General features: G+C 62.9%; 55 protein-coding genes and 2 pseudogenes (1 of these 57 cut by a window edge). 25 read left to right on the top strand and 32 right to left on the bottom strand.

Annotation, left to right across the window (positions count from 1 at the left end; genetic code table 11):
• The 6 genes from pqqE to radD form a co-directional block, all read right to left on the bottom strand.
• Nucleotides 1–161, bottom strand: partial view of a pyrroloquinoline quinone biosynthesis protein PqqE gene (pqqE, locus tag H146_RS0110020; RefSeq protein ID WP_019951739.1) — the 5' portion only. It extends 970 nt beyond the left edge of the window; the window shows 161 of its 1131 coding nt (coding positions 1–161); the start codon lies at nucleotides 159–161; its stop codon lies off the left edge, out of view.
• Nucleotides 158–442, bottom strand: a complete 285-nt coding sequence (gene pqqD / locus H146_RS0110025) for a pyrroloquinoline quinone biosynthesis peptide chaperone PqqD (RefSeq protein ID WP_019951740.1) — start codon at nucleotides 440–442, stop codon at nucleotides 158–160. The genes pqqE and pqqD overlap by 4 nt, the downstream gene beginning before the upstream one ends.
• On the bottom strand, nucleotides 439–1221 hold the full coding sequence (pqqC, locus tag H146_RS0110030; protein WP_019951741.1) for a pyrroloquinoline-quinone synthase PqqC: 783 nt from the start codon (nucleotides 1219–1221) through the stop codon (nucleotides 439–441). The genes pqqD and pqqC overlap by 4 nt, the downstream gene beginning before the upstream one ends.
• Nucleotides 1218–2144: a pyrroloquinoline quinone biosynthesis protein PqqB gene (pqqB, locus tag H146_RS0110035; RefSeq protein ID WP_026351898.1), complete on the bottom strand. Its 927-nt coding sequence runs from the start codon at nucleotides 2142–2144 to the stop codon at nucleotides 1218–1220. The genes pqqC and pqqB overlap by 4 nt, the downstream gene beginning before the upstream one ends.
• Before the next feature lie 5 nt (nucleotides 2145–2149).
• The gene (gene pqqA / locus H146_RS22450; RefSeq protein WP_156826778.1) at nucleotides 2150–2227 is read right to left on the bottom strand and encodes a pyrroloquinoline quinone precursor peptide PqqA; all 78 of its coding nucleotides are present in this window, start codon (nucleotides 2225–2227) and stop codon (nucleotides 2150–2152) included.
• Nucleotides 2228–2332: 105 nt separating this feature from the next.
• The gene (gene radD, locus H146_RS0110040) at nucleotides 2333–4213 is read right to left on the bottom strand and encodes a DNA repair helicase RadD (protein WP_019951743.1); all 1881 of its coding nucleotides are present in this window, start codon (nucleotides 4211–4213) and stop codon (nucleotides 2333–2335) included.
• Nucleotides 4214–4315: 102 nt separating this feature from the next.
• Here radD and H146_RS0110045 point away from each other — a divergent pair, with 102 nt between their 5' ends.
• The gene (locus H146_RS0110045) at nucleotides 4316–4729 is read left to right on the top strand and encodes a hypothetical protein (protein ID WP_019951744.1); all 414 of its coding nucleotides are present in this window, start codon (nucleotides 4316–4318) and stop codon (nucleotides 4727–4729) included.
• Nucleotides 4730–4826: 97 nt separating this feature from the next.
• Nucleotides 4827–5147, top strand: a complete 321-nt coding sequence (locus H146_RS0110050) for a putative quinol monooxygenase (RefSeq protein ID WP_019951745.1) — start codon at nucleotides 4827–4829, stop codon at nucleotides 5145–5147.
• Nucleotides 5148–5356: 209 nt separating this feature from the next.
• On the opposite strand, the gene H146_RS0110055 is transcribed toward H146_RS0110050, so the two are convergent.
• Together H146_RS0110055 and relB are read right to left on the bottom strand one after the other, a co-directional pair.
• Nucleotides 5357–5632 (bottom strand): type II toxin-antitoxin system RelE/ParE family toxin, encoded by a 276-nt coding sequence (locus H146_RS0110055; protein WP_019951746.1) that lies wholly within the window; start codon nucleotides 5630–5632, stop codon nucleotides 5357–5359.
• The gene (relB, locus tag H146_RS0110060; RefSeq protein WP_019951747.1) at nucleotides 5629–5826 is read right to left on the bottom strand and encodes a type II toxin-antitoxin system RelB family antitoxin; all 198 of its coding nucleotides are present in this window, start codon (nucleotides 5824–5826) and stop codon (nucleotides 5629–5631) included. The genes H146_RS0110055 and relB overlap by 4 nt, the downstream gene beginning before the upstream one ends.
• A 238-nt stretch (nucleotides 5827–6064) precedes the next feature.
• Here relB and H146_RS19030 point away from each other — a divergent pair, with 238 nt between their 5' ends.
• Nucleotides 6065–6241, top strand: a complete 177-nt coding sequence (locus tag H146_RS19030; RefSeq protein WP_245558725.1) for a HigA family addiction module antitoxin — start codon at nucleotides 6065–6067, stop codon at nucleotides 6239–6241.
• Nucleotides 6242–6293: 52 nt separating this feature from the next.
• Here H146_RS19030 and purL read toward each other — a convergent pair whose 3' ends face one another.
• Nucleotides 6294–10196 carry a phosphoribosylformylglycinamidine synthase gene (purL, locus tag H146_RS0110070; RefSeq protein WP_019951749.1) on the bottom strand — a complete coding sequence of 1301 codons (3903 nt, stop codon included), beginning with the start codon at nucleotides 10194–10196 and terminating at the stop codon, nucleotides 6294–6296.
• 30 nt (nucleotides 10197–10226) lie between these two features.
• Here purL and H146_RS0110075 point away from each other — a divergent pair, with 30 nt between their 5' ends.
• The 3 genes from H146_RS0110075 (at nucleotide 10227) to H146_RS20240 (ending at nucleotide 14069) form a co-directional block, all read left to right on the top strand.
• The gene (locus H146_RS0110075; RefSeq protein ID WP_019951750.1) at nucleotides 10227–10475 is read left to right on the top strand and encodes a hypothetical protein; all 249 of its coding nucleotides are present in this window, start codon (nucleotides 10227–10229) and stop codon (nucleotides 10473–10475) included.
• A complete protein-coding gene (gene mltF / locus H146_RS0110080; RefSeq protein ID WP_019951751.1) occupies nucleotides 10472–11938 on the top strand; it encodes a membrane-bound lytic murein transglycosylase MltF in 1467 nt (488 codons plus the stop codon). The genes H146_RS0110075 and mltF overlap by 4 nt, the downstream gene beginning before the upstream one ends.
• A gap of 166 nt (nucleotides 11939–12104) precedes the next feature.
• On the top strand, nucleotides 12105–14069 hold the full coding sequence (locus tag H146_RS20240; RefSeq protein ID WP_019951752.1) for a GGDEF domain-containing protein: 1965 nt from the start codon (nucleotides 12105–12107) through the stop codon (nucleotides 14067–14069).
• A gap of 12 nt (nucleotides 14070–14081) precedes the next feature.
• Here H146_RS20240 and tadA read toward each other — a convergent pair whose 3' ends face one another.
• Together tadA and H146_RS0110095 are read right to left on the bottom strand one after the other, a co-directional pair.
• Nucleotides 14082–14540: a tRNA adenosine(34) deaminase TadA gene (gene tadA / locus H146_RS0110090; protein ID WP_019951753.1), complete on the bottom strand. Its 459-nt coding sequence runs from the start codon at nucleotides 14538–14540 to the stop codon at nucleotides 14082–14084.
• Nucleotides 14541–14640: 100 nt separating this feature from the next.
• On the bottom strand, nucleotides 14641–15708 hold the full coding sequence (locus H146_RS0110095) for an NAD(P)-dependent alcohol dehydrogenase (protein WP_019951754.1): 1068 nt from the start codon (nucleotides 15706–15708) through the stop codon (nucleotides 14641–14643).
• Between the two features lie 207 nt (nucleotides 15709–15915).
• Between H146_RS0110095 and H146_RS0110100 the strand changes: the two genes are divergently transcribed.
• A complete protein-coding gene (locus H146_RS0110100) occupies nucleotides 15916–16842 on the top strand; it encodes an AraC family transcriptional regulator (RefSeq protein WP_019951755.1) in 927 nt (308 codons plus the stop codon).
• Between the two features lie 15 nt (nucleotides 16843–16857).
• Here the strand turns inward: H146_RS0110100 and H146_RS0110105 are convergent, their stop codons facing one another.
• Nucleotides 16858–17157, bottom strand: coding sequence for a DUF3817 domain-containing protein (locus H146_RS0110105; RefSeq protein ID WP_019951756.1), 300 nt, complete (start codon nucleotides 17155–17157; stop codon nucleotides 16858–16860).
• Nucleotides 17158–17432: 275 nt separating this feature from the next.
• Here H146_RS0110105 and H146_RS0110110 point away from each other — a divergent pair, with 275 nt between their 5' ends.
• Nucleotides 17433–19355 (top strand): putative bifunctional diguanylate cyclase/phosphodiesterase, encoded by a 1923-nt coding sequence (locus tag H146_RS0110110; protein WP_169433472.1) that lies wholly within the window; start codon nucleotides 17433–17435, stop codon nucleotides 19353–19355.
• On the opposite strand, the gene H146_RS0110115 is transcribed toward H146_RS0110110, so the two are convergent.
• Nucleotides 19352–20209, bottom strand: a complete 858-nt coding sequence (locus H146_RS0110115) for a PA4780 family RIO1-like protein kinase (protein ID WP_019951758.1) — start codon at nucleotides 20207–20209, stop codon at nucleotides 19352–19354. The genes H146_RS0110110 and H146_RS0110115 overlap by 4 nt on opposite strands.
• A gap of 146 nt (nucleotides 20210–20355) precedes the next feature.
• On the opposite strand from H146_RS0110115, the gene H146_RS0110120 reads away from it, so the two are divergent.
• The 5 genes from H146_RS0110120 to cyoD all read left to right on the top strand — a co-directional run bounded on the left by H146_RS0110120 (nucleotide 20356) and on the right by cyoD (nucleotide 25449).
• Complete coding sequence (locus H146_RS0110120; RefSeq protein ID WP_026351900.1) at nucleotides 20356–21084, top strand: YebC/PmpR family DNA-binding transcriptional regulator; 729 nt, start codon at nucleotides 20356–20358, stop codon at nucleotides 21082–21084.
• A gap of 249 nt (nucleotides 21085–21333) precedes the next feature.
• Nucleotides 21334–22383 (top strand): cytochrome ubiquinol oxidase subunit II family protein, encoded by a 1050-nt coding sequence (locus H146_RS19040; protein WP_156826774.1) that lies wholly within the window; start codon nucleotides 21334–21336, stop codon nucleotides 22381–22383.
• Complete coding sequence (locus H146_RS19045) at nucleotides 22380–24482, top strand: cbb3-type cytochrome c oxidase subunit I (protein WP_019951761.1); 2103 nt, start codon at nucleotides 22380–22382, stop codon at nucleotides 24480–24482. The genes H146_RS19040 and H146_RS19045 overlap by 4 nt, the downstream gene beginning before the upstream one ends.
• Entirely contained in the window at nucleotides 24479–25105 is a 627-nt protein-coding gene (locus H146_RS0110135) for a cytochrome c oxidase subunit 3 (protein WP_019951762.1), read from the top strand. Before H146_RS19045 ends, H146_RS0110135 begins: the two co-directional genes overlap by 4 nt.
• Nucleotides 25102–25449 carry a cytochrome o ubiquinol oxidase subunit IV gene (gene cyoD / locus H146_RS0110140; RefSeq protein WP_019951763.1) on the top strand — a complete coding sequence of 116 codons (348 nt, stop codon included), beginning with the start codon at nucleotides 25102–25104 and terminating at the stop codon, nucleotides 25447–25449. Before H146_RS0110135 ends, cyoD begins: the two co-directional genes overlap by 4 nt.
• A 100-nt stretch (nucleotides 25450–25549) precedes the next feature.
• On the opposite strand, the gene pstB is transcribed toward cyoD, so the two are convergent.
• From pstB to yghU, 6 genes are all read right to left on the bottom strand, one after another.
• Nucleotides 25550–26335: a phosphate ABC transporter ATP-binding protein PstB gene (gene pstB / locus H146_RS0110145; RefSeq protein ID WP_026351901.1), complete on the bottom strand. Its 786-nt coding sequence runs from the start codon at nucleotides 26333–26335 to the stop codon at nucleotides 25550–25552.
• 257 nt (nucleotides 26336–26592) lie between these two features.
• Nucleotides 26593–27759, bottom strand: coding sequence for a phosphate ABC transporter permease PstA (pstA, locus tag H146_RS0110150; protein ID WP_019951765.1), 1167 nt, complete (start codon nucleotides 27757–27759; stop codon nucleotides 26593–26595).
• 12 nt (nucleotides 27760–27771) lie between these two features.
• Nucleotides 27772–29025 (bottom strand): phosphate ABC transporter permease subunit PstC, encoded by a 1254-nt coding sequence (pstC, locus tag H146_RS0110155; RefSeq protein WP_019951766.1) that lies wholly within the window; start codon nucleotides 29023–29025, stop codon nucleotides 27772–27774.
• A 78-nt stretch (nucleotides 29026–29103) separates the two neighbouring features.
• Complete coding sequence (locus H146_RS0110160; RefSeq protein WP_019951767.1) at nucleotides 29104–30129, bottom strand: substrate-binding domain-containing protein; 1026 nt, start codon at nucleotides 30127–30129, stop codon at nucleotides 29104–29106.
• A 145-nt stretch (nucleotides 30130–30274) separates the two neighbouring features.
• Entirely contained in the window at nucleotides 30275–31669 is a 1395-nt protein-coding gene (gene hemG, locus H146_RS0110165) for a protoporphyrinogen oxidase (RefSeq protein WP_019951768.1), read from the bottom strand.
• 148 nt (nucleotides 31670–31817) lie between these two features.
• A complete protein-coding gene (gene yghU, locus H146_RS0110170) occupies nucleotides 31818–32687 on the bottom strand; it encodes a glutathione-dependent disulfide-bond oxidoreductase (RefSeq protein WP_019951769.1) in 870 nt (289 codons plus the stop codon).
• A 255-nt stretch (nucleotides 32688–32942) separates the two neighbouring features.
• On the opposite strand from yghU, the gene H146_RS0110175 reads away from it, so the two are divergent.
• Complete coding sequence (locus tag H146_RS0110175; protein ID WP_026351903.1) at nucleotides 32943–33644, top strand: YiaD family glycine zipper/OmpA-like lipoprotein; 702 nt, start codon at nucleotides 32943–32945, stop codon at nucleotides 33642–33644.
• A gap of 146 nt (nucleotides 33645–33790) precedes the next feature.
• Here H146_RS0110175 and H146_RS0110180 read toward each other — a convergent pair whose 3' ends face one another.
• Entirely contained in the window at nucleotides 33791–34504 is a 714-nt protein-coding gene (locus tag H146_RS0110180) for a ZinT family metal-binding protein (RefSeq protein ID WP_019951771.1), read from the bottom strand.
• Nucleotides 34505–34686: 182 nt separating this feature from the next.
• Nucleotides 34687–35613, bottom strand: a complete 927-nt coding sequence (locus H146_RS19050) for a LysR family transcriptional regulator (protein WP_019951772.1) — start codon at nucleotides 35611–35613, stop codon at nucleotides 34687–34689.
• A gap of 139 nt (nucleotides 35614–35752) precedes the next feature.
• On the opposite strand from H146_RS19050, the gene H146_RS0110190 reads away from it, so the two are divergent.
• A complete protein-coding gene (locus H146_RS0110190; RefSeq protein WP_156826775.1) occupies nucleotides 35753–36679 on the top strand; it encodes a DMT family transporter in 927 nt (308 codons plus the stop codon).
• 30 nt (nucleotides 36680–36709) lie between these two features.
• On the opposite strand, the gene H146_RS19055 is transcribed toward H146_RS0110190, so the two are convergent.
• Nucleotides 36710–37552, bottom strand: a complete 843-nt coding sequence (locus H146_RS19055; protein ID WP_019951774.1) for an AbgT family transporter — start codon at nucleotides 37550–37552, stop codon at nucleotides 36710–36712.
• 188 nt (nucleotides 37553–37740) lie between these two features.
• On the opposite strand from H146_RS19055, the gene H146_RS0110200 reads away from it, so the two are divergent.
• Nucleotides 37741–39003 (top strand): MFS transporter, encoded by a 1263-nt coding sequence (locus H146_RS0110200; RefSeq protein WP_245558727.1) that lies wholly within the window; start codon nucleotides 37741–37743, stop codon nucleotides 39001–39003.
• Here the strand turns inward: H146_RS0110200 and H146_RS0110205 are convergent.
• Both H146_RS0110205 and H146_RS0110210 read right to left on the bottom strand, forming a co-directional pair.
• Nucleotides 38990–39613, bottom strand: a complete 624-nt coding sequence (locus H146_RS0110205; protein ID WP_051091000.1) for an isochorismatase family protein — start codon at nucleotides 39611–39613, stop codon at nucleotides 38990–38992. The two genes, H146_RS0110200 and H146_RS0110205, sit on opposite strands and share 14 nt — an antisense overlap.
• 35 nt (nucleotides 39614–39648) lie before the next feature.
• Nucleotides 39649–40746: an aldo/keto reductase gene (locus H146_RS0110210; protein WP_019951777.1), complete on the bottom strand. Its 1098-nt coding sequence runs from the start codon at nucleotides 40744–40746 to the stop codon at nucleotides 39649–39651.
• Between the two features lie 249 nt (nucleotides 40747–40995).
• On the opposite strand from H146_RS0110210, the gene H146_RS0110215 reads away from it, so the two are divergent.
• Nucleotides 40996–42072: a 2,3-butanediol dehydrogenase gene (locus H146_RS0110215; protein ID WP_019951778.1), complete on the top strand. Its 1077-nt coding sequence runs from the start codon at nucleotides 40996–40998 to the stop codon at nucleotides 42070–42072.
• Here the strand turns inward: H146_RS0110215 and H146_RS0110220 are convergent.
• Entirely contained in the window at nucleotides 42056–42289 is a 234-nt protein-coding gene (locus H146_RS0110220; RefSeq protein WP_019951779.1) for a hypothetical protein, read from the bottom strand. The two genes, H146_RS0110215 and H146_RS0110220, sit on opposite strands and share 17 nt — an antisense overlap.
• 238 nt (nucleotides 42290–42527) lie before the next feature.
• Between H146_RS0110220 and H146_RS0110225 the strand changes: the two genes are divergently transcribed.
• From H146_RS0110225 to H146_RS19060, 4 genes and pseudogenes are all read left to right on the top strand, one after another.
• Nucleotides 42528–44021, top strand: a complete 1494-nt coding sequence (locus tag H146_RS0110225) for a DUF2252 domain-containing protein (protein WP_019951780.1) — start codon at nucleotides 42528–42530, stop codon at nucleotides 44019–44021.
• A 215-nt stretch (nucleotides 44022–44236) separates the two neighbouring features.
• Nucleotides 44237–45898 (top strand): PQQ-dependent sugar dehydrogenase, encoded by a 1662-nt coding sequence (locus tag H146_RS0110230; protein ID WP_019951781.1) that lies wholly within the window; start codon nucleotides 44237–44239, stop codon nucleotides 45896–45898.
• 113 nt (nucleotides 45899–46011) lie between these two features.
• The gene (locus tag H146_RS22455) at nucleotides 46012–46335 is read left to right on the top strand and encodes an alpha/beta fold hydrolase (protein ID WP_019951782.1); all 324 of its coding nucleotides are present in this window, start codon (nucleotides 46012–46014) and stop codon (nucleotides 46333–46335) included.
• A 39-nt stretch (nucleotides 46336–46374) separates the two neighbouring features.
• Nucleotides 46375–47232 (top strand): annotated as a pseudogene (locus H146_RS19060) (IS1380 family transposase); the annotation flags it as partial.
• A gap of 320 nt (nucleotides 47233–47552) precedes the next feature.
• Here the strand turns inward: H146_RS19060 and H146_RS20710 are convergent.
• The 3 genes from H146_RS20710 to H146_RS0110250 form a co-directional block, all read right to left on the bottom strand.
• Entirely contained in the window at nucleotides 47553–48191 is a 639-nt protein-coding gene (locus H146_RS20710; protein ID WP_083920835.1) for a LysE family translocator, read from the bottom strand.
• Between the two features lie 128 nt (nucleotides 48192–48319).
• On the bottom strand, nucleotides 48320–48565 hold the full coding sequence (locus tag H146_RS0110245) for a hypothetical protein (RefSeq protein WP_019951784.1): 246 nt from the start codon (nucleotides 48563–48565) through the stop codon (nucleotides 48320–48322).
• The gene (locus H146_RS0110250; RefSeq protein WP_245558729.1) at nucleotides 48562–48933 is read right to left on the bottom strand and encodes a DoxX family protein; all 372 of its coding nucleotides are present in this window, start codon (nucleotides 48931–48933) and stop codon (nucleotides 48562–48564) included. Before H146_RS0110250 ends, H146_RS0110245 begins: the two co-directional genes overlap by 4 nt.
• On the opposite strand from H146_RS0110250, the gene H146_RS19065 reads away from it, so the two are divergent.
• On the top strand, nucleotides 48866–49762 hold the full coding sequence (locus H146_RS19065; RefSeq protein ID WP_083920836.1) for a LysR family transcriptional regulator: 897 nt from the start codon (nucleotides 48866–48868) through the stop codon (nucleotides 49760–49762). The two genes, H146_RS0110250 and H146_RS19065, sit on opposite strands and share 68 nt — an antisense overlap.
• Nucleotides 49763–50012: 250 nt before the next feature.
• Here H146_RS19065 and H146_RS0110260 read toward each other — a convergent pair whose 3' ends face one another.
• Entirely contained in the window at nucleotides 50013–50921 is a 909-nt protein-coding gene (locus H146_RS0110260) for a helix-turn-helix transcriptional regulator (protein ID WP_019951787.1), read from the bottom strand.
• 112 nt (nucleotides 50922–51033) lie between these two features.
• Between H146_RS0110260 and H146_RS0110265 the strand changes: the two genes are divergently transcribed.
• Both H146_RS0110265 and H146_RS22315 read left to right on the top strand, forming a co-directional pair.
• Nucleotides 51034–52215, top strand: a complete 1182-nt coding sequence (locus H146_RS0110265; protein ID WP_019951788.1) for an MFS transporter — start codon at nucleotides 51034–51036, stop codon at nucleotides 52213–52215.
• Between the two features lie 14 nt (nucleotides 52216–52229).
• Entirely contained in the window at nucleotides 52230–52355 is a 126-nt protein-coding gene (locus H146_RS22315) for a hypothetical protein (RefSeq protein ID WP_019951789.1), read from the top strand.
• Here H146_RS22315 and H146_RS0110275 read toward each other — a convergent pair.
• Nucleotides 52344–53660 (bottom strand): type II toxin-antitoxin system HipA family toxin, encoded by a 1317-nt coding sequence (locus H146_RS0110275; protein ID WP_026351906.1) that lies wholly within the window; start codon nucleotides 53658–53660, stop codon nucleotides 52344–52346. The two genes, H146_RS22315 and H146_RS0110275, sit on opposite strands and share 12 nt — an antisense overlap.
• On the bottom strand, nucleotides 53650–53982 hold the full coding sequence (locus H146_RS0110280; RefSeq protein WP_019951791.1) for a helix-turn-helix transcriptional regulator: 333 nt from the start codon (nucleotides 53980–53982) through the stop codon (nucleotides 53650–53652). The genes H146_RS0110275 and H146_RS0110280 overlap by 11 nt, the downstream gene beginning before the upstream one ends.
• Nucleotides 53983–54198: 216 nt before the next feature.
• Here H146_RS0110280 and H146_RS0110285 point away from each other — a divergent pair, with 216 nt between their 5' ends.
• On the top strand, nucleotides 54199–54426 hold the full coding sequence (locus H146_RS0110285; protein WP_019951792.1) for a hypothetical protein: 228 nt from the start codon (nucleotides 54199–54201) through the stop codon (nucleotides 54424–54426).
• Nucleotides 54427–54551: 125 nt separating this feature from the next.
• On the opposite strand, the pseudogene H146_RS22155 reads toward H146_RS0110285, so the two are convergent.
• Nucleotides 54552–54836, bottom strand: a pseudogene (locus H146_RS22155) (hypothetical protein); the annotation flags it as partial.

Raw genomic sequence — 54836 nt, forward strand, 5'->3', positions numbered from 1 at the left:
TCGGCGGTGGTCAGCTCATCGCTGCGCCGCTCCAGTTCGACCGGGTTGGAACAGTAGGGACACTGCAGCGGACAGCGGTGGGTCAGCTCCGCCAGCAGCCCCATCGGCGGGTCGATACGCGGCTCGGAAGCGGGCTTGCCAGTGAGTGTCGGGTCGCTCATACCGTCTCCAGCACGCCCCGCTCGATCAGGGCACGAAACAGGGCATGCACGTCGTGGTGAATCCGGCTGCGCTCGGCATTGTAGTGTGCCGCCAGGTCGTCGACGATACGGGCCAGGCTGCGCTCGCCGTCGACGTTTTCCAGCACCGCGTGGGCGATGGCGTCGAGCTGGAAAATGCGCTCGGGCGCCAGTAGTACCCAACCCTCGCGGGCGGCATCGTGGCGCATGCGCACGCCGCGCGGCAGGCGCACTACGGTGCTGTCGGTCAGGGTATCACTCAAGGCGTGACTCCGCTGACAAGGCCACTTTCGCCGTCCCAGGCGCCGGGCGGCCGATGGCCCTCGACGTAGGCGTGCTGCAGGGCATCCAGCAGCGTCCAGAGCACATCGCACTTGAACTCGAGCGCCGCCAGTACCGCCTGCTGCTGGTCGGCGCGCAGGGCATGACGGCGCACGTAGTCGAGCGCCATCTCGGCATCGCGCGGCGCCTGATCAAGGCGCGGGCGGAAGTAGGCCAGCGTCTCCTCGGAGACGAAGTCATAGTGCGCCAGCATCCCCGACACCCGGGTGCCGATCACCTTCGGCGAAAACAGCTCGGTGAGCGAGGAGGCGATCGCCTCGAGCAGGCTGCGATCGCGCACGAAGTGCACGTAGGCCTCCACCGCAAAACGGGTCGCCGGCAGAATGGCGCGGTTCGAGCGCACCATGTCGCGCGCCAGTCCCAGACCGTCGGTGAGCTTCAGCCAGCGCTCGATACCCCCCTCGCCGGGCGCTTCGCCATCGTGATCGACCAGCCGGGTGCGCCATTCGCGGCGCCAGTCGGGGTCGTCGAGGCGCGCCATCAGGGTGGCATCCTTGATCGGAATCATCGCCTGGTAGTAATAGCGGTTGAGTGCCCAGGCACGCACCTGCGTGCGGTTCAGCTCGCCGTTCTGCAGCGCCAGCTGGAACGGGTGGCGATGATGATAGCGCTGCTCGCCGATGTCGCGCAGCCTCGCCTCCAGCGCTTCGGGATCGAGCGGCTCGGCAACCTCGCAAAGGCTCTGGTGAGATGAACTCAAGGGGTAATCTCCATGCCGTCGAAGGCGATCTCCCAGCCGGCGCTTTCGGCTTCGCACCGCTCGGCGGCGTCCTCGATCAGCACCGGATTGGTGTTATTGATATGGATGAATATGCGCCGACCGAGCCCGACGTCGGCCAGCGCCGCCATGCTGCCCTCGGCCCCGGAGATCGACATATGCCCCATCCGCCGGCCGGTTTTGTGCCCCACGCCGGCCCGGATCATCTCGTCGTCGCGCCACAGAGTACCGTCGAACAGCAGCGCCGCGGCGCCCTCCAGACGCGCCGCCAGTTGCGGCGTGACGGTGGCGCAGCCGGGGATGTAGTAAAGACGCCGGCCATCGACGTCGAACTCGACGCCCACCGTCGACTCGCCCTCGGCGCCCACCTCGACCTCATCGCCTTCAAGATAGAGGGCGGTCTTGCCGGGCACGGCAAAAACGGTCGCCGTCAGGCCGGGCAGCAGCTCGACGGGATGGTCAAGTGCCACGTCGCAGCGCTCGACGCAATCGGCGGCGAGCACGTTGAAAATCGGATTGTGGCGCAGCACGCCGTGAATCTCCGCGGTGGCGTAGAGGCGAAACGGCGAACGCTCACGCAGGCTCAAAAGACCGGCGATATGATCGACATCGCCATTGGTGACCAGAATCGACTCGATCGGCGTATGGCGGTCGCTACGCGAGGGCTGTAGTGCCGGCTCGCGCTGCAGCTGTTGCAGCACTTCGGGGGCACAGTTGATCAGTGCCCAGCGCTGACCATCGATCGAAACCGCAATCGATGACTGAGTACGGGGGATGACCCGTCCGGGATGGGTTCGCGCAAGGCGACACACCTCGCAGCGGCAGTTCCATTGAGGCAGGCCGCCACCGGCGGCCGACCCCAGCACGCGAACGCGTAGACGCCGCGTGCCCTCTTCTACCGACATAGCGCTCAGATTTCAGCGGGCAGGTAGACGCTGACTTCCATACCGGCGCTGATTTCGGTGACTTCGGGTGCAGACCAGCTCATGTCGAACTCCTTGGTTGCAGATTGAAGCGGAATTGCCCTGCAACATTCCGAGTCTAGCAAAAATGTCGCGCAACGAACGTTGTGATGACGCTTATGATCGAACGATCAAGGCGTCTCGGCGCTATCGGCGCGACGATAGCGTCCCTGATAGTCAAAGAGCCGCTCGCGTACCTGCCAGTAGCGCCCCACCTTGCGACCGATCACGAAATCCGGCGCGCGCAGGCGGTGGCGCTCGGCGAGTACCTCATCGAGGGAGCCGGGCCGCCAGCCGATCCCCGGCGCGCGCAGGTGCTGATCGAGCCAGGCGCGGTAGAAGGCGCCGCGCTGCGCCGGGGTTTCGAGCGCGTACCACTCGGCGAGCGTCGCGCCATCCTCATCGTGATAGGTCACCTTCAAACGCGCCAGGCCGCGACCGTTGAGCGTCTGCTCCAGTTGCATGCCACTGACCCGCAGCACCCGCGCGTCGCGCAGCCTGAGCGCCTCGCGCAGCCGGTCGTCGGCGTCGATCAGCCGCTCACCGCAGCCGCCACAGCGTCGCGCGGCGATATCATTGTGCGCACCGCACTGTTCGCACACCTTGTAGCGAAAGCGAAAAGTGCACTGGACTGATTCCAAAGCCTCGTTCTCCACCAGGCCCTTGCAGCGACGACCGTGGTGTTCGATCACCAGATCGCCGTCGCGCTTGCCCCAGAAGACGTTGGCGAAGCCGCACTCGGGACATTCGACCTGCACCGGCTCGCTGTCGCTGTCCGGACGCGGGTCATCAATCTCGGGGGCGTAGAGATCCCAGGGGTTGCCGGCATAGTCGAGCACCAGGCACTCCTGCTTGCCCGCTGCGGGCCGCAGTCCACGGCCGATGATCTGCTGATAGAGGCCCACCGATTCGGTGGGCCGCAGTATCGCGATCAGATCGACGTGGGGTGCATCGAAGCCGGTGGTCAGGACCGCGACGTTGACCAGGTATTTGAGCCGGCGCGCCTTGAAGTCATCGATCAGCGCCCGGCGTGTCTTCGACGCCGTAGCGCCGGTGATCAGTCCCGCCTCACCCTCGGGCAGATAGCCCATGATCTCCTCGGCGTGCTCCACCGTAGCGGCGAAGATCATCACCCCTGCGCACTCGGCAGCGTAGCCGATCACCTCCTCGATGATTACCGGCGTCGCCCGGCTGCCCTGCACCACCTGATTCAGATCGGCGTCGCTGAAGACACCACTGCGCCCGGTAGTCAGCTGCGAGAAGTCGTAGCGCGCCACCGCCGCATCGAGGCGCCGCGGTGGCGCCAGGTAGCCCTGCTTGACCATCACCCGCAGCGGCTGCTCGAAAACGCAGTCGCGAAAAAAGGCCGTTTCCGGACCGGCCACCATGCCGCGATGGTGGCGGTGATAAATAAACCCCTCGCCCAGCCGATAGGGTGTGGCAGTGAGCCCCAGCACCTTGAGATCGCCCCTGGCTGCCCGCAGATGATCGATGATGCGCTGATAGGTGGAAGGAGACTGACCGCGCTCGCCGTCGCCGATGGCCACGCGATGACACTCGTCGATCACCAGCAGGGTAAAGTCGCCGGCGTCGAAGCGATCGAGGGCGTTGATGACCGACTGCACCGAGCCGAACACCACCTGGCGTCCGCTTTCGCGGCGCCCCAGGCCGGCGCTGAAAATATCCGCGTGCAGGCCGTAGGCCTCGTATTTGGCGTGATTCTGCTCGACCAGCTCGCGCACATGGGCCAGTACCAATACCCGGCCGCGCGCCAGCCGCGCCAGCTCGGCGATCACCAGGCTCTTGCCACTGCCGGTGGGCAGCACTACCACGGCGGGGTCGCTGCTGCCGCGAAAGTGCGTCACCACCCGCTCGACCGCCTGTTGCTGATAGGGGCGCAGCGTCGGGCGCCCTGAATCGCGGCGCAGCGTCGGGCGCTCTGAATCGGACCGCAGTTCGGGAGGCCCTGAATCGGGGAGCGGCTGCGGGGGCTGCGATGAAACCCTGGACATCTCTGTATACTGTGCGGGTAGCCCGGAGAGGGCCGATAATAGTTTGACAACCAGAACCCGAACGGCGTGCCAGCCAGCGGCCGTTCGACAGCGGGGAGCGCAATGCAGGCCAACGCACAGATCGAACACTATGTGGCACAGCTCGGCGCCGACGACTTTCAGATCGAGGCGATCGATGCCCATGCAGCGCGCATCACCCTCGACAGTCTCGAATTCGTGCTGGTGGTGGCCGCAGACGAACCGTCGTTTTTCCAGCTGATGCTGCCCAGCGTCTGGCAGGCCGGCGCCACTACCGACCGCACCCTGCTGCTGGAGACCGCCAATGATGTCATGAACACCATCAAGGCTGCCAAGGTGGTGATCTACGGCGAGGCGGTGCACGTCAGCGTCGAGCAGTTCGTCGAGGGTCCACAGCAGGGCGTGGCACTGATTCCCGGCCTGATGGAGCTTTTGCGCAGCGCCGTGGCGGATTTTCACGAGCGCCTTGGCATGGGCCAGGCACCACAGGTCCATTGACCCGCAGCAGCGCGGCGACGTTTCGCCGTTCAGCGGCCGGCGCTACGCTGTCATTACCTCTTCAGTATCCGATCACACTGCAAAAGGAAGATTGATCATGGCCGATACACTGCAACAGTTCGTCGTCATCGCCGAATTCCACGTCAGGGAGGGCGAGCTCGATGCCTTTCTGGCACTGGCCCATAACGACGCCAGCGAATCGCTGGCCAACGAAAGCGGCTGCCAGCAGTTCGATGTACTGCTCGCCGACGACCAGGCCAACACCGTGATGCTTCACGAGGTCTACGACAGCCGCGAAGCCTTTGACCACCACACGCAAATGCCGCACTACAAGCCTTTCAAGGAGGGCAGCGAGCCGCTGCTGGAAAGCGAACCGAAGGTGCGCTTTTTTCATCCCACCGTGAGACCGCAGAACTGAGGCAGCGATCGGCAGAGGCCTGCACCAACGATAAGCGAAAGGAAAGGGAGCAGATCGTTTCTGCTCTCCTTGTACCTTCATTTTTCAAATTGGGAAAGCCACTGGTCTCATTGACCTGAAAACGTTCGCCCCACCCCAGGGAAGCGCTGAATAAAACGACGAGCGAGATGAAGCGCGAGGCGCATGGAACGCAGAAAAATTGAGCGATATTACGGATAGTTCTGGCGAGCGTGAACCACAGAGGTGACCTCAATGCGATCTGTCACCTGGTAAACCACGATGAAGTTCGGATGAGCCACGATCTCCCGTGTGCCGGGCTCACGGCCAACCTGATGTCGATAAGGATGCTCGGCGACCGAGGCGATGGCCGTCTCGAGGCGGGTGCGTAACCGCCGGGCAGCCTGTGGATCGCGTTCGGCAATGTAGGTGATCAACTCAAGCAGGTCGGCAATGGCACTATCATGCCAGTGGATAGGCAGGCTCAAGAACCCTCGCCGTTCTGGCGCCGCACTGCGTCGGCGATTATGGCGTCGACCCTGGCCATGACCTGATCATGGGACATCCCCTGACCCGGGTTGTCGATGCTGTGCTGGACCTTGGCACGGAACCAGCGGTCATGGTTGTCAGCCTGTTCCTGCGTCTCGAACTCAGAGACGATGGGGTCTAGCTGAGTACTCATGGGTGCGTCTCCTCGGTTAACCTTTAGTGTAAACAACTTCCACCAGTTTGACATCCTCCTCGGCACTAACTGCGAAGCCTGAAGACAGGGGCTTTCCCGCAGATCAAGGATATGGGGGACTGTCAGGATAGCTGGAGCCTCAACGATAGCTGGAGCCTCAACGGTTGTTGGAATCCAAACCCTGGAGGGCGAGATGAGGTTTCAATGCAAGACGCCGAAGAACGCCGAGACACCATTCTTGCAAACGCGCGACCAGACTGCGCCTTCAGCTATTTCCGCCGATATGGCCCTGCGCCTGGCCCAGGCATTGAACACCAGTGCCGAAATGTGGCTGGAGATGCAGCTCAAGTATGAGCTTTGGCAAGCAGCACAGCGGCCGCGCACGCCGGTGGCACCGCTGCACACCTCCCGGTAGCCTGCCGGCCCCGGGAGCTGGTGCCCCCACGAGACGTCATCCTGCGACGGCCTCACCCCAGCCACTTGCGCGCGTTGGCGAACATCCGCATCCAACCGCCGGCGTCGCGCCACTCGGGCGGGCGCCATGAGTTGGTCACCGCCCGCGCCACGCGCTCGGGGTGAGGCATCATGATGGTGACCCGGCCATCCTCGCTGGTCAGGCCGGTAATGCCCGCCGGCGAGCCGTTGGGGTTGGCCGGATAGCCGGTGGTCACTTCGCCGAAGTTGTCGACGTAACGCATGGCCACGGTGCCGCTGCCCTGCAGTCGGCGTAGATGAGCGCCCTCCTCGAACTGCGCTCGGCCTTCACCGTGAGCCACCGCGATCGGCAGCCTCGAACCCGCCATGTCGCGTAGAAACAGCGACGGACTGGATTCAATGCGCACCATCGACACCCGCGCTTCATACTGCTCCGAGAGGTTGCGCACGAAGTGCGGCCAGTGGCCCGCACCGGGGATCAGCGACTTGAGCTGCGAGAGCATCTGGCAGCCGTTACACACGCCCAGCGCGAAGGTGTCGGGGCGCGAGAAAAAGACTTCGAACTGCTCGCGGCCACGCGCACTGAACAGGATCGACTTCGCCCAGCCGCCGCCGGCGCCCAGCACGTCGCCGTAGGAGAAACCGCCACAGGCCACCGCGCCCTTGAAGTCGTCCAGTGCCACGCGCCCCTCGAGAATATCCGACATGTGCACGTCGACCGCCTCGAAGCCGGCGTTGAGGAAGTTCCACGCCATCTCCGGCGCGCCATTGACCCCCTGCTCGCGCAGGATCGCCACTCGCGGCGCGGCACCCGAGTTGATAAAGGGCGCGGCCACGTCCTCGTCGACGTCATAGGAGAGCTTTGCATGCAGGCCGGGGTTGCGGGTCTCGTTGAGGGCCTCGAACTCCTGGGCGGCGCAGTCGGGGTTGTCGCGCAGCGCCTGCATACGGTAACTGGTCTCGGCCCAGTCGCGGATAGCGTGCACCCGGGTGGTGTCGATCAAAACGGTGTCGAACAGCGATACGCTGATGCGATCCTCGCCGTTGGGCGCGCCAATGCGGTGAACGCAGGCCTCCAGCCCCAGCTCCGCAAACACCGCCATCACACTCTCCATCTCGCCGCGGTGCACCTGGATGACCGCCCCCGGCTCTTCGGCAAAAAGCGCCGCAGTGGCCTGCTGAGAGTCGCTCGCCAGCGCATCCAGTACGATGCTGACGCCGCAGTGACCGGCGAAGGCCATTTCCGCCAGGGTGACCAGCACTCCGCCATCGCTGCGGTCGTGATAGGCCAGCAGCCGGCCTTCACGGTTGAGCCGCTGTACGGCAGCGAAAAAGGCGACCAGGTCCTCGGCGGCATCGAGATCCGGCGCCTGCGAGCCGAGCTGGCCGTACACCTGGGCCAGCGCCGAACCGCCCAGCCGATTGCGGCCGCGGCCCAGGTCGATCAGCAGCAGGTCGGTATTGTCATCCGGGTCGAGCTGCGGCGTCAGCGCCGCCATGGTGTCGCTGACCGGCGCGAAGGCGGAGACGATCAGCGACAGCGGCGCGGTCACCGCGCGCTCGCGTCCGTCGTCATCCTGCCAGGCGGTGCGCATCGACATCGAATCCTTGCCCACCGGAATCGCCACGCCCAGTGCCGGGCAGAGCTGCATGCCCACCGCCCTGACGGCATCGAACAGCGCCTGGTTCTCGCCTTCGTGGTCGGCGGCGCTCATCCAGTTGGCGGAAAGTTTGATATCGCCGATGCGCTCGATCGGTGCGCCGGCGATGTTGGTGATCGCCTCGGTGACCGCCAGCCGCGCCGAGGCGGCGGGCGAAATCAGCGCAGTGGGGGTGCGCTCGCCCATCGCCATCGCCTCGCCGGCCTGGCTGTCGAAGGCGGCGGTGGTCACCGCGCAGTCGGCCACCGGCACCTGCCAGGGGCCGACCATCTGATCGCGCACGCTCATGCCGCCCACGGTGCGGTCACCGATGGTGATCAGAAAGTTCTTGGAGGCCACCGCCGGCAGGCGCATGACGCGATCAAACGCCTCCTGCAGGTCGAGATTGTCGAGCATCAAAAGCGGCTGCACCGCGGCACGGCGCTGAAACTGACGCTGCATCTTCGGCGGCTTGCCGAACAGCACGCTCATCGGCAGGTCGATCGGGGTGCTCTCGAAGTGGTCGTCGATCAGCGTAATGCGATGATCCTCCAGCGCCTCGCCGACGACCGCGAAGGGGCAGCGCTCGCGGGCGCAGAGCGCCTCGAAGCGCGCCAGATGCGCGGGCGACACCGCCAGCACGTAGCGCTCCTGGGCCTCGTTGCACCAGATCTCCAGCGGCGACATGCCCGGCTCGGCGCTGGGAATGTCACGCAGCACGAAGCGCCCGCCGCGACCGCCATCCTTGACCAGCTCCGGCAGCGCATTGGAGAGCCCACCGGCGCCGACATCGTGAATGAAGCTGATGGGGTTGTCATCGCCCAGCGCCGTGCAGCAGTCGATGACCTCCTGGGCGCGACGCTCCATCTCGGCGTTGTCGCGCTGCACCGAGGCGAAATCGAGCGCATCGCTGGTACTGCCGGAGGCCTGTGACGACGCCGCGCCACCGCCGAGGCCGATCAGCATCGCCGGGCCGCCCATCACGATCAGCTTCGCGCCGACCACCACGTCGCCCTTGTCGACATGCTGTTCGCGGATACTGCCGTAGCCGCCGGCCAGCATGATCGGCTTGTGGTAGCCGCGCCGCTCGACGCCGGCCAGACCGATGACGTCATGCTCATAGGTGCGGAAATAGCCGTTGAGCGCCGGCCGGCCGAACTCGTTGTTGAACGCCGCGGCACCCAGCGGCGCCTCGAGCATGATGTCCAGCGCGCTGCGAATGCGCGCCGGCTTGCCGTGGTCGAGCGCCTCCCAGGGCTGAACGAAATCGGGAATGTGCAGGTTGGAGACCGAAAAACCGGTCAGCCCCGCTTTCGGTTTGCCGCCGCGGCCGGTGGCGCCCTCGTCGCGAATCTCGCCGCCTGCACCGGTAGAGGCGCCCGGCCAGGGAGCAATGGCAGTGGGATGGTTATGGGTCTCCACCTTCATCAGGATATGAATCGGCTCCTGATGGGTGACGTAACGAAAGCTCTCGCCGTCGACCGATAGCCGCCCCGCCTCGTGACCGCGAATAATGGCGGCGTTGTCGCTGTAGGCCGACAGCACGTTGTCCGGCGCCTGGTGATGGGTGTTGCGGATCATGTCGAAAAGCGAGTGCGGCTGCGCCTCGCCGTCGATCTGCCAGTCGGCGTTGAAGATTTTGTGCCGGCAGTGCTCGGAGTTGGCCTGGGCGAACATCATCAGTTCGACGTCATTGGGGTTACGGCCCAGCCCGTTGAAGGCGTCGAGCAGATAGTCGATCTCGTCGTCGGCCAGCGCCAGGCCGAGACGTGCATTGGCTTCGGCCAGCGCCTCACGCCCGCCGCCCAGCACGTCGATCGTCTCCAGCGGCGCCGGCGCGTGGTGCTCGAAGAGTTTGGCGGCATCGCTCGAGTCGAGCAGCACGGTCTGGGTCATGCGGTCGGCGAGCACCGCCCGAAGTGCGTCGACCTCGTCGCGCTCGGGCAGCGACTCGGTTTCGACGAACCAGGCGATACCCGCTTCGACGCGACGCACAGCGCCAGGACCGCAGTTATGGATGATGTCCGTGGCCTTGGAGGACCAGGGCGATACGGTGCCGAAACGCGGCACGACCAGATAGAGCGCCCCGGGCGGCGTATCGCCGGCGCGTGGCGTGGCGTCGAGCAGGGTACACAGGCGCTCGAGCGCCGCCTCATCGGGATCACCGCTCAGCTCCAGAAAGTAGCGATAGCGCGCCTGAACCGCCGTGACGCCGGGCATCGCCTCGCGCAGGCGGGCCAGCATGCGGGCGTGGCGAAAGGAGGAAAGGGCGCTCTGGCCGTACAGTTCGAGCATGACGAACGAAGCCTCTACTGACTGACAGGTATGGAAGATCGCAACGTCAGGGCGACCGTGACGGGCCGCCATGCGATGAGCCCGATATCATACTGGAAAGCAGCATTGCTGGCGAAGCCGGGGCATCACGCCGGCCCTGCGGCTCGCATCGAAGAAGATGACGTAATGGCATTCACCATCGTCAATAACAATTTGTTACTCTGGCATGACCTGACCGATGAATTTGCCGAGCCCGACATATCGACAATATCGACCGTTCAACGCTTCAAGAGGCTGTGAAGTACTGCCTCGGACGGCCACGTCCGAGCGCCGTCCTGCTGCTGTCGGCACTGATCGCGCTGGCCATGCCGGCCCGCCTGCCGCTCGGCATTGCCGGCCCGCTTGTCTCCGGCGGTCAGCTGGCCGAAGTGCAGGCGCGTGACTTTCTGGAAGTGGCCACGCGTAATGCGCCGAGCACCTTTTATGAGGGACAACGCGGCCCGGGCGGCTTCGAATTCGAGCTTTTCAGCCGCTTCGCCGACAGCCTCGGCGTCAGTCTGGCGGTGGACGACGAACACCGCAGCAGCGAGGTACTCGACCGGGTCGCCTCGGGCGGCGCCGATATCGGCGCCGCCGGCCTGGTACTGGACCGCCGCCGCAGCGACCTGATCTATTCGCGCCCCATCATGTCGATGCAGCCGCTGGTGATCTATCGACGCGGCATGGCGGCGCCGAGCGAGATTGCCGACCTCGACAATCTCGACGTCGGTATAGCGACCCACAACGGCATCTCCCGCACCCTGCGCGAGCTGCAGCCGCAGCATCCAACCCTGAGCTGGCGCGAAAGTCCCGGCGTCGAGGCGACCGATCTACTCGCCATGGTGCAGCGCGGCGAGCTGGACGCGGCGGTGGTCTACGCCCATGAGTTCCGGATCAATCGGCTTTTTTTCAGGGAGGTCGAGCCCGCCTTCGAAATCGGTGAGCCGCTCAGCCTCAGTTGGGCCATTCAGGGCGATCTGGCACTGCTCGAGCGCGCCAATGACTTCATTGCCACAATGCGCACCAGCGGTGAACTAAAAGCGCTGGCGCAGCAGTATTTCGGCCAAGACGACTATCTCGAGTACGTCGGTACGCGACGCTTCCTCGAACAGATCGAGCAGCATCTGGATCGCTGGCGCGCGCCCTTCAAGCGCGCCGCGGCGGAAAACGACTTCGACTGGCAGCTACTGGCGGCGGTGGGGTATCAGGAATCGCACTGGCGCCCGGATGCGGTCTCGCCCACGGGGGTCAGGGGAATGATGATGCTGACCCGCGATACCGCTCGTTTCATGGAGATCGAGGACCGCGAGGATCCGCTGCAGAGTATCGACGGCAGCGCCCGCTATTTACGCTATCTTCATGGCCGCATTCCCGATAGCGTGACCGAGCCCGACCGTACCTGGATGACGCTGGCGGCCTATAATCTGGGTCTGGGCCATCTGCTCGATGCCCGCGAACTGGCACGCCAGCGCAACCTTGACCCTGATCAGTGGCAGGACGTGCGCAACACGCTGCCGCTGCTCCAGGAACAGCGCTGGTATCGCCGGGTAGAGCACGGTTTCGCCCGCGGCAGCGTGGCCGCCCTCTATGTGCGCAATGTCAGACGTTATGAAGAGATACTCAATTACGTACATCGTAGCCAGCGCCGCTTTCCATCGCTGGTGCGCGCCACTGCCAACAATCGCGTAACACCGGCGTTCGAGGTCATTGCGCCGGCACCCTGAGACCCGACGATAGCGTGTGGCGCGCTATTTTTCATCTGTACTGAACATTTGTCTTCGCATGCCGATCAACTTTCTGATCGGCGGGTATCTGCCGATATAGAGCACCGAACCGCAATACGCAAAAACAACACGCCTCCAGAGAGGCTGCCCCGGAATACCGAGCATCATGGCCATTGATTCATATCGTATAACTGGTGCCGCGCTGGCGATGACGACCCTGCTTGCGCCTGGAGGGGCCGCCATTGCGACCAACGCCGCCAGCTCACTGACAATGGCGCTGCTGATACTGCTGAGCGTGTCGACGCTACTGGGTTGGTGGCTCAACGGCCGCGCCGGCATGCCACTTCGGGTCATGGCCGCCATGCCCGCAGCACTGGCGCTGGCAGTCCTGGTACTGCTGACGCTGAGCTTTCTGCTCCCGGTCGAGCGCTTTGACTACGACTTCTGGTCGTCACTGTTCGCCCACTGGCCGATCGATACCCCCTTCTACATCCAGCGCCCGGCACTGCCTCTGCTGCTGGCCATGCTGCTGCTGGCGCTACTGCAGTTTCCCCCCGGACGCGGCGGTGCCAGCGGCGCGCTGCTGATCGTGCTGTCGCTGATACTGACGGTGGTTTATCTGATCAATGAAAGCAACCAGCTACTGCACGAGCACTCCTCCGCCTTCTACGCCCTGCTGCCGGCTCTTTTGCTGCTGCTGGCGATAGAGGCGCACCAGCGCCGCCAGCTGCTCCATAACAGGGCGGTGCAGCTGGCGCTGGCGCCCCCGCTGGCGGTGCTGTTGCTGGTACTGCTGCTGTGGGAAAACTTCAGCGAGCAGCATATACAGCGCCTCAGCCAGGTCGCTGCCATTGAAAGCGAGACGCTGACCACGCGCCTCCACCGGGAGGTGGCAATCTTCAACGACGCCATTCATCGTTTCGCCAACGGCTGGGACAGCACCGGGACCGAACCCGATACGCGGCAGTGGCAGCATCGTGCCGCCGCCCTGGTGGGGGATTTCTACTATCTGCGTGACATCGCCTGGATCAGCTGGCGCAGCCACCACATCGAGCGGTTCTATCCCGTAACCCGCTGGCCGAACGCGACCAATCAGCAGTGGCTGGCCGACAAGGCATTCGATGCACTGGATAACGAGAGCCCGAGCGACAGCGCCGCTACCACCCTGACCCAGCGGCTGTCGAACCGCCGACTGATGCTCTATCGCCCGGTTGTCGATCTCGATAACGGCCGTCAGCTGGGTGCTATTGCTTTCGCGGTGTCGCCGACGCTGCTGCTGGAGTCGGTCTTCCAGCCACTCTACAGCAACGATTTTCTTGTCCGGGTGACCTTCGATGATCAGCTGATCTATCGCCTTGAAACTGCCGACGGTCTCAGCTCGCTACGGCGCTGCAGCCCGCTGATGCTGGCCGACAGCCGCTTCACAATGTGCATCGAGGCGACCTATGCACGACTGTTCATAGAACGCCACAGCACCCCGAGCAATATGCTGCTGGTGGGGCTGATCATCGCCTGGCTGCTCTATATGCTGACCTGGTACTACCTGGGTCTGCGTAACCGCTTCAGCGGTGTTCAGTACCGCAATCATCAGCTGCGCAACCGGGTACGTGACGAAGACGCCAGGCGTCGCAAGGCGGAGTGGGGCGCGCACCACGACGCGCTGACCGGCCTGCTCAATCGGCGCGGCTTTGGCGAGTGGGTGGCACTCAACGGGCTCAAGCCGCCACTGACGCTGATGGTGATCGATATCGACCACTTCAAACAGGTCAATGACCGGTTGGGCCATACAGTGGGCGACGACTACCTGCGTCGCGTGACTGATACCCTCAATGCGCTCATCGTAAAGCGCGGTGGACTGCTGGCGCGCTACGGCGGTGAGGAGTTCATTGCCTGCCTGCCGGATACCGATATCGTCGAGGCGGAGACTATCGGCGAGGTGCTACGCCATCGTATCGAGGCCATGGCACTGCCTCACCACAAGCGGCGCGGCGTCGTCACCGTCAGCATCGGCATGGTGACGGCGCGCCGCGAGGGCGAGCATCTCGAAGCGCTTTTCAGCCTGGCCGACCAGGCGCTCTACCGCGCCAAGCAGCAGGGACGCAATCGAGTAGATAGATGGCATTGGCACTGAGCGATGTGAGCTTCAGACTTCGCGCCGCTGACTGAAAAACGCCTTCATTAACCGCCTGGCAGGCGTCACCAACACCCCGGCAACGACTTCCACGCGATGGTTGAACCAGGGCTGAGCGAACAGGTTGGCCCTGGACTCCGCCATACCGGCACCCGGCTCGGCGGCGGCATAAACGAGCCGCGCGATGCGGGCATGAATGATGGCACCGGTACACATCAGGCAGGGCTCGACGGTAACGAACAGCGTGCAGCCGCCGAGACGATAGTTGCCCACTGCCAGCGCCGCTGCACGCAGCGCCCGAACCTCGGCGTGCGCCGTAGGATCGCACTCGCTCACCGGCGCGTTATGGCCGCAGCCGACGATCTCTCCCTCGGCGTCGACAACCACCGCACCGACCGGCACTTCGCCGGCCTCGAAAGCGAGCCGCGCCTGCTCCAGCGCCCGGTGCATGTAGAATTCGTCGCCGCGCATGGCGCTCCCCCTGTCGCGCTATTGGTAGTCAGAGGGGCATGATATAAAAAAACCGGCGCCCAGCGGCACCGGTTGCACATCCCTGTGCGCGGCGGGCACGTCAGGCAGCCGCCGTCTCCTTGATCGAAGCCATGTCGATCACGAAGCGGTAGCGCACGTCACCCTGCTTCATGCGCTCCCAGGCCTCGTTGATATTGGCGATATCGATCATCTCGACATCACAGGTGATGCCGTTGTCGGCGCAGAAATCCAGCACCTCCTGGGTCTCCGGCATGCCGCCGATCAGAGAACCGGCCAGCACGCGACGGCGGAAAACCAGGTTGGCCCCCATGATGGCCGGATCGATCGGTTCCAGCAGACCCACCAGGATGTGGGTGCCGTCGGGCTTCAGGGCATTGAGATAGGGATTGATGTCATGCTGCACCGGCACGGTGTCGAGCATGAAGTCGAAGGTCTCGGTGACATCCGCCATCTGCTGCTCATCGGTGGAGATCACCACGTGATCGGCACCCTGGCGCTGCGCCTCGGCCTTCTTGGACTGCGAGCGTGTAAAGAGCGTGACCTCGGCGCCCAGCGCCTTCGCCAGCTTGACGCCCATGTGCCCCAGACCGCCCATGCCGATCACGCCCACCCTGTGACCCGGCTTTACACCATAGTGCTTGAGGGGTGAGTAAGTGGTAATGCCGGCGCACAGCAGCGGCGCGGCGGATTTGAGATCAATGCCCTCGGGCATACGCACCACGAAGCGCTCACTGACCACAACCGAATCGGAGTAGCCCCCCTGGGTCAGGGTGCCGTCGTGAAGATCAGGGCTGCCGTAGGTCATCACAAAGCCCTGAGCGCAATAGTTCTCCAGCCCCTCATTGCAGGCACTGCACTGACGACAGGCGTCAACCATGCAACCGACGCCAACCAGGTCGCCCTCGCTGTACTGCGTCACCTCGCTACCGACAGCGGTAACACGGCCAACGATCTCGTGGCCGGGTACTACCGGATAGGTGGCCATGCCCCAGTCATCGCGGGCGAAGTGAAGGTCGCTGTGACAAACGCCGCAGTACAGGATCTCGATTGCGACATCGTCGGCGCGGGGCGTGCGGCGCTCGAACTGCCAGAGCGCCAGATCGGATTCAGCACTTTTCGCGGCGTATCCTTTCGCGGGCGTAGACATTAACGCATCTCCTTTGAATCGAGTATCAGAAACCCGGATGGAACTCTGTCGGGATATACCACAACAGTGTGATAGTCGCGAAGGCGTGCCGCCATACAGATTTCTGTACAATACTTGCCTGATTGTCCCAGCCTGGCCATAAAAAGCCCCCACCGGGGCCGTTTTTTATGCACAATATGGCGATTCACGAGGATGCGGAGCTTTTTGATGACACTGCCACCCGAGACAGTGCTGCCCGACGCGCCCGGCAGCGACGCCGACAGCAGTACCCTCGAAGCCCATATGCGCAGGCTGATCCAGCCACTGGCGACACAGGATGGCTTTCTCCCCACCGCGCTGCCCGAAGTGCAGTTGATGGCGCTGCACGGCAGTCATCCGCGCACACCACTGGTCTATGAACCCGGGCTGATCATCATCGCCCAGGGAGAGAAGATCGGGTATCTGGAGGAGCGCACCATCCACTATGGCGCCGGCCACTATCTGGTACAGGCGATGCCGCTGCCGTTCGAGTGTGAAACCCGCGCCGATGCCGAGCACCCGCTGCTTGGCATCAATATTCGCATCGAGCTGGCAACGCTCAGCGAGCTGGTGCGCGTCACTCCTGCCGGTTTGCAACACTCACCGCCGGAGCCCATGGCAGCGGTTATCCTGGGCCGACGCATGGGGCACAGCGTGGTGCATCTGCTCGAGTGTCTGCATGACGAGGTAATGTGCCGGGCGCTGGGGCAGCAGCGGGTTCGGGAGGTGCTGTTCGAAGCGCTGCGTGGCCCCCAGGGAGAGTCTTTGCGCCAGCTTCCGCAGCAGCAGAGCCAGTACGGTCGCATCGGTCGCGCACTGGCGCAACTGCAGAGTGATTACGCCGCCCCGCTGTCGGTAGAGGCACTGGCCGAGGATGTCAGCATGAGCCCCTCCTCCTTCTATCACCACTTCAGGCGCCTGACACGGCTCTCACCGCTGCAGTATCAAAAGCGCATTCGCCTGCTGCGGGCAAGAGGCATGCTGAGCGCTCGCACCCACAGCGTCAGTGCCACGGCCAGCGCGGTCGGCTATCAGAGCGCCTCCCAGTTCAGCCGTGAATACAAGCGTTACTTCGGCTGCAGCCCCGCGGATGAGCGCCGCAGGAGGCAGCCATAGGGTCACGGACCGGCGTCAGGCGAAGTGTGCCGTCAACTCACGCGCCTTGCGATGCATGAAGGGCGCGTTGATAAAGGCACCGAAGGGAATAAAGGCGGCAAGCACCATGCGCGCCACATCAGTGGTATCCCAGCCGCCCATGGCGACGACACGAAACAGCGCCGAGAGATAGAGCAGAAAAGCGACGCCGTGGATCGGCCCCATGATCGACACCGCCAGCGGCATGCCGGCAGCATGCTTGAGCGGCACTGCGACCACCAGCAGCAGCAGCAGTGTGGTGCCTTCCAGCCAGGAGATCCATCGCAGGCGCCTCATTCGTATATGGATCAATGGCATGGTATTCAATAGACCTCCAGCGATGTTATTTATGGACGGTGTTGGATAAAACAGATTACAAATCAGCGCTGTGGCCTGTCATAGCCGACAAGAGCACTGGATACAAACACAATCAAGGCACGTCAACCACTGCCGATAGTGACATCAGACACAAGCCGGATGTGGCGGAAAACCGGGCTGCCAGGCACTTTATCACTGTCTATCGAAATGATGTCGATACCGTATCGAACTACTTGCGGCACTTCAGGGGCCCGATGACAAAAGAACCGGCGAACGATTCCCATACTCTGATCATGCAGCTCAAGGAACGCCTGAAGCGTGAACAGGATCTTCGTCGCGACGCCGAGCGCGATGCCGCGCAGGTTCGTGACCGCTTCCAGCGCGAGCGTTTGAAGCTGCAGGCGATAACCGATATCGCCGCCACTCACGAACACGAAGAGCCTTTGCGCTGGGCCAGCCATATCGCGCTTGCCACGCTGACCAGGCAGACCTGCTGGTGCCACTGCCGGGCCTATTATTTTCCTTTCGAGGCGCAGGGCCGGTCGCAAGCTTTTGCGACAACCGATGGGCATGCCTCACCGCTGGATCACGAATCGACTCTCCTTACCCCGTCGGCACTCGAATGGCTGGACAGCAACGAACCGCTGACCCTCTATCAGGACCGTCTGACGCAGAGGCCGTGCGGCACGACTGAACCCAACTGGCCCGAATCGCTGCCGCGCCGCTGCCTCTACACTATCGGTCTGGATGGTGAAGGCTTCGGCGGATTCGAACTGTTCGGCTGGCAGGAGGACGAAGACCCGGACTTCAGCAACGAATTGATGCAGTCACTGGCACGCGAGCTGGCGCACATCTATAAAAGCGAACGCGATCGCCACTCGATGGAGCAGATGGCCTATCAGGATCCTCTGACCGGGCTGGGCAATCGCGCCGCCTTTTTTCGCGACCTGGACAATCTCGCCACTCAGCAGCAGCGACTGGCGCTTGTCTATATCGATATCGATGGCTTTCGCGAAATCAACGACGAGTGCGGTCACGACATCGGCGATCTCTACCTGTGCCGGATCGCCATGCGACTTTGCGATGAACCCCATCGGCTGAGCGTGTCGCGTTTGGGCAGTGACGAATTCATGGTATTGCTGTCGCTCGAAGCTTCGCCACAACCGGCGCTCGAGCTTGCCGAGGCACTGCTTCAGCGGCTTCGCCAGCCGATAGTGATCGAGGATCACCTTATCGAGCCCGGTATCAGCGCGGGTCTGGCGATCTATCCCGACGACGCCAACACTGTCCATACCCTCTTTTATGCCGCCGATCTGGCGATCTACCGCGCCCATGAAAGCGGCGGCAACACCCTGCGCCGCTTTGATGCCGATATCGCCAACAGCACCAAAGAGCGCAAGCAGCTTGCTCAGCAGGTGCGTCAGGCGGTCAACAGCGACGAATTCGAAACCTGGTTTCAACCCATCATTGGCGCCGACCGGCGTATCGTTGGCGCCGAGGCACTGTTGCGCTGGACAGCACCGCAGGCTCCCGGCCCGGCCGAATTCGTACCGGTTCTGGAGCGCCAGGGACTGATGCGCTCAGTGGGGTATCAAACCCTTGCCCGAGTGATGGCTCGCGCCGCGCAGTGGCGACGAGAAGGACTGCACTTCGAACACATATCGGTCAACGTGTCGCCGGCCCAACTGCGTGAGCCTGTCTTTGTCGACCAGGTCGCCACCCTGCTACGGGAAACCGGCCTGCCGGCCTACTGTCTTATCCTGGAAATTACCGAGAGTCTGTTCATTTCGGCCGAAAGACCGGTACTCGGCCGGCTGGCAAACCTGCGCCGGATGGGGGTCAAACTGGCGCTGGACGACTTCGGCACCGGCTACAGCTCGCTGGGTTATCTGCAGTGGATGCCGCTGGATATTCTCAAGATCGACAAGAGTTTCGTGGCGCGGCTCGACGGTGAACCGGCCCGACGCGATATCACCATCGTGCGCGCCATCATCCGTATCGCCCGGGCCTGCGGGCTGAGCGTGGTAGCAGAAGGAATCGAAACGGAAGTGGTAGCCCGGCGGCTTGTCTCACTGGGCGCCCACTACCTGCAGGGCTACCACTTCAGCCGCCCGGTTGCCGAAACCGCCATGCGGGCGCTGCTGCGCGAGCACAAGCCGTCCGGGAAACAGCGCTAGTCCTCATCTTCAGGCGCGGCCATGCGTTCGCGGCGTGCCTGCTCCTCGCGACGCACATCGTCGATCACCGCCAGCAGCTCAGCCACGTCGGGATCGTCGCGACGCTCTTCGAAACGCCCGCTCAAAGCGGTATCCGGCGTCAGCGCACCGCGCTCGAAAAGCGACCAGATCTCGAGGCCATATTCACTCGCCAGCAGCTCGGGAGCAAAACGCCCCAGATAGCGACGCAGATTGTCCACATCACGCAGCAGCATGCGTCTTGCGCTGTTGTTGCCGGCGGCCTCGACCGCCTGCGGCAGGTCGATGATCACCGGGCCATCGGGCCCCACCAGCACGTTGAACTCGGAAAGATCGCCGTGCACCAGACCGGCATCGAGCATGCGCACCACATCGCCGATCAGCCGGCGGTGCCAGTCGAGCGCCTGCTCGTGACTCGGCGCCACATCGCCAAGCCGCGGCGCGGCACCGCCCTCGCCGTCATCAATCATCTCCATCAACAGTATGTCGTCTACAAAACCGTGCGGCCTGGGCACCCGTACACCGGCGCCATCGAGACGATAAAGGGCGTCTACCTCGGCATTTTGCCAGGCCTGTTCCTGCTCCTGGCGACCAAAGCGGCTCTTTTTCGCCATGGCCCGCTCGCGCCGGCTATTGCGCCCGCGGCGGCCCTCCTCATAGGTTTCCGCACGGCGAAAACCGCGTTTGCGGGTTTCAGTGAACATCTTGGCGCAGCGCAGCTCGTCGCCGCAGCGCACCACGAACACCTGCGCCTCCTTGCCACTGCGCAGCTGCATCACCACGTCATCGATGACGCCCTCTTCGATCAGCGGCTGCAGGCGTTGGGGTATTTTCATATAAGCGCTTTCTCGCATTGTGTACCGATTGTGCAATGATGCGACTACCGCTGCAGACGGCGCCGCGGTCAGATAAGGCTATTCGCATCCGGCGCACCTGCAGTAAAATCATTCATTCTTGAACCACCAGAGATCCGGACGACGATATGGGCAGGGCTTTCCAGAACCGTAAGGAATCCATGGCCAAAACGGCCGATGCCAAAACCAGGGTCTACAGCAAGTACGGCCGCGAAATCTACGTCTGCGCCAAAAACGGCGGCGTCGACCCTCACGCCAACCTGTCACTGCGCGGGCTTCTCGAGCGCGCCAAAAAGGACCAGGTGCCCGCTCATGTTATCGAGCGCGCGCTGGAAAAGGCGAGCGGCGGCGGCGGCGAAGACTTCGCTACGGCGCGCTACGAGGGTTTTGGCCCCGGCAGCTGCATGGTGATCATTGAGTGTCTGACCGACAACCCCAACCGCACCTTCGGCGATGTTCGCGGCTGCTTTACCAAAACCGGCGCCAAGATCGGCACGCCGGGCAGCGCCAGCCATATGTTCGACCACTGTGCCATCTTTTCCTTTGCAGGCCGGGACGATGAAGCGGTGCTCGAAGCGCTGGTAGAGGCCGATGTCGACGTCACCGATATCGAAAACGAAGACGGCCAGCTGACGATTTTCGCTCCCCACATCGAATACGCCAAGGCACGCCAGGCGCTGATCGACGCTTTTAGCGAGCTGGATTTCGACACTGATGATATCCAGTTCGTTCCTCAGACGACCACGCCAGTGGAGGGGGAAAACGCCCAGCAGCTGGAGAAATTTCTCAATATGCTCAATGATCTCGACGACGTTCAGCGCGTCTTCCACAACGCCGAGATTGAAGAGAGCGAATGAAGCCTGCGGCGCGACGACGCTTTCGCCGCGCCGCCCCGGCGCTCCGCCAGCAACCACGCCCGCTCGCCCCGCAACGTCTGCCCATCATCACCCTGTGACATCCCGCGCCACCCGGGCGACAGGTCAAAAATAAAAATGACACTGGCAGTCTGTACACTTTCTGTTATCTTCAGAAAAAATTAAGACTGCACTTCGAGCCAGCGCGCCCGAAGCAACCTTGCGCATTCACCGCGCCAATAGAGCGGAGAGATGACAGCAGTGTCACAACAGCAAAAACATTTCCCGGCGCTTTCCGCATTGGGGGCCTGCCTGCTGCCGGCCACCCTGAGCGGATGCAGCAGCGCACCCGGCTTTCTCGATCCGCAGGGTCCGATCGCTCGCGCCCAGCTTGGCCACTTCTGGTTTGTGGTGGCGATGCTGGCTATTGTCATTTTACCGGTGTTGGTTCTGACGCCGCTGATCCTGTGGCGCTACCGCTACGGCACAAGCCGAGCGGCCTATCGTCCCAAATGGGAACTGACCCTCTGGCTGGATATCCTCATCTGGGGCATCCCGATCCTCATAGTCGTCATCCTGTCGGTAGTGCTATGGCGCCAGACCCACCAGCTCGACCCCTATCGGCCGCTACACTCCGATCAGCCGCCGCTGGAGATTCAGGTGGTGGGCTACGACTGGAAGTGGCTTTTCATCTATCCCGAGCAGCATATCGCCACCCTGGGCCAGCTGATTGTGCCGGTGGGTCGCCCGGTCGCTTTCGATCTTACCTCGGCGACCGTACTGCAGACCTTTTTCATCCCGGCGCTGGGCAGCCAGATCGATGTCATGAACCGCATGCAGACGACACTGCATCTGCTGGCCGACCGCGAAGGCGAGTTCGAGGGGCGCAACATGCAGTACAACGGCGACGGCTTCCACGAGCAGCGCTTTACCGCGCGGGCGGTCAACGCGCAGGACTTCGCCCGTTTCGTCGCCGATACCCGCCACGAAGGCATACCGCTCGACCAGCACAACTACCGGATCCTGGCGCGCAAGGGCAGTACGCTCGAAGCGGCGAAGGCGCTGGGCGAAAGCGTTACCCTCCCCGACGACCCACTGGTGCGTTTCTCCGCGGTACCCGATGGCCTGTTCGACGCCATCATGCGCGACGCCCCGCTTGACTGGAGCGAACTATCGCCCACCACCGGCGGCAGCGCCACTTCGGCGCCGGCGACGCCCCACGATACCGGCGGAGAAACTTCGAATCCCTCTGCCTCGGCCGCCAGTACGACAATCACAACACAGGGGGAGTCTGCCTCATGACCGTTACCGAGATACTGTTCGGTCGCCTTGGATGGGACGCGCTGCCGTTCTGGCACATGCTGCAAAACCCCACCTTCAAAAGCGTCATCAATGATCTGATCGCCAGCGGCGCCGGCCTGATGGTGGTGCTCGGTGCGCTGGTCGTAGTGGCCGGCGTCAGTTGGCTGGGCAAATGGGGCTATCTATGGCGCGAATGGCTGACCAGCCCCGACCACAAGCGCATCGGTATCATGTTCATCGTCATCGCGCTGGTGATGCTGGCCCGTGCCATTGTCGAGGCGGTATTCATGCGCGCCCAGCAGGCGGTCGGGCTGAACGGCGGTTTTCTGACCGCCGAACACTTCGGTCAGCTGTTCACTACCCATGGCACCATCATGGTGTTTTTCATGGGCATGCCCTTTCTGACCGGCGTGATCAACTATGTCATGCCGCTGCAGATCGGTGCCCGCGACCTCTCCTTCCCGGTGCTCAACCTGGTCAGTCTGGGGCTGACCGCCGCCGGCGCGGCGCTGGTGATGGTGTCGCTGGTGCTGGAGCCCTTTTCGACCGGCGGCTGGACCGGCTATGCGCCCTTCACCGAGCTGAGCTACAACCCCGGCGCAGGGGTGGACTACTGGATCTGGGCGGTGTCGCTCTCGACCTTCTCCTCCACCCTCAGCGGCATCAACTTCGCCGTTACCATCTATAAAAAGCGCGCCCCCGGGATGACGCTGTTTCGCATGCCGCTGTTCACCTGGACGGCGCTGTGCACTGCCATTCTGATGATCTTCGGCATGCCGCCGCTGACCGTGGCAACCGGCCTGCTGGCGCTTGATCGCTATCTCGATTTCCACATGTTCACCACCGACCTGGGTGGCAACATGATGAACTACGTCAACCTGTTCTGGGCCTTCGGCCACCCCGAGGTCTATATCCTGATCCTGCCCGCCTTCGGCGTCTTCTCCGAGGTGTTCGCGACCTTCTCCGGCAAGCGCCTCTACGGCTATACGGTGCTGGTCATGGCGACCATCTGCATCGCTGTACTGTCGTTCACCGTGTGGCTGCACCACTTTTTCACCATGGGACAGAGCGCCAACGTCAATGCCGCCTTCGGTATCGCCACCATGCTGATCGGTATTCCCACCGGTGTGAAGGTCTATGACTGGATGCTGACCATGTACCGCGGCCGGGTGCGGATGTCGGTGCCGATGATCTACGCCGTGGGCTTTATTCTGCTGTTTGTTCTGGGGGGCATGTCGGGGGTAATTCTGGCCACGCCGAGCGTCGACTATCAGGTGCACAACTCGCTGTTTCTGGTCGCCCACTTCCACAACATGCTGATTCCGGGCGTGCTGTTCGGCATGCTGGCGGCGGTCAACTACTGGTTCCCCAAAGCGTTCGGTTTTCGCCTCGAGGAGCGCTGGGGGCGGCGCGCCGCCTGGCTGTGGATCCTCGGCTTCATGCTCGCTTTCTTCCCACTCTACGTGCTGGGCATGATGGGGATGCCACGCCGTTCGGTCTCCTTCACCAATCCGGCCTATCTGCCGTGGACGGTGATCGCCGGTATCGGCGCGCTGGTGGCGCTTGCCGCCCTGGCGTGCCTGCTGCTGCAACTCTGGGTGAGCGTGCGCGATCGCGATCATAACCGCGTGTTCGCCGGCGACCCCTGGGACGGCCGCAGCCTCGAATGGGCCACCTCGGCACCGCCGCCGGAGTACAACTTCCCGGTGATCCCCGAGATATACGGCCGTGATGCCTTCATGCTGGAAAAGGATGGCGGCACCCCCTTTCAGGCACCGACGCAGTACCAGGATATCGTCATGCCGGCCAACAGCGCCATGGGCGTAATCATCGGCGCCGCCGGCTTTGCTGCCGCCTTCGCCCTCACCTGGTATATGTGGTGGCTGGTGGTGCTCTCCGCGGTAGTGATGATCGGCGCCGCCATCGCCCGCGGCTTCGTGCGCACCACCCACTACGTCATCAGCGCCGACGAGGTGCGACGCACCCATGAATACTGGCTGCGCGAGGTCGAGGCGACCACGCCGATTCGCCGCTCGCAGGAGCAGAGCGGCGCCAACCGCGGCCGCGCCGTCCCTCCGGTAGAAGGAGCCGTACAGTGAGCCGCACCATAACGCGCCATCCCGGCCTCAACCTGGGGCCGGCCCACGACGACGACGCCACCGATGTGCGCGAGGAGCTGGTTTTCGGCTTCTGGGTCTTCATGATGAGCGACCTCATCATTTTCGGCATGCTGTTCGCCACCTATGTGACCATGCTGGGTGCCACCGCCGGCGGCCCGACACCCCACGACGTGCTCGATATCCGCCCCGCCTTCACCGAGACCATGCTGCTGCTGGCCAGCAGTTTCACCTTCGGCATGGCCTCGCTGGCGCTCAAGTACCGCCAGGGACGCCGACACCTGGTGGGGTGGCTGCTGGTCACCCTGGTGTTGGGCCTCGCCTTCGTCGGCCACGAACTGCACGAATTTGTGTCGATGTTTCACGCGGGCTATGTCCCGTCGCGCAGCGGCTATTTGTCGTCGTTCTTTTCACTGGTGCCACTGCACGGACTGCACGTCACCTTCGCCAGCCTGTGGCTGATCGCCATACTGTTTCAGATCGCCGTCTACGGGATAGACAGCCAGGTCAAAAACGGCCTGCTGCGGCTGGCCATTCTGTGGCACTTTCTCGACATCGTCTGGATCGGCATCTTCTCGCTGGTCTATCTGGGAGGCGCGGCATGAGCTATCGTCAACTGTCGCAGGAGGAGCGCCAGGAGCTGGGCCGCGAGCAGCGCAGCTACCTGTGGGGTCTGGGACTATCGCTGCTGCTGACGCTGCTGCCCTTCGGTCTGGCGGCGTTTACCGACATGGCTCACCTGACGCTGTGGTGGATCATCGGCGCCTGCGCGCTGGTGCAGATCGTGGTGCATCTGCGCTTTTTCCTGCACATCACCCTGGCGCGCAACAAGCGCGAGGACCTGCAGCTGATCCTTTTCACCGTACTGATCCTGACCCTGCTGTGCGGCGGCACGCTGTGGATTCTGTTCGACCTCTACCAGCGTATGATGCCGAACATGATGCCGTAGCGCCGCCACCGGCGCCTCATCGCGCCGCCATGGTGGCGTAACCAAAAGGGGCCCGAACCGCCACGATTCGGGCCCCTTGCGTTGCCGTGACAGCGACGGCTCAGCCGTAGCGGCCGGTGATGTAATCTTCCGCCTTGCGCGTCGCCGGCTTCTCGAACAGCGTGGTGGTGTCGTTGTACTCGATGATCTCGCCAAGGTGGAAAAACGACGTATAGTCCGCCACACGCGCCGCCTGCTGCATGTTGTGGGTCACCACCACGATGGTGAACTCCTCGCGCAGGCGCACCATCAGATCCTCGATGGTGGCGGTAGAGATGGGGTCGAGCGCCGAGGTCGGCTCATCCATCAAAATCACGTCGGGACGCAGCGCCACCGCGCGGGCGATACACAAACGCTGCTGCTGACCGCCGGAGAGCGAGGTACCGGGCTGGTGCAGCTTGTCCTTGACCTCGTCCCACAGGCCGGCGTCGCGCAGCGCCTTCTCGACCAGCTCCTCCTGCTCGGCGCGGCCACCGACGATGTCGTGCATGCGCGGTGCATAGGCGACGTTTTCGAAGATCGACTTGGGAAAGGGGTTGGGGTTTTGAAACACCATCCCGACCCGGCGGCGCAGCGCCACCACGTCCATATCCTTCGAGTTGACGTTACGCCCGTCCATTTCGATGTTGCCCTCGACCCGAGCACTGGGGATCAGGTCGTTCATGCGGTTGAGACAGCGCAGGAAGGTCGACTTGCCGCAGCCGGAGGGGCCGATCAGGGCGGTCACGGTATTGGCGTAGACCTTCATGCTCAGCGACTTGAGCGCCTGATGATCGCCGTACCAGAGATTCAGATCGCTGGCCGACAGGCTGATACTGTCGTGGTCAACCTTGGTGTTGCGGGTCACCGGTTCGCCGTTGGACGGCTGCTGGCGCTCCGGCTTGTTGCTGTCTGTCGCGCCCTGGCTGCCGGCTTCATCGGGACGTACCGGCGATTCGCCGGTGTTGGTAACGCCTTCCCTATCGCTGTGTTCCTGCTTGTACATGGCATCGTGCTCGCTATCTTCGACAGTGCCGGGGCTGATCGCGTCCGCCTGGCGGCTCATTGTATTCGGCTGTTTCATCGTGGAACTCCTGGACGAGTGCGTAATCACGGACGATGCGCCTACCAGCGTCGTTCAAAGCGGTTGCGCAGCAGCACCGCGGCAGCGTTCAGCGTAATCAGTACAGCCAGCAGCACCAGAATGCCACCCGCCGTTTTTTCCTGAAACGCCTGATTGGGCAGGCTCGCCCAGCTATAAACCTGCGCCGGCAGTACGGTGGCTGCCTGGGTCAGCGAAAAGCTCGGGTCGGGCATGAAGGCCACCATACCGACGATAATCAGCGGCGCCGTTTCCCCCATCGCCTGGGCGAGGCCGATAATCGACCCGGTCAGAATACCGGGAATCGACACCGGCAGCACGTGGTCGCTGACCACCTGCCAGCGGGTGCAGCCAACGCCGAAGGCGGCATGGCGGATACTGTCCGGCACCGAGCGCAGCGCAGCGCGGGTGGAGATAATGATCATCGGCAGTGTCATCAGCGACAGCGTCAGGCCGCCCACCAGCGGCGATGAGCGCGGCACGCCGAAAAAGCTGATAAAAATCGCCAGCCCCAGCAGGCCGAACAGAATCGACGGCACCGCGGCAAGGTTATTGATATTGACCTCGATCAGCCGCGTGAAGCGGTTGTCCGGCGCGAACTCCTCCAGATAGACCGCCGTCATCACGCCGATCGGGAAGCAGATCGCCATGGTGACGATGATGGTCAGCAGTGTCCCCAGCGCGGCGGAGAGAATGCCGGCCAGTTCCGCCATGCGCGAGTCGCCGGTGGTGAAAAAGGTGGTATTGAAGGCCAGCTTGGCATTGCCCTGCTCGACCATCCGGTCGATCAACTGACGCTGCTGCTCGGAAAGCGAGTTCTCGCGCCCCTTGAGATACTGATCGACGCTGCTCCGGGCGATCACCCACTGCGTCCGCGTGGTGCCCAAAAGCTCCGGGTCGGCCTCCATGCGCTGTGGAATCTGGCGGAAGAAGCCGCGGCTCACCAACTGGCGATACTGCTCATCCACCGCCGTCAGCGGCATCTGCTGCGACTGCTCGGTATAGCTCACCTCGATCTGCATCCGGCCCTGCTGAAAGGCGCTCCAGCCGCGATTGACCATATCGCCCAGAAAGACCACCAGAAAGACGGCCGACAGGACCATCGCGGCCATGCAGGTCAGCTTGAGACGCCGGGTACGCCGATGGCGCTTACCCAGTTGCTTCGTAATGTCATCGAAGGACTGTGCCATGGGAATCCCCGGTCAAATGGTGTTGAGACGATACTTCTCGCGGAAGTGATTGATCATGAAAACCGACACCAGGTTGAGCAGCAGTGTGACCGCGAACAGCACCAGCCCCAGTGCAAAGGCGGAGAGCGTATGGGCGCTGCCGAACGACAGGTCACCGGTCAGCGACGACACGATGCTCACCGTCACCGTGGTCATGGTCTCCAGCGGGTTGGCGGTCAGGTTGGGGCTCATGCCCGCCGCCATGACCACGATCATGGTTTCGCCCAGCGCTCGCGACACCGCCAGCAGCGACGCCGAAATGATCCCCGGGGTGGCGCTCGGCAGCACCACATTGCGAATCATCTCACCCTTGGTAATGCCCAGCGCCAGCGCCCCCTGGCGCAGCGAATTGGGCACCGAGTGCAACACATCGTCGGACAGCGAGGAGATAAACGGAATGATCATGATGCCCATCACGATGCCGGGCGACAGGGCGTTGGTGTAGGACGCCTCGAGACCGAAAAAGCCGGCGATATCGACAATGAGCGGCGATACGGTAATCGCGGCGAAAAAGCCGTACACCACGGTGGGAATACCGGCCAGAATCTCCAGTACCGGCTTGAACGCCTGGCGCACGCCGCGCGGTGCAAACTCCACCATATAGATCGCCGAGCCAAGACCGACCGGGATGGCTACCAGCATGGCGATCAGGGTGATCATGAAGGTGCCGGCAAACAGCGGCAGGGAGCCGAACTGCGCCTGACTGGAGGCCGACGAGGAACGCCCGGCAGCCTCAAGAAAGCTGGCGCCGGGGTTCCACTGGGTACCGGTAATGAAGTCCCAGAAGCTGTACATGCTGAAAAAGCGGATCGCCTCACTGATGACCGAAACGAGGATACCCAGGGTGGTGAGGATCGAAATCAGCGCCGCGCCCGCCAGCATGAAGCGGATCACGCCCTCGATGGCGCTGCGAGCGTGAAAATCGGGGCGCACATAGCGCAGCGCCAGGCCCATGCCCAGCAGCGCCACGGCAAGGCCGATGAAATAGAGCGAATAAAGCGGTACCGGCGAGCCCGTAATCAGCAGTGCCAGCCAGCACAGAAAGATGATCGCGGTGGCGGCACCGACACTCGCCAGGCTCATGAACCAGCCGTATTGACCGGGCTGGGAGCGCATGGCGGTACCCTCGGCGCGCACGCGCGCGGCGCGCTGACGGCCCATCCAGAAGGCAATGGTGCCCAGACCGGCCATCAGCACGATGAAAGCGGGAAGCAGGTAGTCAAGCATGACCGTTCTCGGGTGGTAGTAAACGAACAAGGGAGGCCGCCTGGGCGGCCTCCCGAATCACCGCATCGGCGCTGCGGATCAACCTTCCTGCAGATCCGACAGCTCGATCGGGGTGAAGCTGGTCACTTCCTCGCGCTCCTGCTGGCGCAGGCTCTCCGGCAGCGGAATCAGGCCGATGGTGGAGAGATAGCCGTTGGGCGCGATCATCTGGTCGCTCATGAACAGCTCGACGTAGGGACGCAGAGCATCGACGCTGTCGACGTGGGCATCCTTGACGTAGAAAAACAGCGAACGCGAGACCGGATAGTCGCCGGAGCTGATCGCCTCGGGAGTCGGCGCCTCGCCGTTGATAGTGGCGGCAGTCAGCGCGTTCGGGTTCTCCTCGAGGAAGGAGTAGCCGAAGATACCGAAGGCGTTCTGGTTCTCCTGCAGGCGCTGCACGATCAGGTTGTCGTTCTCGCCGGCATCGATGTAGGGGCCGTCGCTGCGGATATCGGTGTACTCACCGCCGTACGCCGACATCTCTTCGGAAGCGGCGGCCATCACCAGCTCCTCGAAGGCGTCACGGGTACCGGAAGTGGTCGGCGGACCGTAGACCTCGATCTCGCGATCCGGCAGCGAGCTGTCGATGTCGCTCCAGCTCTGATAGGGGTTGGCGACCAGTTCACCGTCTTGCGGCACCTGGGCGGCCAGCGCCAGGAACAGCTGCTCGCGAGTCAGATTGATCGGCTCGTTGACGCTGCTCTCGGCAAAGACGATACCGTCGTAGCCGATGGTCGCTTCGGTGATCTCATTGACACCGTTGGACTGGCAACGCTCGAACTCCTCGACCTTCATGCGGCGCGAGGCGTTGGTGATGCTGGGCGTATCCATGCCGGTGCCGGCACAGAACAGCTTGATGCCGCCACCTGACCCGGTGGACTCGAGCACCGGCGTGGGGTACTGCGTGGTCGCGGCAAACTCTTCGACAACATAGCTTGCGAACGGATAGACCGTGCTGGAGCCCACGATACGCAGCTGTGAACTGTTGCTGGAGGCCTGAACGGCGCTGCTCGCCATAACAGCGGAAGCGAGAACAGCGGCTGTGCCAATCGTCTTTTTCATCAATCTTCTCCCTGCTTATAGCAGCCCCCAAAGGAGGGCAAAGTGGTCTTTCCGCGAGACTCGGATTAACACTCTGCCCTGGAGATAAATCAGTTTTATTACAGTGGGTGAAATATGACACCATCGCGCTAAATTTAAATTAAAATTAAGCTTTGGGCTCGGATAGTCGCTCGCCGAGTCGACGACCGTTGTCGAGGCAGTCGCCCACCGCAATACCGTCGCGCCAGTTGCCCACCATCGATAGACCGGAGTGCTGCGCCAGCGCCTCATCCAGTGCAGCGATACGCTGTAGATGCCCCATTTCATACTGCGGTATGGCCTGCGGCCAGCGATTGACCCGCTGCCACACCGGTTCACCCTGAAGGCCCAGCAGATCACCCAGGTCGGCGAGCACCTGTGCGACCTGCTCGTCGTCACTGCCGGCAGCGGCTTCCGGCTGGCGCCGGCCACCGATAAAGGCGTTGATCAGGCAGTGCCCCTGCGGCGCACGGCCGTCGAAGATGGATGACGAGAACAGCGCCCCCAGGGTGAGACGCTTTTCGACGCTGGGTATCAGTACGCCGAAGCCATCAAGAGCGTGGGCGACATCGTCGCGCCGAAAGCCCAGCGCCACGGCGTTGACCGGCGGGTAAACGATCGCCTCCAGCGGCGCGGCGAGCGCCTCATCCAGCGGTTTCAGCAGCGCCGCGGCAACCGGCGCCGACACTGCCAGCACCAGCTGCGGCGCACACCAGCGCTGTCCATCGGCGCCGTCCACCCACCACTGCTCGCCATCGCGACGTATCGCCGTCACCTCACAGCCGCAGCGGATTTCTCCGCCCGCCTCGCTGATCTCCTCGCCCAATCGGGCGGCAAGGCGCTGCATGCCGTCGGGGAAACCGACCAGTTTGCCGTGCCACTCGGCGGGCAGTTCGGACGGCTGGCGACGCGATTGAAAAAAACGCGCCAGGCCGCCGCGCAAGAGCGAGCCATAATCACGCTCCAGCGCTGTCAGTCGCGGCATCGCCGCCTGCGCCGAGAGACGCTGCGGGTCACCGGCATAGACCCCCGACACGAAGGGGTCGACCATGTAATCCAGCACCCGCCGCCCCAGCCGCCGCTCGACAAAGGCCGCCAGACTCTCTTCACGCCCTGTTCGCTTCACCAGCGGCTCACGCACAATGCCCGCCCAGCCGGAACGGCCTATCAGCGGATTGCCGAAGGCGCGCAGTGGATGGGTAGGCAGCGCCACCGGCTGACCGTCGAGCACAACATAACGCTTGCGCGCCTGCGGGCGGGCGGTCTGTGCCTCATCGAGCAGCCCGGTCTCCTGTAAAAGCCGATACAGCGGCGGCTTCATGATCAGGGTGTTGGGGCCGATCTCGCTTTGCCACTCGCCATCGCGCAGGGTGGCCAGGTTGCCACCCACCTGCGCACCGCGCTCCACAAGCGTCACTGCAAGGCCGCCCCGCGCCGCGCTGCGGGCCGCCGCCAGGCCACTGGCACCCGCGCCGACCACCACCACATCGCACTGTTTCACCTCTGCCCTCTCCTCGCTCATCTCGCCGCTCTCCGCGCCGCGTTATACCCCTACCATAACGGCCACCACGCCACGCAGGCGATATACCGGCCGCGTCATATCGACGCCATCATGACGGCAAAAGGCCCGACATAAAGCCGGGCCTCTGATGTGGTGTTTTTCGCCGAAATCAGTTTTTGTCGCCGATTTTATCCTGCGTTTTCAGCTCGAAGTCGCTGGCGTCGTGGCGCTCGTGAAGCTGCGTTGCGGGGTCACCGAAGGTGCGGTTGACCATGCGGCCACGCTGCACTGCCGGGCGAGCATCGATCTCGTTGGCCCAGCGCAGCACATTCTGGTAGGTGTGCACCTGCAGAAACTCGGCCGCGTCGTAGAGCCGCCCCAGCACCAGCTGACCGTACCAGGCCCAATTGGCGATATCGGCGATACTGTAGTCATCGCCGGCCAGGTAGCGACGCTGCGCCAGCTGGCGGTCAAGCACGTCGAGCTGACGCTTGGTCTCCATGGTGTAGCGGTCGATGGCGTACTCGATGCTGACCGGCGCATAGTTGTAGAAATGGCCGAAGCCGCCGCCCACGAAGGGCGCGCTGCCCATCTGCCAGAACAGCCAGTTGAGGGCTTCGGTACGCGCGCCATGATCGGCGGGGAGAAACTCACCGAACTTCTCCGCCAGATAGAGCAGGATCGAGCCCGACTCGAATACCCGTGTCGGCGGCTGCGTGCTGTGGTCCATCATGGCCGGGATTTTGGAGTTGGGATTGACCTCGACAAAGCCGCTGCCGAACTGATCGCCCTCGCCGATGTTGATCAGCCAGGCATCGTATTCAGCCCCCTCATGGCCCAGCGCCAGAAGCTCCTCGAACATCACCCCGGCCTTGACACCGTTGGGGGTGGCCAGCGAATAGAGCTGAAACGGGTGCCTGCCGACCGGCAGCGCCTTCTCATGCCGCGGCCCCGCCTCCGGACGGTTGATGCTGGCAAACTTGCCGCCGCTCTCCTTCGGCTCCCAGACTTTCGGCAGCGTATAGCCTTCGTTACTCATCTCATCACTCCTTTAAATCTTCGGTTTCGGCGCTATTGCGCCATATCGAGAGAAAAGATAGCCGGTTAACGATACTTGTTCGAACTATCCGGACGATAACTGCGACCTGTTTGACCTCACCATATCGCCCGGGCTTCAGGATCGGTACGATCCGGCGGGCGGACGAAACGCGAGAGTAGCGCTATCATGCGCACTGAAGGCGGCGGCGTCTCGATGCCGCCGACGCATCAGGAAAGTGAAAAGGAGTCGAAACGCATGAAGACCAACAGGACGTTGTGGCTGGCAATGCCGCTGGCACTGGCAGTGGGTGTTACCGGCTGCGCCTCCGGCGGGGGCGGCTATGGACAGCAGGGGCCACAGGGCCAACAGCCCTCCGGCGATCGCAACAACACCCTCACCGGCGCCGGCATCGGCGCGGCGCTGGGTATCGCCGCCGGCCTGCTGACCGGCGACAGCGCCACCAGCCGCCGCGACCGCGCCCTGATCGGTGCTGCTGCCGGCAGCGCTATCGGCGGTGGGGTCGGCGCCTACATGGACGCCCAGGAGCGCGAGCTGCGCAATCGTCTGGAAGGCACCGATATCGGCGTCGAGCGTCAGGGCGACCAGCTGATACTCAACATGCCCAGCAGCGTCACCTTCGGTTTCGACTCCAGCGAACTGCAACTGTCGGCACGCCAGGCGCTCAACCAGGTCAACGCCGTGCTGCTCAACTACCCCGATACGCGCATCAACGTGGCCGGCTATACCGACAGCACCGGCTCCGACAGCTACAACCAGCGCCTCTCCGAGCGCCGCGCCCAGGCCGTCGGCACCTACCTGCAGCAGGGCGGCGTCGAGGCCGGTCGCATCAATGCGGTGGGCTACGGCGAAGCCAATCCGGTAGCCAGCAACGACACCGAAAGCGGCCGCGCCCAGAACCGCCGCGTCGAGATTACCCTGACGCCGGTTCAGAGCTGATCCATACCGGTAAACTCACGGCGCGGCCTGATGGCCGCGCCGTCTATCCTGCCTTTCACCGAGTACCCTTTCCCGAATGATCCGGCGATACCCCTGCCCGTTCAGTCGTCATTGGCGGTCACTGGCTGACGAAAGGGCTGGTATTTTCAATGCGCCATCATCTCTTCAGCGATCTGCTCTTTGCTCAGCGACGCGGGATAATAGGTCGGCCAGTTGCCCACCTCTTCCAGCAGTGCGGCACGGTCATCGCCCATGTAAAGGTGGAAGTGACCGGCATCGGTCGGGTAGATGGCGTGGTCGCTGAACTGGATATAGCCCGGCGCCTGTTCGTCACCCCCCTCTCGTTCGAAGATGTAGCGCACCCCGCGATTGCCGGCCTCATAGGTGAGGATCCGATAGCCGTCGTAGCGGTACTCGCCGCTATGAGACGTATCGCCCTGATAGAAGGTGACGTCGTTACCCTGGATCACGATGCGCTCGACATCGGTGCGATAGCCCTTCTGGTAATACGCTTTGTATTCGGCCTGCGTCATATCGCCATGAGCGGCCTTGTGCGCCATCACCTCATCGAGCGCACCCTCCTGCAGATAGGGATAGACGGACTGCCAGTCACCCGCCCAGTCGGACAGCGAGCGGTCCTCGACCTGGTCGTCATCAAAATAGCCGTTGTAGATCGCCTCCTCGCCGTGGTCATGGCCGTGCTCGTGCTCGTGCTCGTGCTCGTGCTCGTGCTCGTGCTCGTGCTCGTGCTCGTGCTGATGAGCATGATCGTGATCGCTCTCCTGCGCCTGGGCGAGTTGGCCCCCCCAGGCCGTCAATAGCGCAATGGCCAGCAGCGAGCGGGCTGAAGGTAAGGTCATGATCAATTCTCCGTTCCTGAATGAGGGTAAATGTGCGGAGAACAAAATACGTTATAACATAACTTTTTAGCAAAAAGAGGCCATTAAGAAAGAGTCAAGCCATGCGGGCATGTCCTGCCGGGCCCGCGAAATACCTCTTCGCTCACGGCGCAGCAACGCTCAACGACGGCGTACATCGGGCGTCAGCCGTCGTCGTTCGGCAGGGCCTTTTGCCCGGCAGATGTCTGCTCCACGGCATCGTCAAACAGCATCGCCGCGGTATCCAGCAAAAGCCGCACGCCGGGAATGGCCTCGCTGCCTGTGGCGACCGCCAGCCCCAGCTGGCGATAGAGCGGTTGCTCGAGCGCTACCATCCGCCAGCCGCGACGCTCCCGCGGCAGGTGCAGCGCCGGCACCAGCGCCACCCCCAGCCCCTCGCCGACCAGCGTCAGGGCGCTACCCCAGTCGCGCACTTCCAACTGAACATGCTGCAGCGCCAGCCCCTGCGCTTCGACCAGGCTGCGCGCATTGCTCGAACAACCGCCGGTGGCGAGAATAAAGGGCTCGGCCACCAGTGCCGAAAGCGCCACGCCAGAGCGACGCTGGCGTACCCAGCGGTGGCTGGAGGGCACCACCGCGACCCACTCGTCGCGGCATAGCGCCACGCCGCCGGGCGGTAGCCCGGCGTCACACACCACGCCGATATCGACTCGACCCTCGGCCAGCCAGCCGGCAACCTCGTCATCGGTGCCTTCGATCGACACCACCTGAATACCGGGATGGCGCCGGGCGAAGGTTTTCAAAAGCGACGGTAACAGCCTGGCGGAGACCGACGGCAGGCACGCCAGCCGCAGGCGGCCATGCTCGACGCCGCGTGCCGCGTCGGTGATGCGGTGAATCGACGCCAGCCCGGCGATGATCCGCCGCGCCTCGTCGAGCACGTCATCTCCCGGTCGGGTCATGACGACCCCGCGCCGCTGGCGCGTAACCAGCTGTACACCCAGATGCGCCTCCAGCGCGGCGAGCGACTGACTGGCCCCCGACTGGGTCATCTCGAGCTGCCGAGCGGCATGTGACAGGCTGCCGGTATCGGCCAGCGCAACCAGAAGGCGGAGCTGATTCAGCGTCATGGTATTAGCTCGACTGATATCTGTTTTTTGCTGCAGTAACGAGACTTAACCTACGGCTTGCGCTCACACTGATGCAAGTCATTCTATCGATTGATGACGATCCTTTTGTCACCGCCAAAGCTTCATCGGGAGATATGCCATGAGCCGACAGTCATCACCTGCTGTCTCGACGCCCGAGGACCCAGGGGAGCATGATGCCGCACTCTGGATGCGAGGGGCACCACTGCTGTTTTTGCTGCTCTGGTCGCTGGGCTTTCCCGTAGCCAGGATCGGCATTCAGGATGTTGACCCACTGCTGTTTCTGACCCTGCGCTTTGGCCTGGTGCTGATGGTGCTGGCGCCGCTGGCGCTGTGGCTACGCCCGCCGCTGCCGTCACGGGGCATCGACTGGTGGCATCAGGTGGTGGTGGGCGTGCTGATCCAGACGCTCTACTTCGGCTTTTGCTATGTCGGCTTCGCCATTGGCGCGTCGGCGAGCACGGTGGCGCTGATTATTTCGCTACAGCCGATTGTGGTGGCACTGCTGGCGCCGCGGCTGCTCGATGAGCGCATCGGCGGGCACCGCTGGCTGGGTCTGGGGCTGGGACTGGCGGGCGCCGCGATCGTGATTGTGGCACGCGAATCGACCGGCGGCGACTCGACGGCCGGACTACTCTGTGCGCTGGGCGCCCTGCTGGGCATCAGCGCCGCGACGCTCTACGAGAAACGCTTTGGCACCCGGCTGCATCCGGTGACCAGCAACGCCATTCAATACGCCACCGGGCTGATCACCACCCTGCCGCTGGTTATCGCCTTCGGCCAGTACCGGCTGTCGTGGACGCCGGAGCTGGTCGCCTCGCTGGGTTATCTGGTGATCGGCAATTCGCTGATCGCGATCACCCTGCTGCTGGCGATGATCCGCCGCGGCGCGGCCTCGCGGGTCTCGGCGCTGTTCTATTTGGTCCCGCCCACCGCGGCGCTGCTCGCCTGGCTGATGATCGACGAGCCGATGCCGCCGCTGGGCTGGCTGGGCATGGCGGTGGCTGCACTGGGCGTGCTTTTGGCGCGTCGCGAAAAAGCAGCCTGAACGGCAACACCGCCAGCCCAATGCGGGCCATCAGCCGCCGTAGTAGATCTGCGAACCCGGCCCCAGCGGCAGCCCCAGCAGCATCCAGACGATCAGCACGAAAAGGATCAGCAGCGGAATGCCGCCAAGGCTGATGGCCTCCAGCAGATCGGCGCCGTAGACGGCCATGAAGGTGCCCAGATTGGACTGCGAAAACCACGCCACGAACTGCCCGGCAGTAAACGCGAGCATGATGAACATCCCCATGCCGGCCATGGTTTCGGAAAGCTCGTTGGCCACGTCGCGATCGCTTTTGATCGCACCGGTGACGATGCCGTAAACCAGCCCCGGCACAAAAAAGAGAATCAGCAATACGACCGCCAGGGCGTCCATGAAGGGTGACTGCACAATGGCGCCGCCCTCGCCGCGCAGTGGCGCTCCCGGCGGTACGATCAGCAGCGCCATCAGCGCCAGGGTAACCAGAAAGCCGACGCCGGCCCACTTCATGCCGCGCTTCTCGTCAGCGCTGATGGTCGTGGACTCCTCGCCCTTGTAGTCGCCTTCGTATCTGCCCAGCCGCGGCTCGACCACAAACTGGCTGACCAGAGTGCCAATGACGGCGAGGAAGAAGGTCGAGACGATAATGAAGTAGTAGTTCATCGCCAGGTTGATCGAGTCGGCGTAGTCCGGATCGATGGTGCGCGCCGCCTGAATGGTCAGCTCGCCCAGCATGACATCGGTGGCAGAGAGCAGCAGATTGGCGCTGAAGCCCGCCGATACCCCGGCGAAGGCCGCCGCCAGACCGGCGATGGGGTGACGCCCGAGAGCGGCAAAGATCATCGCCCCCAGCGGCGGCAGCACCACGTAGCCGGCGTCGGACGCGACACTCGACATGTAGAGAAGCCCTCGCCCTCGACCCACGTCCCGTTAAGCTGAAGGTCAGCTCAATATCGGGTGGCAAGCTGCCCTGTCGCCACTCACCACATTGGGCGGGAGTAACACCGCAAAGGCGCTATACTATGTTGTGTTACAGGCGCTGCTTTTCGGCGCACCGCGACCTACGAGCGGACTACCCTCCTTTCATGACCGAGCAACATCCGACAGCGCCCCGCCCCATGGCTGACCGGCATCTTTTTCGTTCACTGCGCGTTTTCAACTACCGCCTGTGGTTCTTCGGCGGACTGGTGTCCAATATCGGCACCTGGATGCAGCGCATCGCTCAGGACTGGTTGGTGCTGACCGTGCTGACGGCCAACAACGCCAGTGCGGTGGGCATTACCATGGCACTTCAGTTCGGCCCGCAGCTCATACTGCTGCCGCTGACAGGGTTCGCCGCCGACTACTTCGATCGTCGCCGGTTGATCATGGTCTCCCAGGCGCTGCAGGGGCTTTTGGCACTGGGACTGGGGCTTTTGACCCTCAGCGGCGCGATTACCCTGTGGCAGGTGTACGCCTTTGCGCTGGCGCTGGGCTGTGTCAACGCCTTCGACGCGCCGGCGCGCCAGGTATTCGTCAACGATCTGGTAGGCGAGAAACTGCTCTCCAACGCGGTGGCGCTCAACTCCACCTCCTTCAACGCCGCCCGCATGGTGGGACCGGCAGTGGCAGGACTACTGATCGCGGCCGTCGGCAGCGGCTGGGTGTTTGTGCTCAACGCCGCCACCTTCGCCGCCGTACTGGGCGCGCTTGCGCTGCTGCGGGTTGCCGATCTGACGGTGGTGGCACGCACCAAAGGCGGGCGTAGCGGCCTGACGGAGGGTTTTCGCTACGTGCTGGGCCGTCCGGATCTGACGGCGCTGATGCTGATGCTGTTTCTGATCGGCACCTTCGGTTTCAACTTCCCGGTGTTGATCTCGACCATGTCGGTCAGCGTGTTCGGCGGTGACTCGGGGCAGTACGGTTTTCTGACCTCCTGCCTTGCCGTTGGCTCGATCAGCGGCGCGCTGCTTGCCGCCCGTCGCGAGCAGCCTCGTATGCGGCTCCTGCTGCTGTCGACGCTGGCGTTCGGCGTGTGCTGCACCATGGCCGCACTGGCGCCCAACGTGATCACCTTTGCACTGACGCTGATGCTGACCGGGCTGGCGGCACTGACCTTCATGACCGCTTCCAACGCCACGCTGCAGCTCTCCACCGCAGCGGAGATGCGCGGCCGCGTAATGGCACTGCGGATCGCCGTCACGCTGGGCGGCACGCCGATCGGCGCCCCCATCGTCGGCGCGGTGGCCGATCACGCCGGGCCGCGCTGGGCGATGGGCGTTGCCGCGACGGCAGGTCTGGCAGCCGCCGCTATTGCCATGCGCGAGATGCGACGCCGCCGCCTGTCCTCGCCCCCTAAGCGTTCATGACCGACATCATCACCGCCAGCACATCGGTGCCTGGCGCGCGCGAGAAATCCGGCGCCAGCCGGGCCGCGAGGCTGACAACCGACGTGGGCGTAGCGCCGGCGGCCTCCATCTCACGAAAGGCCGCCTGTTCGCTGCGCGCAGATAGCCCGCCGATGGCATCCACCGCGTGGTAAACGCGGTAACCGGCGGCGAGCGCGTCCAGTACGCTCTGCAGCACCACCACCTCGGCAGCGAAGCCGCAGACCACCAGCACCGGCCGCTCGGCGCCCGCCAGCGCCTCACGGGTGGGGGCGTCCTGCAGCGCCCCCGGAGTGACCCGATGCAGGATATTGCCGTCGCGGCTCCAGGGCGCGAGCGCCTCAACCATGGTAGGGTCCATGCCCGCCTGGGCGGCCACACTGAACCACATCGGCATATCGAGAAGGGAGGCGATCTCGGCCAGCCCGACAGCCGAGCGGGTCATCGCCTCGGGGGCAAGCGTGACGCTGTTGCCGACCAGCGCAGGCTGCAGGTCGGCAAACACGACCTGTACCTGTGCAGGCTTTATGGCCGCACCGGCCGCTCGTGAACCGGGCCCTGCAGCCCTCGTGTCATCTGTGGCTTGCGTCATTGTCGGGCTCCTGTCTCACTGGCGTCCCATGGCAGCTATTTTTTGTCGCCACCGAGCGGCGCATTGGCACCCTCGCCCACTACCGCGCCCACGGGATGTTCGGCCCGATCGACGAAGCGCGTGCGCATCGCCTCGCCGAAGTTGCCGTAGGGGTAGCTCTTTTCCGGCACCGGACGGCTCAGCTTTTCGAGCCGCTGATGGGTCTCCTCGCCGAGATCCAGCGCTACCGCACCCAGATTGTCTTCCAGATGGGCGAGAGTGCGCACGCCGCAGATCGGCGCGGTCACCCCGGGGTGGTTCATCAGCCAGTTGAGCGCTACCTGCGAAGGCGTGGCGCCCAGCTTGCCGGCGGCGTCGCGCACCGCATCGATAACCTGCCAGGCGCGCTCGGTACCGGCAAATTCGGCGATCGTCCACTGCCACATGGGGTTGTCGGAACCGGCGCGGGTGTTGGCATCCGGCGCGTCGTTACGCTTGTACTTGCCACTCAGCAGACCGCCCGCCAACGGCGACCAGGGCAGAATGCCCATGCCGTTGTGTCGCGACGCCGGTACGATCTCCCACTCGATCTCGCGCGACAGCAGGTTGTACTGCGGCTGCAGTGACACCGGCGCCCTGACGCCCATTTCACGGGCAGTCGAGACCATGCGCTGGATCTCCCAGCCGTTGAAGTTGGAGAGCCCGAAATAGTGAATTCTGCCGGCGCGAGTGGCGTCGTCCAGAAAACCGAGCGTCTCTTCCATGGGGGTCAGCGGATCGGTGCCGTGGAGCTGATAGAGATCGACGCTGTCGACCTGCAGGCGCCTCAGGGAGGCCTCCAGCGCGCGGTGCAGATGGCGACGCGACAGCCCCTGGGCGTTGACCTCCTCGCCGGTGGGATAGCGCGCCTTGGTCGCCAGCACCACGCGGTCGGTGATGTCCTTCGGGCGGTCGGCCAGCCAGCGGCCCACCACCTCTTCGGCACCGCCATCGACATAGACATCCGCCGTATCGATCAGCGTGCCCCCCGCCTCGACGAAGCGGTCGAGAATGGCGAAAGCCTCCTTTTCCGGCGTTTCATTGCCGAAGTACATGGTGCCCAGAGCCAGTTTCGAGACGGCCATTCCGGAGTGGCCCAGCATGCGATATTCCATTGTTCGCTTCTCCTGACGATAACGATTCCTGCCCGGCGCCGGCGCGCCGAACTGTTTTTCTGTTATAGAAGACGCACCCGGTCAAGGCGAGGCGTGACGGGCGCATAGCAGTCATGAGATTTCCTTCTGAATCGTGATACACACCCCTCTACCTGTGGCGCTGCTCGAGTCACTGCGACCATGGGTCACTGGTATCACCCGGTGTGCTGGTGTATTCAGAAAAGAGGTTTATCTCCAGGAGGAAAAGCGATGAACAGCGATGCACGCAGCATGCAGGCCGCCCGCTGGTACGCCGCCCGTGATATCCGTGTCGAGACAGTCGAGGTGCCCACCCTCCACGACCCTCACCAGGTCAGGGTGCGTGTCGCCGCTTGCGGTATCTGCGGCAGCGATCTGCACGAGTATGCCGCCGGCCCGATCTTTATACCGGTGGCCCAACCCCACCCGATCAGCGGCGAGAAAGCCCCCATCATTATGGGGCACGAGTTCGCGGGTGAAGTGGTCGAGGTGGGCGAGGCGGTCACCCGGGTCAAGGTTGGCGATCGCGTGGCGATCGAGCCGATTCTGTCGCCCTACAAGGATGGCGCCTATGTCATGGAGCGCTACAACCTGTCGCCCCAGCTCGGTTTCCACGGCCTCTCCGGTGGCGGCGGCGGCTTCGCCGAATTCACCGTGGTGGGCGAGCACATGGTGCACCGGCTGCCGGAAGGCCTCTCCTACGAGCAGGGTGCCCTGGTCGAGCCCGCCGCCGTGGGCCTGCACGCCGTGCGCAAGAGTTCGCTGAAGGCCGGCGACAACGCCGTGGTGTTCGGTGCCGGCCCTATCGGGCTGATGGTGATCGAATCACTCAAGGCAGCGGGCGCTTCACACATTTATGCCGTCGAGGTCTCCGCCGCACGCAAACAGCGCGCCGCCGATCTGGGCGCGGAGGTGCTCGACCCCACCGAAGGCGACGTGGTGGAGAAGATCACGGCACTGACCGAGGGCGGCGCCGACTTCGCTTTCGAAGTCACCGGCCTGCCCGCGGTGCTCAATCAGGCGATCGACTGCACCCATCCGGGCGGCGAAACCGTGATCGTCAGCATCTGGGAGAAAGAGGCCTCGATACCCCCCAACCATCTGGTGATTCAGGAGCGCACCCTGAAAGGCATTATCGCCTATCGCCATATCTATCCGGCGGTGCTGGCGCTGATGCAGCAGGGTTACTTCCGCGTCGAGGACCTGGTGACCGAGCGCATCGCGCTGGAGGACGTGGTCGAGAAGGGCTTCGAAGCCCTGCTGGCGGATAAAAGCCAGGTCAAGATCATGGTCAGCCCCGCACGCTAAGGCGCGTCACCATGCGCGATATCACCCACGCCGTGGCGGAAGCGGCCGGGTGGCTGAAGTCGACCTCTTCCGAATGGATGCAGATACGGCGTTTCAGGGCGGTGGCGAGCCATTCCCGGATCCTGAGCAGACCGAGTGGTGCCTTCAGTTGCGCCGGGATATACGTCTCGAAGGCTGACGGACCGTAGCGCGGGTACAGCGCGGGAATGGCCGACACGCTCTCCGGCGTTATCAGACAGACCGCAGGGCTATCGCCCACCCGATAGCGACCAGGATGAATATCGTAGGTATCGCGCCCTACCGAAAGCGATGCCAGCTCGATCTCGCTCGGTTGACACAGGAAGCTGCCGAAACGTCACCGGCGAGAGCGGCATCGCCCCCTCTTCCTGACTACTATATAAAGGTGAAAACGGCGAGCATCATAGCAAACGCAATCCAGAGAGCGAGGAACGGGCATGACCGGGCAAACGGAACCGACGCGCAAGGCACTCTACGAGCAGGCCCGGCAGCGAGGCATCGAAGGGCGTTCATCGATGAGCAAGGAGGCGCTTTCGGCAGCGCTCGAACGCGACACTCACGACGACGCCAGCCCGGTCGTGGCCTCGCGTTTTGATACCTTCCGCCGGCTGGCCGAAGCGGTAGCGGCGGGCGAGTTCATCCTTCGCCCACGGGTGCTCACCGGCCATGAACGCCGCCGTCACGTGCGCCAGTGCCTGCGTGAGGATCACGAAACGCGCATCGCCGAATCCTCCGAAGGTGCAGCGATCAAGTTCAACGAGCTGTCGGACTCGATGTACTCCTTCTTTCGCGGCACGGCGCTGCTGTTTTACCGCGACATGGCCGGCGACGACGGCTGGATGCCTACCGTGCTCGCGCTCGGTGACGTCCATCCGGAAAATTTCGGCGTCATGCCCAATGCCAATAACGTGCCCATCTTCTCGGTCAACGACTTCGACGAAGCCTACTACGCCCCCTTCAGCTGGGATATCAAGCGCGGCGCAGTGGGTTTCATGATCGCGGCGGAGACCGAAGGCGAGCTCGAACGCAAGCAGCAGATCAAGGTCGTGCGCCACTTCGTCAAGGGCTATATCGAGGATATGCAGCGCCTGGCGCAGGAAGGCACCGAGCAGGACGAGGAGATGCGTTACGACAACGCGCCGAAACTGATCCGCAAGCTGTTCGAGGACGCCCACGAAGAGCGCGACGAGTGGCTGATGGATGACTACCTCAACGATACCAAAAGCGGTTTCCGCTCGACCAAAAAACTGGTGCCGATCTCCTCGCGTCGCGACGAATTTCAGAAGATCACTCACCGTCTGGTGAAGGAAAACGGCATCGACGTCCCCGGGCGCGCCAAGGGCATGCGCGTGAAGGACGTGGCGATACGGCGCGGCCAGGGCACCGCCTCGCTGGGCCTCAACCGCTACTACGTGCTGATCGAAGGGCCGCTGCGCGACGGCAGCGACGATTTGATCATCGAATACAAACAGGCCCGGCGCTCGGCGCTCTCCGGCCTTGTACCCCCTTCCGCCTACATCATGGATACCCTCGCCGAGCGCGTCAGCCACGCCCAGGCGGTACATCTGACCCGCGGCGACGTCTTTTATGGCCACATCGAGTTCGAGGGCCACAGCTACCTGTCACGCGAGCGTGCGCCCTTTCGCGACAGCATCGACCTCGACGACCTGTCCAAAAGCGATTGGAAAAAATACGCCCGTATCTGTGGCCAGGTGCTGGCGCGGGTGCATGCCATGTCGGACGAGGCCGGTAACCTCGATTACGACATCGAGCCAGCAATCGTCAACGCCATTGAGCCCGAGGCGCTGTTTACCGCCGATATGGTGGAATACGCCATCGAGGCCGCCGACCGCGTGCGCCGGGACCACGCACTGTTTCGTGAAGACCATGCGCGTGGGGCGTTTACGCAGCTGGATGTCGTGCATCGTTGAAGCGACAAACACTCATGACTGCCGGGTTTGGCCTCGAGCCCGGCAGGTTACGACATGCCTGCCATAACTTAAGTCGCTATTTATTAACGTCTGCCAGAATCCGCCATCGTCTTGACGCAGGGAATAGCCCAGGGTGTCGATAACGTGCCGGGGCCATAAAACTCCCCTGCTTTCCGGCCCTGCCACTTTTCATCGACATCTCAAGAGGTGTATCCATGCGCCACTGGCCTGCCTGGAGCGTCACGACCGTTCATCTGCTCATCGCAATGCTCGTCGGCATTGCGCTGGGCAGCATTGTCCAGACCCAGTTCAATCTGGCGGCCCTGCAGCAGATCGGCGCCGAGATTTCCATGGCGCAGCGTCTCATGACCACCCTCGAGGACCTGATAACCTTCGCACCGGTGTATGCCCTGCTTTTTTCACCGGGGTTCCTGATATCGCAGGGCGTGGCACTGGTACTGTCGCGCATGATGTTCAGCGGTCGATATCCGGTGGCGCTGTGTGGCCTGCTGGCAATGGCCGCGCTGTTCACCACCCTTGTGCTGGTGAACCACTTCGCGCCCATTCCCACGCTGATCGCGGCGACCAGAACGATACCCGGCACGCTCGCCATGGTGGTCAGTGCCGGCATCGCCGGGGTGATAATGGCCCTGTTACAACGCCACCGGCCTGCACCAGCCCACAGGGTCAACGCCAAAGCACCGCTGGCACTGCTGCTGCCGGCACTCGGCGCGTTCGGCTTTTCCCTCAACTCCGAGGCGCTGGCGCAGGCCGAGTCCGCGCCGGCATATCGAATCGAGACCGTCGCAGAGGGGCTCGAACACCCCTGGTCGCTGGCCTTTTTACCCGATGGGCGCATGCTGGTCACCGAACGCCCCGGGCGGCTCAGGCTGCTGAGCGCCGAGGGGGCAACACTTAACCCCTCATTGACAGGCGTGCCCGAGGTGTTCGCATCCGGCCAGTCAGGCCTTTTCGACGTGCTGCCCTCCCCCACCTTCGCGCAGGACCGCCAGCTCTATCTAAGCTACGCCTGCGGCACCATAGCGGCCAATCACACCTGCCTGGCCCGCGCTACCCTGGGGGAGAACGGGCTCGAGCAGGTCGAGGAGCTGTTTCGCGTGGAACCGGCCAAACAGGGCAACGCCCACTTCGGCGGGCGTTTGGCGTGGCTGGCCGACGGCACGCTGATCATGACACTGGGAGATGGTTTCAACTACCGCGAGCAGGCCCAGAACCTGAGCAACCATATCGGCAGCATCGTACGGCTCAACCCGGATGGCAGCGTACCGGACGACAACCCCTTTGTGGCGGGAGGTGAACCACAGGGATCGCTGAACCAGCTTTCCGATGCACCGCCCCGCCCGGAGATATACAGCTACGGCCATCGCAACCTGCAGGGGCTGGTCGTTGACAATAACGACCGGATCATCACCCATGAGCACGGCCCGCGAGGCGGCGACGAGATCAACATCATCACGGCGGGCAGCAACTACGGCTGGCCGGTGACCACTCATGGGCTCGATTACAGCGGCGCCCATATCACACCCTTCGAAACGTATCCCGGCATCCAGCCGCCGCTTTACCAATGGACGCCCTCGATCGCCCCCTCCGGCATGACCCGCTATGACGGCGAGCTGTTTCCCGAGTGGCGGGGCGACCTGCTAGTGGGCTCGCTGGTCAACCGCGAAGTACACCGCATACGGCTTTCCGACGACCACCGCCAGGCCGAAGATGTAGAAGGACTGTTTGGCGAGCTGGAAGCGCGTATTCGCGATGTGCGCACCGGCCCCGACGGCGCCCTTTACCTGCTGACCGATAGCCCCGAAGGGCGAGTGTTGCGGGTGACGCCTGCCCGTGGGTCGTCGGTTTTTCGATGACATCACCCTCCGCGCCAGGCGATCATGTCGGCTCGACGGTTTTCCCTGCCATCAAGGCAATCATCAGGACATGGCCATCGTGTGGCCAGCATAACTGCAAGGAAGGCCTGGAGATGCAACATTCGCAAGTGGACGTCGGTGGAGGTATCGAGCTTCACGTTGCAGAGCTTGGTGAAGGCAAGCCTGTCCTGTTCTGCCACGGCTTTCCGGATACCTGGCTCGGCTGGCGACGGCAGATGGAGGCCGTCGCGGCTGCTGGCTATCGGGCAATCGCGATCGATTGCGTCGATACTGCGACCGGTACGGAATACGACCGACAGTCCGGCACCGCCAGATGCACCGTCGCCCCAAGCCAGGACTACCACGCCTGTTCGAACGCCCACGTTATCGTGCAGCGCAATGTGATAGACCCGCCTTATTTCACGAGGGCGGGATAAAAACGAAGATGGCGAGTGGTTTTCTCCTGTAGAATCAATCTGTTCCAGTCAGAACCTGATTCAGGAGGACCACTCGCCATGGGTGAAAGCCTGTCTCCCTGGACTCCGTCCTGCAACGGGTCCATCCGCGTTGAGCTCGACGGCCAAAGCACCAACAGCGACAGCGGCGCTCTGCTGCTGCGTGAAGCCCTCGATAACAGCGGCGTGATCGAGGCGCTCGAGGACAACCTGGTCGATCCGCGCCACCCGCTGCGTATCCGCCACTCGCTGGCCGGTCAGCTGCGTACCCTGGTATTGCAGCGAGCGATGGGATGGATCGACCTCGGCGATACCGACACCCTGCGTCGTGACCCGCTCTGGCAGCTGGCCTGCAGCGATGCGCGCGGGACGACGCCATTGGCACAGGATCGACCGTCTCGGGCCACGCTGTCGCGGTTACTGACGTGCCCGGGCCGCGACGACAACATCGATGTGCTGCATGAGGGGCTGCTGCGGCTGGTGGTCTGGCGTCTGACGTCGCTGAACCATGGCGAGCGTCCCGAGCAGCTGATGCTGGACATCGACGGCCTGCCGATCGAGGTCCACGGTCACCAGGGTGGCTCGGCCTTTCATGGGCTGTATGGTGCCCGGATCGACTCGCCGCTGGTGGCCTCGCTGGCCGAGACCGGCGACATGGTGGGTGGCCTGCTGCGTGAGGGCAATGCCGGCCCGGCCGAACATGCCGATACCTGGATCCCGCCTCTGGCCCGACGGCTCAACGAGAGCACCGGAGCCTCGGTGCGGGTGCGCATCGATGCGGGCTTCACCGACAATGACACGCTGGAAGCCCTGGAAGATCGTGACATCGAGTACCTCGGCCGACTTCGCAGCCACACGGGCCTGCAGAAGCTGACGGCACTGCCTTGACCCCGGCGAAACCCGCCACTGACCAGACATCGAGCGACCGCGCCGGCGGCCGGCGGTCACGGCTGCATGGAGGGATGCCATCAATGTCTTTACGTTATAAATAGTTCATAAAAATGGCTCGCCGGGCATAAGCGACGTGTCCCTCATGCATTCAATGCTGCCGGTGGCAGGCGCAGCCGACGCCATGGGGGTATAACGGCGCGATTCGACGTCCTCGTGAATAAGGCGGGATTATGCCTTTACGCTGCTGGGCTGCTCCCTAGTCTGCCTGAACAAGCTTCAAGGTAGGTTTTGAAAGGCACTATAAGCTTTCATCCTAGAACACCAAAGAACAAGCCGATCACAATAAGCATCACCCCGCTAGCAATGTTTATTTTTTTTACAGGAAAGCTGCTTGATGAACTTTTTCGTAGGCGATCGGAAAGCAATATATAGATCATGAAAGCCAAAGCACCAGCAAGCATACCAACTAGATATAGAGTAGACACTTGAATTAATGCCGATCGGCTGGGATCGACGAACTGTGGCAATATTGCCAGATAAACCAGCAAGGCTTTAGGATTAGAAATGTTTACAGAAACCCCCTTCCAATAGCTACTCTTAATACTTGGAGCCTCTCCTTCCCCCTCTGAATCTTTACTATAGCCACTGTTTGACTGATTCTTAACACCAGCCCTAATGTCTCTTACCCCAAGCCAAATTAGATAACAGGCACCAGCATACTTTATTATCGCAAACAACTCTTGATTTTTTGCAATCACAACACCAATTCCAGCCGCTGATAGAGCAAAATAAAATGTTTCAGCGGTTAGGATGCCAGCAGTCAAAGCACATCCGGCCTTCCTACCATGCAGCAGCGCTCCAATTGAAACGACTAAAGCGGCAGGCCCAGGTATTAGGTATGCCGTAAAATCAGCAAAAAAATAAACAAGCAAGCTTATTAAATCCATTGTCTCTCAATTTTTCATGATATAGCTGTCGTTAGCTTCCGCTGTATTGTTGCACCCAGAAATGATTAGAGCAAGAACATACTCCTCATACAGCATATTCAGAACATCATACACACCCGCATCTCCATTTACAGAGAGTCCATGTCGGGCAGGGCCAGAAAAGGCGAGCGCCCGTCGACGAAGGTTCTGAGGAAATAGGTGAAGCCGAGCTCCGACACGTCATAATGGCCGTCGATCATCGCCTTGAAAATCTGCGGCACGATGCGCGCGGAGTGAAAGCGCGGCTCAGCGCCCTGAATCGGGATGGTGCCGTCCAAAAGCAGGCGCGTGCGGTCGTAATCCCAGAACGCGATATCGATCGTTCGATTGGTCATGGCCGTTCTCCGCTGTCGGACGGGGGCCGGGCCATAGCCGAGGTGCGGCGACGTCCCCAAAGAATGAAGACGAGCAACGCCAGGAAGACGAGGTTGACCGGCAGGTCTTCGGCCTCGCCACGCGAGATGTGAAAGATCATCGCGCACAGCTGGAGCAGCACGCAGCCCACGGCGGCGGCGGTCGTCAGGCGAGGTTTGATGCGGGTCAGATCGGGCAACAGGACGCCTATTCCACCCAACAGGTCGATCACACCGAGCGTTCGTACAATCGGTGGCGGCAGATCGCCGGTCCACGGCCACATGCGGGCAAGATCCACTATCGGCGACAGCAGCTTCTCCGATCCCGCCCACAGAAAGGCGAGGAAAATAAGCCCCTGTGCGACCCAGGTCGCGGCGCTCGAGAAGCGCCTGGGCGTCCGTTTGATCGAACGCTCGACGCGCCGGTTCAGCGTCACTGCCGTAGGGCGAGAAGTTCAGGCGCACGCGCTTGCCGCCCTGGACCAGGCCGATGCCGTGGAGGCCGCAGCCGCCCGGGTCACCGCCGAGCCCCGGGGTCTGGTCCGGATCGGCTGCCCGCTCGGGGTCGAACGCCTCCTCGCCGAGCGACTGCCCGAGCTTATGCGTCGGTATCCGCGATTGCGCGTGCAGGTCATGGTCGGTAATCGGCGGCTCGACCTTATCGAAGAACGGATCGATGTGGCGCTGCGCGTGCGTGAGACGCTCGACGGGGATGCCGACGTGGTCATACGGCAACTCGCGCGCGGCCATGCCTGTCTGGTAGCCAGCCCGGCGCTGCTGGACGAACGCGATCCGCCGTCCATACCGGCCGAACTGGCAACCTGGCCCACCATCAGCCAATCCGAGCAGAGCGGATATCATCGTTGGCACCTGGTCGACGGCGAAGACCATAAGGCCAGCGTGGATCACGAGCCGCGGGTGGCGGCGACCGAGTTCGCCATTCTGCTACAAGCGGCGATCGATGGCCTCGGCGTCGCCTTCCTGGCCCACTATGCCTGCCGTGCGGCGCTGGATGATGGTCGCCTGGTGCGGATACTGCCGACCTGGCGCAGCCGCGAAGCGAACATCCATCTGGCGTTCCCATCTCGCCGCGGCATGCTGCCGGGCGTACGCGCTACGGTGGATTTTCTGGCCGAGACATTTGCCGTAGATTCTCCCGCCTGGCGCCTCCCGGTGTGACGGGGTAATCGAGCATCGTGACATCTGATCTCGACACTGCGTCTGCAGCGAGTGAGAACTCGCTATGCTTTTTCAATAATTTCAATAACAGGACTTCCAAATCGACAAGCCGACTGTGGATCGTCGTTTTTCTCGACAAGCGACGGCGAAGTCGAGATACATCCGGGCACACTCGACACACCGAATCAGTTAAAGCCAACCTACGAGCTGTGGACGATCCGTCGTGAAAACTGGCTGCCGCCGTTTCCACTCAGCGCGCGCCATAAGCGGGATCATCCCGAGTAAAACTACCGGGCCTTTCCTCGCCAGACTTGAGCGCCTCTTCGCCTATCCACTCGGCAAACGCCTCGGCGAGCGGATCGGCTTCCCGGGCGGCATAGACCACCAGACGCAGATGCCGCTCCTCGTCGACGATCAAACTGGTGTGCTCGAAGCCGACCTTGCCCAGCCCATCGAGATCGAGCGCGCGCACGCCCCGGCAGGGAGCGTCCACATCGTGACGATGCCACCAGTGGCGAAACTCGGGCGACAGCGCCACCAGCTCCTTCACCAGGTTGGCGATGGCAGGGTCGTCGTCCGCCCGCGCATAGTCGCGTCGGAAGCTGGAGAGAATGCGCGGCGCCTCATCCGACCAGTCGGCGATCAACCGGCGCAGCCCGGCGTCGGTGAACAGCATCCATAGCAGGTTACGGTACTCGGCCGGTTGCTCGGCAAAGCCAAACACTCGCGCCGCCGCATCGTTCCACGCCAAAACGTCCCAGCGCAGATTGAGTACATAGCCGGGGCGCGTCGACAGATCATCCATCAACCGCTTCACCAGCGGCGGCACCTGACACCAGGTTTTGCCCGGCTCGACCGGCGGGCGCTGGTGGCTCAGCAGAAACAGATGGCGCCGCTCCGCCGCGTCCAGTCGCAGTGCCCGCGCCAGGTTGTCGAGAAAGGTCGACGACACGCCTATCTCGCGCCCCTGCTCCAGCCACGTATACCAGGTCACCCCAACCCCGGCGAGCGCCGCGACCTCTTCGCGACGCAGTCCCGGCGTACGCCGGCGCGTGCCCGCCGGCAATCCCACCGCTTGCGGTGAGATCCGCTCGCGGCGGGTGCGCAGAAACTCGGCAAGCTCCTGGCGCGTCCGGGTGAGTTTGCGTTCCCGCGTCATCCTGTTGTTCCAGGTAATAGCATAAACACTTAAATTGTAACCCCATCACGCCGGCCACACACTAACGCGTCTCTACCCGCAATCAGGGGTTCACCGCTTCCGGAGAGCACGCATGGCACACCCATCACGCAGCACCACTTATCTCGTCGCCATTGGCGCTTTCGCGCTGGGCATGGCGTCCTATGTCACCGCCGGGTTGATCCCGCTGATCCAGACCGACTTCGCGGTCTCCGTTTCGGTGGCCGGTCAGCTGGTCACCGCCTATACGCTCGCCTACGGGCTGGGGTCGCCGCTGTGTGTCGCTCTGCTGCCGGCCAACCGTCAGCGCAGCGGGCTGCTTGTAATGCTGGGGCTGTTCGTGATTGCCAATGCGGCCAGCGCGCTGGCCACCGGCTTCACTACCCTGATGGTCTGGCGGGTACTGGCCGGCATGGCGGCGGGGACCTATCTCGCCATCGGTATCGCCGCCGCCGTGGGCGTCGCCCCGGAAGCCGCGCGCGGCAAAACGATCTCGATCATCATGGGCGGCATGGCGAGCGGCACCGTGCTCGGCGTGCCGCTTGGCCTGTTGATTGCAGAGCGTTGGGGCTGGCAGGCCGCGCTGTGGTTGATCGCGCTGATAGGGCTGGTTGCCCTTCTCGGCCTGATCCTGCGCCTGCCGCCGCTACCCGCCGCAGCGGTGGTACCACTACGCCGCAAGCTTTCCATCCTGACCGACCGCCGGGTCATCGGCCTGCTCGGTATCTCACTGCTCGCCGCCATCGCCAGCCTGGGCATGTACACCTTCCTGGCACCACTGGTCGGCGCCCACGGCCAACGCTCGGTGACGCTTTATCTTTGGGTGTGGGGTCTGGGCGGCGTGCTCGGCAGCTTTCTGATCGGTCTGCTGGTCGACCGCTTCTCCGGCCACAGACTCACCTTCGCCATCAAGCTGCTCTTGGGTATCGCGCTGATCGCTCTGCCGCTCTTGCTCGCCATCGGCCCCTGGCTGGCGCTGATTCCCATCGCGCTGTGGGGCGCTGTGGGCTGGGCGTTACAGGTACCGCAGAACAACGAGTTGATGAAAGCTCGCGAACCACAAGGCGACGGCAATCTGGCGGTGGGATTGAACGTTTCTGCCCTTTATCTGGGCGGTGCCCTTGGCGCTTCGCTCGGCGGGCTGGCGCTGGCACTACAGCTGCCGGTTGACATGCTCTCGATCGCGGCCGGGCTGGTGGCGCTATCGGGCATGGGCGTGCATGTGTGGCTGTGGAAGCGATCCCATGCACGCGGCATGGCCTGCCCCGATTCGTGAGCTCACCACACTCCGTGGTACTGAACGCCGCCGACCGGGCGGCGTTCGGTGCTGCCAAAGACGATCATCTCGCCGAGATGGCGCTCATCACGCTGCGCGGGCCAGCGGGCTTGATCCTCGCCGCCTTGTCAGCTGAGTAACTGCGCGCGTGCGGCCTCAAAGCCATCGAGTATCTTGCTATGCGCGGCGCCGAGGCCTTCAACGCAGTAGCTGTTCAGAAACTGTCGGCCGGCAAAAAGCCTGCGGTCGGTCTCGGTCAGTTTGGCTTGCTCGCAGACCCCGCCCCATTCACGGGTGATCGTAACGAGTTGGTTCTCGATGATGGCCTGGGCCTGTTGGTCATTGAGCAGGAAAGCCGGAGCGGCCGTGAGGCAGCTATGCAGCGTACTCATACGGTTTTCGCCCTTGATCAGCATCGCCTGAGTCGCCTCGTTGCCCGTTCGCCCCTGCGGGCAGATGTCATAGGCCGGGGTCAACGAGAGCATCCTGCCGTCCCAGAACGCAGCATGGTTGCGGGCATGATCGTCCGTGTTGCCGCACAGGATATTGAAGACGATCCGGGCGTAAAGCTCTCGCAGCGTTTGCTTCGGGTCGGTGAAGCGATGACGGATGACTTCGGCAAGGTCTTCGTAAGACGCATAGCGCGCCATCATTTCGTCAAGGCCGAGCATCGTCAGCGCTGACACCATCGCTTTTCGCTGCCAGCCAGCCCCTGACTTGATGCGATCAAAGCGGTCGATGAGCAGCACATCCTTGCCGGCCACCGCGGTTAACGAGACCGGAGCAACATCCAGCTCGCATGCAGATGCCAGCTTCATGGCGATGAATTCCGCCTTCACGACGCTGTAAATGTCTGTACTCGAGGAGAACTTGGCGATCATTTTGCGATCGCCATGATCGATCAGGGCCTTCGGGCGGGCGCCGCCGATCGAGGTGCCGTGGTTCAACGCCTGGTTGAGGGCTGGCGTCAGCGGGGCGCCCTGCTCGATCCGTTCAGCCGCTTCCAGCAACTCTTCATAAGACGCCTCGGCCTTGAGACGAGGCACGTATTCCGTGGCGGAATGCTGAAAGTCGAGGGCACCTATCCGGTCCGACCCCGCTTCAAGCCAATAGGTAAGCTCGGAAATGTCGTCAGCTGCGGCGCCAGCGGCCTTGCCCCCCATCAGACGATTGATGATCACCCGACGCCCCCAGGCATCGGGCGAGGCGTCACGTAGGCAACTGGCCATCGACAGGCCAGCGGTCGGTTCGATCAGGCCGCGGCGCAGTGGCAGTTCGGGGTCATGGATCGGGATCGCGCCATCGCGCGCCAGGTAGCTGGCGCCATAGTTGAAGCTGTAGCGATCGCCGTGCTGCGTGACGCGACCGGCCACCACGGGTTGTGTCTCTCCCGGCAACCAGATCCAGACATAGGCCTCTCGTGGCTGCGTCAGCCTAGAAGTCATCATCGACCTCCTGCCTGCTCGGGCGAACCCGCTTCGGCAGCAGCGTCAGTTTTTCCTCGAGATGGGCGTTATGCATCGCACCTGCCCGGTCGTCGACATCGAACAGCCGCACGCCAACGAGTGTGGCGACCTCGAAGACGATGCCGATCTCGGTGCCGGCTTCGCCATTTTCGATGTTGCGGAGGGTCTTACGCGAGATGCCGGCGCGTTCAGACAGTTCGGCAGCGGTGAGCTCCCGCTCCAGACGACCAGCCTTGATCAGCTTGCCGAGGATCGAGAGTGTCTGCCTGGTGGCGCGGGAGTAGCTGCGTGGCCGCTTCATTGCCATCTCGTCAAATTGGGCATTTAAATACTCATTAGACGTCTTGTGAGTATTAAAGTACTTACTATGATGCGGCCTGCATGAGACAGCAAGAATATGGGCATATTATTATCCATAATGCCGTGAAATGAAACTTTAAACGCTCATTACTCAGGCAGCTGGTGGTCATCACCTGAATCCATCGTGCTGTGGAGCGCCATGGGCTGAGCGTTACAGGTGCCGCAGAACAACGAGTTGATGAAAACCCGCGAGGCTCAGGGCGACGGCAATCTGGCGGTGGGATTGAATGTTTCTGCCCTTTATCTGGGCGGTGCCCTTGGCGCCTCGCTCGGCGGGTTTGCCCTTGCACTGAATATGCCCATCGACACGCTCTCGATCGCGGCCGGGCTGGTGGCGCTATCGGGCATGGGCGTACATGTGTGGCTACGCAAGCAGGGCCATTAAAGTTCCATAAAAATGGCTTGGGGATAATAAATTACCGATATTCCTGGCATCTGCCTCAAGCCACCTCATAACAAGCACTTAAAGACTCACAAGCTTTTTCATGGACCTTTAATTAGTCGCCCCTGCTAAACCCCGATTTTTTCCGGGGAGTCGAATTCGGCTCTCCTTATACTGGCCAATGAGCACAAAAAATTGAAGATCATTGACCGGACATAACGCCAAAATAGACCTGAAAAGCGGAAAAAGTAACAGACAAAAAGAAGCTCCCTGAGCTTCTTCATGACTTTCCTCAAATTCATGCCGACACCACACAGCAGCGCATGAATCCGATCGCCCTTGCGCCCTTTCAGATAACAGCGTGACAGCAATCCTTCGCTTTTCATGTGACCGATGATGGGTTCTATACTGTT

The organism is Kushneria aurantia DSM 21353, assembly GCF_000382245.1.
In the GTDB taxonomy this organism is placed as follows: Bacteria; Pseudomonadota; Gammaproteobacteria; order Pseudomonadales; family Halomonadaceae; genus Kushneria; species Kushneria aurantia.

Excerpts from the sequence above, each read along its gene's own strand:
- pqqB (WP_026351898.1), bottom strand. The coding sequence starts at position 2,144 with ATGTCGGTAGAAGAGGGCACGCGGCGTCTACGCGTTCGCGTGCTGGGG.
- pqqA (WP_156826778.1), bottom strand. The coding sequence starts at position 2,227 with ATGAGCTGGTCTGCACCCGAAGTCACCGAAATCAGCGCCGGTATGGAA.
- radD (WP_019951743.1), bottom strand. The coding sequence starts at position 4,213 with ATGTCCAGGGTTTCATCGCAGCCCCCGCAGCCGCTCCCCGATTCAGGG.
- H146_RS0110045 (WP_019951744.1), top strand. The coding sequence starts at position 4,316 with ATGCAGGCCAACGCACAGATCGAACACTATGTGGCACAGCTCGGCGCC.
- H146_RS0110050 (WP_019951745.1), top strand. The coding sequence starts at position 4,827 with ATGGCCGATACACTGCAACAGTTCGTCGTCATCGCCGAATTCCACGTC.
- relB (WP_019951747.1), bottom strand. The coding sequence starts at position 5,826 with ATGAGTACTCAGCTAGACCCCATCGTCTCTGAGTTCGAGACGCAGGAA.
- purL (WP_019951749.1), bottom strand. The coding sequence starts at position 10,196 with ATGCTCGAACTGTACGGCCAGAGCGCCCTTTCCTCCTTTCGCCACGCC.
- H146_RS0110075 (WP_019951750.1), top strand. The coding sequence starts at position 10,227 with ATGGAAGATCGCAACGTCAGGGCGACCGTGACGGGCCGCCATGCGATG.
- H146_RS20240 (WP_019951752.1), top strand. The coding sequence starts at position 12,105 with ATGGCCATTGATTCATATCGTATAACTGGTGCCGCGCTGGCGATGACG.
- tadA (WP_019951753.1), bottom strand. The coding sequence starts at position 14,540 with ATGCGCGGCGACGAATTCTACATGCACCGGGCGCTGGAGCAGGCGCGG.
- H146_RS0110095 (WP_019951754.1), bottom strand. The coding sequence starts at position 15,708 with ATGTCTACGCCCGCGAAAGGATACGCCGCGAAAAGTGCTGAATCCGAT.
- H146_RS0110100 (WP_019951755.1), top strand. The coding sequence starts at position 15,916 with ATGACACTGCCACCCGAGACAGTGCTGCCCGACGCGCCCGGCAGCGAC.
- H146_RS0110105 (WP_019951756.1), bottom strand. The coding sequence starts at position 17,157 with ATGAGGCGCCTGCGATGGATCTCCTGGCTGGAAGGCACCACACTGCTG.
- H146_RS0110110 (WP_169433472.1), top strand. The coding sequence starts at position 17,433 with ATGACAAAAGAACCGGCGAACGATTCCCATACTCTGATCATGCAGCTC.
- H146_RS0110115 (WP_019951758.1), bottom strand. The coding sequence starts at position 20,209 with ATGAAAATACCCCAACGCCTGCAGCCGCTGATCGAAGAGGGCGTCATC.
- H146_RS0110120 (WP_026351900.1), top strand. The coding sequence starts at position 20,356 with ATGGGCAGGGCTTTCCAGAACCGTAAGGAATCCATGGCCAAAACGGCC.
- H146_RS19040 (WP_156826774.1), top strand. The coding sequence starts at position 21,334 with ATGACAGCAGTGTCACAACAGCAAAAACATTTCCCGGCGCTTTCCGCA.
- H146_RS19045 (WP_019951761.1), top strand. The coding sequence starts at position 22,380 with ATGACCGTTACCGAGATACTGTTCGGTCGCCTTGGATGGGACGCGCTG.
- cyoD (WP_019951763.1), top strand. The coding sequence starts at position 25,102 with ATGAGCTATCGTCAACTGTCGCAGGAGGAGCGCCAGGAGCTGGGCCGC.
- pstA (WP_019951765.1), bottom strand. The coding sequence starts at position 27,759 with ATGGCACAGTCCTTCGATGACATTACGAAGCAACTGGGTAAGCGCCAT.
- pstC (WP_019951766.1), bottom strand. The coding sequence starts at position 29,025 with ATGCTTGACTACCTGCTTCCCGCTTTCATCGTGCTGATGGCCGGTCTG.
- H146_RS0110160 (WP_019951767.1), bottom strand. The coding sequence starts at position 30,129 with ATGAAAAAGACGATTGGCACAGCCGCTGTTCTCGCTTCCGCTGTTATG.
- hemG (WP_019951768.1), bottom strand. The coding sequence starts at position 31,669 with ATGAGCGAGGAGAGGGCAGAGGTGAAACAGTGCGATGTGGTGGTGGTC.
- yghU (WP_019951769.1), bottom strand. The coding sequence starts at position 32,687 with ATGAGTAACGAAGGCTATACGCTGCCGAAAGTCTGGGAGCCGAAGGAG.
- H146_RS0110175 (WP_026351903.1), top strand. The coding sequence starts at position 32,943 with ATGAAGACCAACAGGACGTTGTGGCTGGCAATGCCGCTGGCACTGGCA.
- H146_RS0110180 (WP_019951771.1), bottom strand. The coding sequence starts at position 34,504 with ATGACCTTACCTTCAGCCCGCTCGCTGCTGGCCATTGCGCTATTGACG.
- H146_RS19050 (WP_019951772.1), bottom strand. The coding sequence starts at position 35,613 with ATGACGCTGAATCAGCTCCGCCTTCTGGTTGCGCTGGCCGATACCGGC.
- H146_RS0110190 (WP_156826775.1), top strand. The coding sequence starts at position 35,753 with ATGAGCCGACAGTCATCACCTGCTGTCTCGACGCCCGAGGACCCAGGG.
- H146_RS19055 (WP_019951774.1), bottom strand. The coding sequence starts at position 37,552 with ATGTCGAGTGTCGCGTCCGACGCCGGCTACGTGGTGCTGCCGCCGCTG.
- H146_RS0110200 (WP_245558727.1), top strand. The coding sequence starts at position 37,741 with ATGACCGAGCAACATCCGACAGCGCCCCGCCCCATGGCTGACCGGCAT.
- H146_RS0110205 (WP_051091000.1), bottom strand. The coding sequence starts at position 39,613 with ATGACGCAAGCCACAGATGACACGAGGGCTGCAGGGCCCGGTTCACGA.
- H146_RS0110210 (WP_019951777.1), bottom strand. The coding sequence starts at position 40,746 with ATGGAATATCGCATGCTGGGCCACTCCGGAATGGCCGTCTCGAAACTG.
- H146_RS0110215 (WP_019951778.1), top strand. The coding sequence starts at position 40,996 with ATGAACAGCGATGCACGCAGCATGCAGGCCGCCCGCTGGTACGCCGCC.
- H146_RS0110225 (WP_019951780.1), top strand. The coding sequence starts at position 42,528 with ATGACCGGGCAAACGGAACCGACGCGCAAGGCACTCTACGAGCAGGCC.
- H146_RS0110230 (WP_019951781.1), top strand. The coding sequence starts at position 44,237 with ATGCGCCACTGGCCTGCCTGGAGCGTCACGACCGTTCATCTGCTCATC.
- H146_RS22455 (WP_019951782.1), top strand. The coding sequence starts at position 46,012 with ATGCAACATTCGCAAGTGGACGTCGGTGGAGGTATCGAGCTTCACGTT.
- H146_RS20710 (WP_083920835.1), bottom strand. The coding sequence starts at position 48,191 with ATGGATTTAATAAGCTTGCTTGTTTATTTTTTTGCTGATTTTACGGCA.
- H146_RS0110245 (WP_019951784.1), bottom strand. The coding sequence starts at position 48,565 with ATGACCAATCGAACGATCGATATCGCGTTCTGGGATTACGACCGCACG.
- H146_RS19065 (WP_083920836.1), top strand. The coding sequence starts at position 48,866 with ATGCGGGCAAGATCCACTATCGGCGACAGCAGCTTCTCCGATCCCGCC.
- H146_RS0110260 (WP_019951787.1), bottom strand. The coding sequence starts at position 50,921 with ATGACGCGGGAACGCAAACTCACCCGGACGCGCCAGGAGCTTGCCGAG.
- H146_RS0110265 (WP_019951788.1), top strand. The coding sequence starts at position 51,034 with ATGGCACACCCATCACGCAGCACCACTTATCTCGTCGCCATTGGCGCT.
- H146_RS0110275 (WP_026351906.1), bottom strand. The coding sequence starts at position 53,660 with ATGACTTCTAGGCTGACGCAGCCACGAGAGGCCTATGTCTGGATCTGG.
- H146_RS0110280 (WP_019951791.1), bottom strand. The coding sequence starts at position 53,982 with ATGAAGCGGCCACGCAGCTACTCCCGCGCCACCAGGCAGACACTCTCG.